Raw genomic sequence first — 57671 nt, 5'->3', positions numbered from 1 at the left:
CGCCCGGGGCCGCGCCGTCGTCGGATACGAGATCTGGGAGGACCTGGACTCGGCGCAGCAGCGGCTCAAGGAGGCCGGGTACGAGACGGAGCGGCGCAGCGACATCGGCCCGGGCACCTCCGACGTCCTCGTGCTGGAGGAGCCGGCCACCGGCACCCCGCTGCACCTCATGACCTCGCAGGACCCCAGCGGCGTCGAGGGCTACCCGCCGCTGCGGCCGACCAAGCTCGGCCACGTCGCCGCCTACACGTCCGCACTGAACCCGATGCAGGCCTTCTACCAGGACCTGCTGGGGTTCAAGTGGTCAGACACCGTCGGCGACTTCTTCGTGTTCCTGCGCTGCAACGCCGATCACCACGCGGCCAACTTCATGGCGAGCACGAAGTACCAGGGGATGCACCACATCGCCTACGAGATGCGCGACCCCAACCACCTCATCGCGATGCTCGACCACCTCGCCAAGAACGGCTACCGGCTGCACTGGGGTCCCGGGCGGCACGGGCCCGGGCACAACCTCTTCACCTACCACCGCGACCCGGACGGGCACGTCATCGAGCTGTTCACCCAGATCGACGTGGTGCACGACGAGGCGAAGGGCTACTGGGAGCCCCGCCCGTGGCACGAGGAGTACCCGATGTACCCGAAGACGTGGCAGGTCGACCTGGCGACGGTCAACCAGTGGGGACCGATCGACCCGCCGTCCCTCGACCACTAGGAGGCCGGCGATGCGGCTCGACGGGAAGCGCGTGCTGCTCACCGGCACGGCGGGCGGCTAAGGGGGAAGCGGCCCAGGCGCCGCGCACTCGGCCGCCAAGGGCGGCGTGATCGCGCTGACCCGCACGCTGGCCGCCGAGGGTGCCCCCCGACGGCATCCGGGCGAACGCCATCTCGCCGGGCTTCGTGAGGTCGCCCGCCACCGACAAGTACGTCGGCGACGAGCTGCGCGCCTTCCAGACGGGCATGCCGCCCTGGGCTGGGCGACGACATCGCGCACCTCGCCGTCTACCTCGCCTCGGACGAGTCGCTGTGGGTCACGGGGCAGAACTACTCGATCGACGGGGGAGTGACGGCCGGGTTCCGCTGACCGATCTCGGGAGCGAGACGGCAGCCGAACCCCGCGGCTGCGCCGCCTGGCGACCCCGGCGGCGCGTGAGGTCGTTGGGGCTCAGTAGTAGCACTCAAAAAGAGTTTGAGCTAGATTCTGGCGGTGCCGAACCCGGCGCTGGTCACGGCGGGGACGCCGAGACCCTTCCCGTCAGGAGCTTGAGTGCTTGTCGACGAGATCGTGATGTGCAGCGGAGCCGATGCCGGCGCACCGGAGGCGATGCACCGGCTGACGGTGGCGACGATCCCGGTGCGCTACTTCGCCGCCGCGCGCGCCGCGACCGGCCGCGACGAGGAGCCGGCCGAGATCGAGGAGGGCGCCTGCGTCGTGGAACGGAGGAACCAGAAATGACATTCGTCGTGACCGAGGACTGCATCCGGTGCAAGTTCACCGACTGCGTCGACGTCTGCCCCGTGCAGTGCTTCTACGAGGGCGAGAACATGCTCGTGATCCACCCGGGCGAGTGCATCGACTGCGGGATCTGCGAACCCACCTGCCCGGTCGACGCCATTCTGCCGGACAGCTACCCGGAGGCCCAGCAATGGCTCGAGCTGAACCGGAAGTACTCCTTGGAATGGCCGAACCTGCTGACCGCCAAGCCCGCCCCGGCCGACGCAGACGAGTTTCAGCGCGTCCCGGACAAGTACGAACTGCATTTCAGTCCCCGACCCGCCACGATCTGACAACCGGCACGAAAGGAAGTCGATGGAGACGAAGAAGGTCACGTGCAAGTCGTGCGACATCGAGTGCAGCGTACTCGCTGATGTCGAGGACAACCGGATCCTGCGGATTCGTCGCGACCCCGACCACATCATCACGCCGCATTCGCTGTGCAACAAGGGTGCCGCCTACCCGGACCAGCTCTACCACAAGGACCGAATCCTCTACCCGCTGAAGAGCGTCGGAAAGCGCGGCGAGGGCAAGTGGGCGCGCGTCTCGTGGGACGAGGCGATGGACGAGATCGCCGATCGCATGAAGGCGATCGTGAACGAGCACGGCCCCGAGGCGATCGCCGGCACCGCGGGCGCGATCGTGCCGTACGACCTGACCAGGCGCTTCCTGAACGTGCTCGGCTCGCCCAACTACGTCTCCGGCACGTACCTGTGCCTCGGCAACACGAGCTCGGTGAACCGGGTGACGATGGGCTGGCAGCCGTTCCCCGACTACTGGCACGGCCGGACCAAGGTCATCGTCATGTGGGGCCACGACCCGCAGCCGAACAAGTGGACCGCCGAGTACCTCTGGATGCGCAACGCGATCAAGGCCGGCGCGAAGCTGATCGTGGTCGACCCCCGCGTGAGCTTCAGCGCGAAGCGGGCGGACATGCACCTGCGGCTGCGGCCCGGTTCCGACCCTGCGCTGATGATGGGCTGGCTGCACGTCATCATCAACGAGGAGCTCTACGACAAGGACTTCGTCAGGGACTGGACCGTCGGCTTCGAACAGCTGAAGGAGCGCGTCCAGGAGTACACCCCTGAGCGGGTCGAGGAGATCACGTGGGTTCCGGCCGAGGAGATCCGCGCCTCCGCGCGCCTCTACGCGGAAGGTCCGTCGATCATCCCGTGGAACCCGGCCACCGATCAGATGAGCAACAGCACGCAGGTGCTGCGGGCGATGGGGATCGCCCGCGCGATCTGCGGGCATGTCGACGTGCCCGGCGGCGAGATGCTCATGGGCTACCACCCGAACGTCATCTGCGAGGACGAGTTCGCTCTCACGCACCTGCTGGGCAAGGAGCAGATGGACAAGCTCCTGCTCCTCGAATCCGCCAAGCTGCTGAGCTACGAGTTCTGGGACGAGTACAACGAGGCCCAGGAGCGCGTCTTCGGCCGCAAGTGGGCCTCGCAGATCCACAGTGGTGCCCTCGCCAACCCCGCCGCTGTCGTGAAGGCGATGAAGCACGGCACGCCCTATCCCGTCCGGGGCTTCCTCAACGTCGGGTCGGACCCGGTCACGAGCTTCACCGACGCGCGGAACATCCATGACGGGTTCATGAGCCTGGATCTGCTGGTCTCGGTCGACATCTTCATGGTCCCGACCGTGCAGATGTCCGATTTCATCCTTCCCGCAGCGACATGGGGCGAGAAGTACGACCTGCACAACCACTGGGACTGGCACACCTTCGTGATCGGCGGGGGCAAGGCCGTGGAGCCGCTCGGTGAAGCCCGCGACGAGTACGAGTTCTTCAAGGAACTGGGCCGTCGCATGGGACAGGAGGCGTACTGGCCGTGGGAGACGCATCGAGAGCTGTTCGAATGGCGGCTCGGTGGCATCGACTTCGACGAGTTCATGGCACAGCCGGGGGGCGGGATCGCGCACTTCGCCGAGCACCAGGTCATCGGCAGCAACCCGCAGTTCAAGAAGTACGAGAAGACCGGCTTCGCGACGCCGTCGGGCAAGGTCGAGCTGTACTCCGCGACGATGGAGAAGTACGGCTACGATCCGCTGCCCAGCCACGTCGAGCAGCCCGGAACGATCGTCAGCGATCCCGAGACGGCGAAGGACTATCCGCTGACGTTCTTCATCGGCGCGAAGAGCGACCCGTACTTTCAGCAGCAGGGGCGCAACATCGCTGCGCTGCGCAGGCTCGCCCCCGAGCCGTGGGTCGAGATGCACCCGGACACGGTCTACGACATGGGGCTCTCCGACGGCGACTTCGTCGCGGTCGAGACGCCGCACGGCAGGCTGACGGCGGTCGTCAAGGCCAGCGACGACGCCCACCCGAAGGTCGTGCGGGTGCCCTATCGCTGGTGGCTGCCCGAACAGGCGCCCTACGCCCCGAACTTCTCGGGCCTGTTCCAGGTCTCGGACAACAACCTGACCAGCGATGACCCGATGTATGCCGACCCGGAACAGGGCATCCCGTCGCTGCGCGGGCTGATGTGTCGGGTCGTGCCCGCGGAGCGGTCTGCGGAGTACGAGGCCTCGCTCGCCTCGCTCGGCGACAGCTGGGGCGGCTTCTCCGACACGTGGGGCGGCAACGCCCGCCGCGTCACCCGGTTCGCGGCGGGCTCGCAGGCGTGACGGCGTGAGCCTGCGGAGCTCCCCGGTGGGCCGGGGGCTCCGCAGGCACCGGCCCACCCGGAGAGGACGGAAGTGACCGACGACGCAGCGGCGGGGGTGCGCCCGGGGATTGCCGACCAGCCGGCGCACCTGGTGTCCGACGCGGACAAGGTGGGGCTGGTCCGGGCGGTGCGGGCCGACTTCGACACCCTGTTCACCGAGGACTACCGCCAGGACGGGCACCGGGGGATCGACGCCCTCTACAAGCGCGCGAAGACCACCCAGTGGGACGCCGACCTGGACATCGACTGGACGGTCGGCGACCAGATCGACCGGGCCCGCGACCCCCGCAACCCGATGAACGCCGTCTACCGCACCGAGGAGGGGGTGTTCGGGAAGCTCAGCGCGGCGCAGCGGGCCGAGATGGGACACGCGACCGCGGCGTGGACGACCAGCCAGTTCCTGCACGCCGAGCAGGGCGCGGTCGTGTGCGCCGCCAAGCTGGTCCAGGCGGCCCCGTGGATCGACGCCAAGTTCTACGCGGCCAGCCAGGTGATGGACGAGGCCCGGCACACCGAGGTGTACGCCCGCTACCTGCGGGAGAAGCTCGAGTGGCAGTTCCCGGTGAACGTCCACCTGCGCGGGCTCCTCGACGAGATCGTCGCGGACTCGCGGTGGGACTTCACCTACCTCGGCATGCAGGTGGTCATCGAGGGGCTGGCGCTCGCGGCGTTCGGGATCGAGTACCAGATGACGCCCGACCCGCTGCTGAAGCAGATCACCCGGTACGTCATGGCCGACGAGGCCCGCCACGTCGCCTTCGGCGTGCTCTCGCTCCGGGACGTCTACGCGGACCTGACCGCCGCGGAGCTGAAGGAACGGCAGGAGTTCTGCTTCGACGCGGCGTTGCGGATGCGCGACCGCTTCCTGGCACGGGAGGTGTGGGAGGTCCTCGGGCTCCCGGAGGCCGAGTGCACCGCGATCATGCTGCACGACCCGGTGCAGATCGAGTTCCGGCGCTCGCTCTTCGCGAAGATCGTGCCGAACCTCAAGAAGCTCGGCTTGCTCGACCACGGCGACGGGTGGCTGCGCCGCCGGTTCGGCGAGCTCGGAGTGCTGGTGTACGAGGACCTCGACGACACGAGCACCGACTATCACCGCATGGACCTCGACCACGCACCGTGGTCGGTCGTGCAGTTCCAGCACTACTGACCAGGAGGAGATCATGAGCCAGGCCGTGGCCGTCGACGAGGGCCTCTCCCTCGACGAGGCCGTCGCCCGCATCCGGCGTCGGCCCGTCGTCGGAGACGTCGAGCGCGTACCGGTGGGGGATGCGCTGCACCGGGTGCTCGCCGCGGACGTCGTCTCCCCCCTGCCGGTGCCGGCGCACGACAGCGCGGCGATGGACGGCTACGCGTTCCGCCATGCGGACCTGGCCGACGGCCGGGTGCTGCCGGTACGGGGTCGGGTCGCAGCGGGCCACCCGGACGTCGCCGAGCTGGACCCCGGCACGGCGGTGCGCATCTTCACCGGCGGGATGCTGCCTGCGGGCGCCGACACGGTCGCCATGCAGGAGCACTGCACGGTCACCGACCGGCTCGTGACGGTCCCGGCGGACCTCGTGCGGGGTGCCAACGTCCGCCGTGCGGGCAACGACGTCCGCCCGGGCACCACCGTGCTCGTCGAGGGCACCCGGATGCGACCGCAGGACGTCGGAATCGCGGCGGCCGTGGGTCGAGCCGAGCTGCTCGTGCGGCGACGGGTCCGGGTCGGCGTCGTCGCGACCGGCGACGAGCTGCGTGCCCCGGGCGAGCCGCTCCCGCCCGGGTGCATCCACGACTCCAACCGCCACACGATCGGTGCAGCCCTGCGGGCCCTCGGCGCCGTCGTCGTCGATGCCGGCGTGGTCGGCGACCGGCGCAGCGCCGTCCGGGACGCCTTGGTCGCGGTCGCGCGGAGCGCGGATCTGGTGGTCACCACCGGGGGCGTGTCGGCGGGCGACGAGGACCACGTGCGCGCGGCGCTGCAGGACGTGGGGACGCTGGACTTCTGGAAGCTGCCGCTCAAGCCGGGACGACCGGTCGCCGTCGGTGCGGTCGGGGGCGTGCCGGTCGTCGGGCTCCCCGGCAACCCGGTGTCGGCGATGGTCACGTTCTGGCTGGTCGCGCGGCCGTTCGTGCTGCACCTGATGGGAGCGGCGCCGACCGAGCCCACCCGTTTCGGGGTCGTCGCGGCGTTCACCCACCGGCACCGACGCGGCAGGCGGGAGCTGGTGCCCGCCAGGCTGCGCGCCGGGGCGTCCGGCGACCTGCTCGCCGAGCGGTTCCGGGCGGTCGACTCGGGGATGCTCAGCGCCTTGACCTGGTCGGACGGGTTCGTCGAGATCCCGGAGGACGCCGGGGACGTCAGCCCCGGCGACACGGTGTCCTACCTGCCCTACGACGGGCTCGGATGACCGACGACGCACCGCGGGCCACCGACCGGGACCGCACCGGCGAGACCACACGATTCAGCCGACCGATCCGAGGAGACCGACAAGTGGCGATCATCCAGTGCGACATCCGTCAGGGCCGCACCGACGAGCAGAAGGCCCGCCTGGCAGCGGGACTGACCGCGGCGGTCAGCGAGATCTCCGGCGAGCCGGTCGAGCAGATGTTCCTGGTCATCCGGGAGATGCCCGGCTTCAACTTCGTCGACGCGGGCGAGCACGTCGCCGACTACGTGCCCGGCCCCGACGGGCGGGATCTCGCGGGCGGGGAGCAGCTGCGCGCGCGGGGCATCTCCACCGACTGACACCGCCGACCGACACCGCCGACCGACATCACCGACGAGGCCGGCCGCCGGCGTCCCCGCCCCGGCCGTCACATCACAGGAGGAAATGCCATGCCGTTCATCCAGGTCGACATCACCGAGGGCCTGACGCCCGCCCAGCTCGCGGAGCTGCGGGAGCGCATCGTCGAGATCGTCCACCACTCGATCGGCTCGGCACGGGCGCACATCAACGTCGCGATTCACGAGTTGCCGGCCACCCGGATCGTCGAAGCGGGACGAACCGTGCCCGACCACGCGGTGGCCTCGGCGTAGCGCCACCGTTGGGCACGGATCTGGGGCTGCCGTCGACGCGGGCGACGGCAGCCGACTACACCCCGGACGAGGAGGTGCGCTGGTGTCCGGGGTGTGGTGACTACGCGATCCTGTCGACGATGCGCGAGCTGCTGCCGACGCTGGGGGTCCGGCGTGAGAGCACCGTGTTCGTGTCCGGCATCGGGTGTTCGAGCAGGTTCCCGTACTACGTCGACACCTACGGCCTGCACTCGATCCACGGGCGGGCGCCTGCGATCGCCACCGGGCTCGCCGTCAGCAGGCCGGACCTGTCGGTCTGGGTGGTCACCGGCGACGGCGACGGCCTCTCGATCGGCGGGAACCACCTGATCCACGCGTTGCGGCGCAACGTGGACCTCACGATCCTGCTGTTCGACAACGGCATCTACGGGTTGACGAAGGGTCAGTACTCGCCGACGTCGCCGACCGGGACGGTGACCCGTTCCTCGCCTGCGGGCTCGGTCGAACGCCCACTCAACCCGCTGACGCTCGCCCTCGGAGTGGGGGCGACGTTCGTCGCCTGCGCCGTCGACGTGGACCGGCCCGGGCTCTCGGCGGTCCTCGCCGCGGCCGCGGCACACCGGGGCGCCGCCCTCGTGCACATCCTGCAGGACTGCCCGGTGTTCCACGCCGGCGTGTTCGACGCGGTGCGCAGCAAGGCCACCCGCGAGGAGCACAGGGTGCCGCTCCGCGACGGGATGCCCATCAGGTTCGGGCCACGACGCCAGGACGGCCCGGGTTCCTGCGCCGTCGTCCGGCGGGCGCACGGGCTCGACGTCGTCCCGGCGTCGTCGGTCCCCGACGACGAGATCGTCGTCCACGACGCCACCGATCTCGACCTCGCGTTCGGCCTGGCCCGGATCGCAGAGCGACGACCGGGGACGGTCGTCACCGGGGTGTTGCGGGCGGTCGCCCTACCCACCTACGGCGACGGCGTCCGGGCGCAGGCGGCCGGTGCCGCCGCGGCGGGCGCAGGAGTTCTCCAGGAGCTGCTGCGTGGAACGGAGTCCTGGACATGCTGAGATCCACAGGGCCGCCAACTGCAAGGACTCGGATCGGACCTTACGATGGCCGGCATGCGCCACGATGACCTCGGCGACGTCTACTGCTCCGTCGCTCGCACCTGGTCAGTGATCGGCGAGCGGTGGACGATGCTGATCCTGCGGGAGTGCTTTCGTGGCGAGCGCCGCTACGAGCACTACCGGTCCAAGCTGGGGCTCGGCAGCAACGTCCTCAACGACCGGCTCCGCCTGCTGACCGAGGAGGGCATCCTCGACCGCGTCCCGTACCAGACGGCGCCGCTGCGTCACGAGTACCGCCTCACGAAGAAGGGCCAGGACCTCTACCCCATCCTCGTCAGCATCATGGCGTGGGGAGACACCTACAAGACCGACAAGCCGCCGGTCCAGCTGGTGCACCGCACCTGCGGGCACAAGGCCGAGCCGCGCCTCACGTGCGCACACTGCGCCGAGCCGATCCAGTGGCGGCAGATGACCGCCGAGCTCGAACCGGATGCCTGGTAGCCGCGACGTGCGTCGCGGGCCCGCCCGACCGATCCGATCAGCCCTGCCCGCCCGGGAGGGGGCTGAAGAACTTCTCGTGCTTGCCGTCCACGTCGCGGAAGTAGTCGGCATCCGGCAGCGACGGTTGCTTCTTCCCGATGAGTGGCCACTGCCTCGGCCACCGCCAGGAGCCGCCCATGAGGAGCGGCAGGTCGGCGCCCTGCTGGTCGAACGCCGCGGGCGTGTGGTGGAACGGTTCGCGCTAGGACGGGGCTGCGCCGTCTTCGTACGCTCCGCGGCAGCTCTGCCAGCGCGATCGGTCTGCGCGGCAACCTCGTTCAATGACCCGAGAGAGCCAGCTAGTTTTCTGGCGAGCCGTGTGCCTTCAACAGACCGGACTTCGCCGCAGCCAGTATCTCGGCCGAAAGGTCTGCATCGCCGACTGCCCGAGCAAGCAGTACTGCTCCGACCAGGGTGCTCAATGACGACGCAGCAGCTGACCGGTCGGAACTCTCGCCATCGGTCGTCAGCAGATCAATATACTGCCTGACAGTGTCCGCGTACGCGGCCCGCAATTCTGTCCCACCACGGCCGGCATCGGCGCCGAGAGTGACGAGAGCGCATCCTCCACCTGGATCGTCGCAGTGCCGCTCGCTGAGGTAGTCGTCGACGATACCCGCGAACGGATCCTCCGGATTCTTCGCAGCCGATCGCTGCATCTTTTCGTGACCGTCCGCGAGCGCAGCCACCGCCGATTCCACGATGAGCTCTTCACGTGAAGAAAAGTGCTTGTAGAATCCGCCGTGCGTCAGCCCCGCACGCTGCATCAGGCCTGCGACACTCGGGCGTGCAGTTCCTTCCTCTCGAATACTCCGCGAAGCGTGCCGGATTATTCGGGCGTGTGCGTTGGCCTTGTCTGCTCGCGAGTACCCCACCTTGTCGTTCCTCCTCGGAGTATCATTCCTGCGTGAGCTCCCCATCTACCAGTCGCAACAGCCGCAGATCGTTCGGGTCTCGAAGAGGCGCCGGCAACAACTCTGCAGGGAAGTCCTGATAGGTCACCGGGCGAAGAAATCGGTCGATGGCCGACAGGCCAACAGAGGTGAACCTGCTGTCTGTGGTGGCCGGGAACGGGCCTCCATGAGTAGTCGCATGCTCAACTTCCTGCGGCTGGCAAAAAGCATTGATCACGATCCTCCCCGTTCGTCGTTCGAGAATTGGGAGGAGTTTCTTCGCGAGGTCGAGGTCGGCGGGCTCGAGATGCATTGCCGCGGACAATTGGCCGCGAAGCGTTTCCGCGGCGGTCACGAGCTCAGTCGCATCCTCGGCATTGACCAACAGCGCACTCGGCCCGAACACCTCCTCTGCCAGGGGAGGGGCGCCGATGAACTCTGTGGCGCCAACCTCGAGGAGGGTAGGGTTGCCGTCGATCCTCTCCTCGGCCCCCGCCCCTCGGGCGATCACGACTGCGCCACTCTTCTGCAACCGCTCGAGCCCGGCCTTGTAGGCATCGGCGATTCCTGTACTCAGCAGGGTACTGGCTGGCGCCGCGCGAATCACGTCGACCATCGCCTGTCGCAGCTCGGCCATACCTTCGCCCCGCACGGCGATCAAGACAGCGGGTTTGAGGCAGGCCTGTCCCGCATTGAACAGCGTTCGCTCGATGAACCCGCGCCCGATGTCGCCACCTCGTGCCGCGAGAGCTGCGGGCAGCGCAAACGTCGGATTCACGCTCGTCATCTCGCAAAAAACGGGGATCGGCTCCTCCCGTCGCTGCGCGATTCGATAGAGCGCCATCCCGCCTCTCTCCGACCCCGTGAAGCACACGGATTTCACCAGAGGATGCCGCACCAATGACTCACCGATCTCGTTGCCGGCGCCGGTCAGCAGCGAGAATACTCCGTTCGGAAGTCCCTCGGCGGCCACCGCGTCGGTAATGACTTGAGCCTGCATCTCCGACGAGCCGAGATGCGCGTTGTGAGCCTTCACGATTACCGGGCACCCGCTCGCCAATGCAGATGCGGTGTCGCCACCGACAACCGAATAGGAAATAGGGAAGTTGCTCGCGCCGAAGACCACGACCGGGCCGACGGGCACTTTCATGAGCCGGTGATCCATGCGCGGAACCGGCTGCCGATCCGGCTGTGCCGAGTCGATGGTCAAGTTCAGGAACCGGCCGGCGCGAACAACAGCAGCGAACTTCCGGAGCACGACTGCGGCCCGGCCGGCCTGAACCTCAAGTTGCGCTGCGGCTATGCCCGTTTCACGGGATGTCCGGTCGGCGAGCTCGGGCGCGATCCCGCCGAGGTTGTCAGCAATTCGCTCGAGGAAGCGTGCTCGATCCTCGAGGCTCGTGCGACTGTAGGTGTCGAAGGCTTCATCGGCGAGACCTGCAGCCTTGTCCACTTCCTCCGGGCCGGCCAGGGCAAATGGAGGTTCGATTTCCATGGCGCGAGATGGATCTATGGCGCGCAGGTAACCATGCCCTGGATCGAGTCGCGTGCTACCAATGAAGAGTTCACCTGTGATCACGAGACGTCCATTGCATCAAGACCTGCAGCCTGCAATGTCTTGACAAGTTCGTCCGAGCTCAGGATCGAGTGTGCATAGGTAGGTCCATTGATCTCATTTGCCGCACGCCACGCTCCTGGCTTTATTGCCACCGTCGCATCGCTGACAAGCGTCACATGATACCCCAGTTCCATCGCGAAACGCGATGTGGATTCGACACAGGTGTTCGCAAGAAGTCCGACGGAGATCACATGGGTGATTCCATGCTGCTTGAGCAGAAACTCAAGATCAGTATTGGGGAAGCCGCTCTGCGCCCAATGCTCCTTCGCAACGATGTCGCCGGGGGATGGAACGAAGTCGGGATGCCAGTCGCCTCCCCATGTGTCGGCCGCAAAGAAGTGACTTCTGCTGTTATTCACCTGAGCCGGGCTCAGGAAACGCCACCCGTCGTAGTCACCTTCGCGCCACCGTCGGTGCGGCACCCAGACCACCCTGATTCCAGCTTCCCGCGCACCTCCAACAACCAGGCGCAGGTTCTCAATGAGATCAATCTCCTCGGCCGCCTCTTTCAGTAGCGGCCAGAGCTTCCCTCCTTCAGACAGGAAGTCGTTGTATGGGTCGATCAGGAGGATTGCCGTGTGCTCGGGGTCGTACGTGGTCATGCTTTCAACTCCATCGCGGTCGCCAGGCAATATTGTGGATGAGGAGAATCCTCCAGAAGTCCTGTGCGCACAAGTGTGATTGCGACTCAGCACGTCGACGAGTCAACCGAATGAATCAGGATGCATAGAGCCTTACCCATTGGAGCACGGGTCTGCGCATGGCGCCCTGCATGCGCACGGGCTCGGCAACCCTGAGTTCGAGGTGCCCGCCGCTCACTGTGGCAAGCCGTTGCAGGTCCGTTCCAACCCAGTGAGGAAAGAGGCTTGTCTCAACGTGGTGGGTAACGATATGGTTGCTGATGGAATATGTTCCCGCGTAGGCAATATACCCACGGGCCGCAACCTGCCCGTCTTCGGCAGATATGTCATCCCAACGCGTCGCGGAGCTCGTTCGGCCCCGCTGCATCAGCTGGGCTGCCATATGCCCGGTCGGGGAGTAGTAGATAAAGCCGAGCGCGTCTCGTCCAAGCGGAAAGTATGGGGCGCTACCGTCCGCGGCGTGCGCTGCATAAGACTTCAGCCGCCAGGTTCCCCAGAGGTCTTCAGGCCGGACAGTCGGCGACATGGTTTCCCGCTCTCTGGTCAGTCGCACCTGTGCGCACACAATCTGGAGTACGCTCATCATCCACAATCCAGCTGGCATCCGCAACCCACTGATCCGCGAGGGAGCGAACGCATTGACGTCGCCCCGCCCATCGCGGCCGGCGCCGTGAAGGTCCGCGAGGAGCAGGTGGCGATGATCCGATTGCTGCTCAGCTCCTGCCCGGTCCCTTCAGACTGATGTCAGATGTCAGGACGTGATGACAGGCATAGGATGCGACTCCGTCAACCCGGGCGGCGAACAGGAATCTCAAGAGTCTCCTGGTAGATGGCCTGAACGTGCTACGTGTGAGCTGCATCGACGCACGTCTGCCGTGGGGTATTGACCCCCGCTCGAGGGCTGCCGTACGGTGACGCCGTTCACAAGCTGATGTCAGATGTCAGCCTGCCACTCCAGGAGTCGTCAGCCCGTGACCACGACAATGGGCCGTTGCATCGCAGCACGGTCCTCCGCGCCCGCCGGCCGGCCGGCGGGTGTCCGGCAGCACCGCGCGCGGCCGCCCGCGCGGTGCCGATCCGGTCGGCGCGTCAATCTCCGGAGGGGGTGCCCGGTGACCGTGCAGGAACCGGATTACGTGTTCGAGCCGATCGGCGTGGGCCGCGGCTTCGAGAAGATCGTCGCGAGCCTGCGCGGCGCGATCGTGCGGGGCGACCTCCCGACCGGCCACCGGCTGCCGTCGGAGCCGGAGCTGGCCACCCAGCTCGGGGTCTCGCGGCCGATGCTGCGCGAGGCGCTGAAGGCACTGGAGGTCTCCGGCTACCTGGAGGTGCGTCGGGGTTACGGCGGGGGGCGGTTCGTCGCTGCGCCGGAGCCCGAGGAGTTCCACGCGATCACCACCGCGCCGCTGTCCACGCTGAACGTCGAGCCGCGCCACGTGATGGACGTCCGGCTGGCGATCGAGCCGTGGGCCGCGCGGCTCGCCGCGCAGGCCCGCGACGCGAACGATCTGGCCCGTGCGGTCCGCAAGCTCGGCCTGGCAGGCAACCGGCCGGCGCGCACGGTACAGGCGATCGTGGCGTTCCACCTCGCGCTGGTGGAGTCGTCGGCCAACCCGGTGTTCGTCGCGGTGTACCAGAGCCTGCGCGCGCCGATCGCGATGAGCCTGGGCGAGCGGGTCCGTGACGCCCGCTGGTGCGCCGACGTCAAGGAGCGCCTGACGCACGTCATGCGGCTGGTCGACGACGGGGAGCCCGACGCCGCCGAGCGCGCCGTGCGCCGCTACCTCGTCGACTACGAGGACGACCGCGAACGACCGGGGATCGCCCGATGAGCGCCCCTGACGGGACGATGTTCGCCCCGGCGGTCGAAGCGATGCCGCGCGAGCAGATGCGTGTGCTGCAGCTCGACCGCCTGCAGGCCCAACTCGCCTCCGTCGCGCAGCGTTCGCCGTTCTATGCGGAGCTGTGGAAGGCCGCCGGCTTCGACCCGCTCGCGGTGAGGTCGCTGGAGGACTTCGACGCCCCGTTCACGACGAAGGAGCTGCTGCGCGACAGCCAGCTCGCCGCTCCTCCGCTGGGTCGGCACGCCGCGGTCCCGATGGTCGACGTCGTGCGGATCCACGCCTCGAGCGGCACCACCGGCCAGCCCAGCTATGTCGGGATCACCCATGCGGACCGCGAGAGCTGGACCGAGGTGGTCGCGCGGGTCCTGTACTGCGAGGGGATGCGCCCCGACGACGTGGTCGTGCACGCGTTCGGGCTCGGGTTCTTCGTCGGCGGGCTGCCGCTGAAGGACGCCACCGAACGGATCGGGGCGACGTTCGTGCCGATCGGCACGGGCGCGAGCGACCGTGTGGTGCAGAGCATCCGAGACCTCGGTGCGACGGCGCTGATGTGCACTCCCTCGTATGCGACGTACCTGGCGGAGTACTGCCGGGACCGCCTCGGGATGGAGCCGGGCGAGCTGGGCCTGCGCAAGCTTCTCGTCGGGGCCGAGCCCGGCGGGTCGATACCGGCCGTACGCAAGCAGCTCGAGGCCGACTACGGCGCGACGGTGTCCGACGGCATGGGCAACGCGGACGTGTTCCCGATCTACCTCGCGAGCTGCCCCGAGCAGGACGGGCTGCACCTGTGCGGGCAGGACGAGCTGCTGGTCGAGCTCGTCGACCCGGCGACGGGGGAGCGGCTGGAGTGGCTCGACGGTGTCGAGGGCGAGCTGGTCGCGACGCACCTGCGTCGTGAGTGCGTGCCGCTCGTCCGCTTCCGGGTGCGTGACCGGGTCACGGTGACCATGAGCCCGTGCGCGTGCGGGCGGACGAGCCCGCGGCTGCACTGCGCGGGGCGAACCGACGACCTGCTGTTCGTCGCGGGCGTCAACGTGTGGCCGAGCGCGGTGCAGGACGTCGTCGCCGGCATCGCGCCGCGGACGACCGGGGCGCTGCAGATCCTGCTCGCCGACCAGGGTCCGGTGGTACGCCCGCCGCTGCACCTGCAGGTCGAGTACGGCCCGGACGAGGAGGACCTCGACGGGCTGCGTGGCGAGGTCGAGCGGGCGCTGCGCGACCAGCTCGTCGTTCCCGCCCGGGTCGACCTGGTGCCGCCGGGGGCCCTGCCGCGCTGGGAGATGAAGGCCAAGTTGATCAAGCGGAGATGGAGGGCGAGTGAGCATCGCAGCGAGCGCTAGCGAGCGAGGAGCGGAGCGAGCCCGGAATCGACCACTGAAGCGGAGATGGAGGGCGAGTGAGCATCGCAGCGAGCGTTAGCGAGCGAGGAGCGGAGCGAGCCCGGAATCGACCACTGAAGCGGAGATGGAGGGCGAGTGAGCATCGCAGCGAGCGCTAGCGAGCGAGGAGCGGAGCGAGCCCGGAATCGACCAATGCAGCAGCAGAGGAGGTGACGGCGCCGTGTTGAACATCGACATCGATACCGGCGGGACCATGACCGACGGTCTGGTCAGCGGGAGCGCGCCCAGGTTCGGATTCAATGCGGTGTTCTCGGTCAAGGTGGAGACCACCCCGCACGACGTGACGATCGCGTTCATGGAGGTGCTGGAGGCGGCCCGCAGGCGGGTCGGCGCGGCCACGCTGCGCGACCTCCTCGACGGCGTGGCGCTGATCCGCTGGTCCTCGACGATCACGTCGAACGTGCTGGCGCAGAAGACCGGCCCGAAGCTCGGCCTGATGGTGAGCGCCGGGCACGAGGACGACCTCTACACCACACCGCAGGACGCGGCGACGGTCGTCGGCTCTCTGGTCATGCGCGAGAACATCACCGGGATCAGCGCCGACGCCCCGGACGACGAGGTGCGCACGGCGGTCAAGGGCCTGTTCGACAAGGGCATCCGGCGGATCAACATCTCGCTCGAGGGCGCGTTCGAGGACAGCTCCCGCGAGCGCGCGATCGTCGCGATGATCGACGCGCAGTACCCCGACCACTTCCTCGGCTCCATCCCGGCGCTGCCGGCGAGCGAGATCCTGCTGCGCCCCGACGACGCCACCCGCACGTTCGTGTCGCTGATCAACGCCTACGTGCACCCGTCGCTGGCGACGACGCTGTACCGCGCGGAGGAGACGCTCAAGCAGGAGCACTCCTGGCGGGGCAACGTGCTGGTCGGCCACATCAACGGCGGTGTCGCGCGGATCGGCAAGACCACCGCGTTCGACACCATCGAGTCCGGGCCGCTGTTCGGCACGCACGCGAGTGCGCACGAGGCGGCGGTGCACGGGGACGCGAAGGTCCTCGCGATCGACGTCGGCGGCACCACCGCCAAGGCGTCCGCGGTGCAGGACGGCCGCGTCGTCGACCGCGAGGACGGGCACCTGTTCGGCATCCCCGTGCGGACGAACCTGCCGCTGCTGCGCTCGATCGCCCTCGGCGGCGGCTCGGTCGCGCGCGCCGTGGACGCGGCGGTGACGCTCGGCCCCGACTCGATGGGCGCCGCGCCCGGCCCCGCCTGCTACGGCCTCGGCGGGCGCAACGCCACCACGACCGACGCGCTCGTGCTGCTCGGCTACCTGTCGCCGACGGCCTTCCTCGACGGGCGGCGCACGCTCGACGTCGAGGCGGCGCGCGCCGCGGTGGTCCGCAACGTCGGTGATCCGCTGGGGCTCTCCGCGCAGGACGCCGCGCAGCGGATCGTCGACACGGCGTTCGACATGACGGCCGACCTGGCCCGCGAGACCGCGGCGGAGATGGGCTGGGACCCGGCCGACACCACGGTCTACGCGTTCGGCGGCAACGGCCCGCTGTTCGCGACCGGGGTCGCGGAGCGCATCGGGGCGCGGGCGGTGCGGCTGTTCGGGTTCGGCAACGTGCTGTCGGCCTACGGGTCGGCGATCTCCGACGTCGTGCACGTCTACGAGTCGGCGGTCCACTCGTCCGTGGCCGCACGTGCGGCGGCCGCCACGCTCGCCGACGAGGCGCGCCGGGACCTGCGCGGCGAGGGCTTCGACCCGGACGGGGCCGCCCTGGTCTGGGAGGTCCGCGGAGCCTCGGGCACCGCGGTGGACACCTCGGTGGAGGGGGCGCTGTCGTCGGTGGCGGACCCGGCGCTGGTGCGGCTCACGGCCCGGTTCGCCCTGCCCTCGCTCGACAGGGACGCCACCGCCGACACCGCCGACACCGCCGACACCGCCGACACCGCCGACACCGCAGGCGCAGCGGCGGGCGGCACGGGCGAGCGCGGCGGAATCCCGACCCACAACTGGGCTTCGGTCGCCGGCTCGGCCCTGACCGGCCCCGCCCTCGTCGACGGGGGCGCCTTCACCTGGCTGATCGGGCCGGGCTGGTCGCTGGACGTGGATGCGCACGGCGACGCCGTGGCGACGCGAGGAGGGAACTGATGGGCCAGAACACCACCGTCCACGTCGCCGAGTACCTGGACCTGGACGTCGATGCCGAGCGGTGGCGGTGCCACTCCTGCGGCCACGACGTCGGGCCGGCCCGGGACAACTACAAGAAGGGCCTGCTGATCCACGAGCGCGACCCGGGTGAGGTGCACCCGCCGCTGATCGAGGGCGAGTACACGTTCTCCCCGAACCCGCAGTGGATCCGCATCCTCGAGTTCTACTGCCCCGGCTGCGGGCGCCAGGTGGAGACCGAGTACCTGCCCCCGGGCCACCCGATCACCCACGACACCGAGATCGACCTCGACGGCCTCAAGCGCAAGCTCGCCGCCGGTGAGCTGCGCATCGACGAGCACGGCAAGCTCGCCGTGCAGAAGGTGGACGGTGCGGCGTGAAGGCGATCGACATCGACGTGGGCGGGACGTTCACCGACCTCGTCCTGACCTGGGACGACCGGCGGATCACCGCCAAGGCGCCGACCACGCCCTACGACCTATCGGTCGGGTTCCTCGACGTGCTCACCGACGGTGCCGAGCAGGTGGGCCTCGCGATCGACGAGCTGCTGCCCCGCGTGGAGATCGTCCGCTACTCGACGACGGTCGCGATGAACCGGCTCATCGAGCGCAAGGGCCCACGCCTGGGACTGATCACGACCGAGGGCCACGAGGACGCGGTCCTCATCGGTCGCGGCGCCCAGTGGACCGACGGCACCCGCATCTCGGAACGGCGCAACGTCGCGGTGCAGAACAAGCCGGCGCCGTTGGTCACCCGCGACATGATCGCCGGGGTCCGCGAGCGCGTCGACTCGTTCGGGGCCGTGCTGCGCCCGCTCGACGAGGACGACGTGCGCCGCAAGCTGCGCACGCTCGTCGACGGCGGTGCGCGTGCGATCGCGGTCTCGCTGCTGTGGAGCTTCGCCAACCCGGCCCACGAGCGGCGGATCCGCGAGATCATCCGCGAGGAGTACCGCAGCTACCACGTCGGCTACCTGCCGGTGGTGCTCTCCCACGAGGTCGTGGCCAAGGTCGGCGAGTACGAGCGGACGATGACCGCGATCCTCGACGCCTACCTCCAGTCGTCCATCAAGGCCGAGATGGAGACCACCTGGGACCAGCTGCGCGACCACGGCTACCGCGGCAGCTTCCTGCTCACCCACAACACCGGCGGCTCGGCCGAGATCTTCAAGACCACCGCGTCGCGCACCTACAACGGCGGCCCGATCTCGGGACTGATGGGCAGCTTCCACATCGGCAAGGCACTCGGGTACCGCAACGTCATCGCCTCCGACGTCGGCGGCACGAGCTTCGACCTGGGCATGGTCGTCGACGCGTCGGTGCGCTCCTACGAGTTCCGCCCGATCATCGACAAGTGGATGGTCGGCATCTCCATGCTGCAGTCCACCACCATGGGCGCCGGCGGCGGCTCCATCGCGTGGATCAACGAGCTGCTCGGCGGCAGGTTGGAGGTCGGGCCGCGCTCGGCGGGCTCCTACCCCGGACCGGCCTGCTACGACCTCGGCGGCACCGAGCCGACCGTCACCGACGCCGACGTCGTCCTCGGCTACATCGCACCCGACGGGTACTTCGACGGGCGGATGCCGCTCCACCGCGAGAAGGCCGTGGAGGCGATCGAGTCGAGGATCGCGAAGCCGCTCGGCCTGCCGGTGGACGAGGCCGCCGCGCTAATCCGCCGGATCGTCGAGCAGAACATGGCCTCGGCGATCAAGCGCGAGGTGCACCTGCGCGGCTACCACCCGGAGGACTTCGTCCTGTTCGCGTTCGGCGGTGGCGGCCCCACGCACGTCGCCGGGTACGGCGCGGACGTGCCGACGTCGGTGATCTTCCCCCAGGCGCCGGTGTTCTCCGCGCTCGGCAGCTCGGTCATGGACATCATGCACGTCTACGAGCGGTCCCGGCGGCTGCTGTTCCTCAACGGGATGACGCAGGCGTTCACCGACGACTACGAGGCCTACAACGCGCCGATCCGCGAGATGATCGCCCAGGCGGAGGCCGACCTGGTCTCGGAGGGCCTGAACCCCGCCCAGGCGCTGTTCTCCGTCGAGCTGGACATGCTCTACGGCGGGCAGGTGCAGGTGAAGCGGGTCGCCTCGCCGCTGCTGCAGATCAACTCCCCGGCGGAAGCGCAGGCGGTCTACGACGAGTTCGAGAGGGAGTACTCCGAGGCGTTCAGCCCGCACGTGGTGAACAAGCCCGGCGGCGCCTACATCGAGAACATCGTCGTCAAGGCGACGGTGCCGACCGAGAAGCTGGTGCTGCCCGAGCGCGAGATCGGTGGCACCGACCCAGGGGCGGCGCGGGTCTCCACCCGCGAGGCCTACTGGCCCGAGCACGGCAGGCGCAGCGAGACCCCGGTCTACACGTTCGACACGCTCGCCCCCGGCAACCGCGTCGACGGCCCCGCCCTGGTCGAGGCGCACTTCACGACCATCGTCGTGCCGCCCGGCAAGAGCCTGACCATCGACGAGCACGGCCTCGGCCTGCTGCAGAACAGGCCCGTCGCGACGGCACGCGCCGCCGCGGCGGTCCTGGAAGGAGCCCGGGCATGAGCTACCCGAGCCTGGCGGAGAAGCTCGCCGCACTGAAGGTCAGCGAGCCCACGCCGTACGAGCTGGAGTGCCTGGCGACGGTGGGCACCGGCGCCTACGAGATCGGGGTGCAGCGCACCGCGGACATCCTCGACGAGGGCTACGAGGTGTTCATGCGCTCGTCGCGCTCCCAGATGGGCGTCGCGGGCGACTCGATCGTCGCGATGTTCACCGCGCAGGGCGACCTGGTCAACGCGAGCGCCGGCACGTACCTGCACGCCGTGATCCCGCCGATCGTCATCAAGTACATCCTGGCGAACTTCCGGGAGAACCCGGGCATCGCCGACGGCGACATCTGGTACACCAACGACGCGCTCTACGGCGGGATCCACAACCCCGACCAGGTCGCGATCATGCCGGTGTTCTTCGACGGCGAGCTGGTGGCGTGGACGGCGGCGCTGTCGCACACCACCGAGACCGGCGCCTGCGAGCCCGGCGGCATGCCGGTCTCGGCGAAGTCCCGCTTCGACGAGGGCATGAACCTGCCCCCGATGAAGATCGGGCAGGACCACGTCCTGCGCCACGACGTGATCGAGATGTTCGCCGCGTTCGGGCTGCGCTCGGAGACGAGCGTGACCGTCGACCTGCGGGCCCGCTGCACCACGGCGGACCGGGTGCGGGTGCGCCTGCTGGAGATGTTCGCCCGCGAGGGCAAGGACTTCGTCACGGGCCTGTTCCGCCGGATGCTCGTCGAGGCCGAGCAGGGCGCCCGCACGCGGCTGGCCTCCTGGCCGGACGGGGTCTACCGGTGCGCCACGTTCTCCGACGCCGCCGGCAACGTCACGGGTCTGCTCCGCAACTGCTTCATGACCATGACCAAGCGCGACGACACGCTCCACATCGACTTCACGGGCACCAGCCCGGAGAACGGGTCGTCCTACAACGCGCACCCGCAGGCGGTCATCGGGCACCTGGCGAACTACATCTACGAGTACGTCTTCCACGACCTGCCGATCTCGTCGGCGACGTTCCAGCCGATCGACTTCACCTTCCCACCCGACTCGATGCTCTCGCCCGCGCCGAACGCGGCGACGAGCTGCTCGGTCATGGCCGCGACGGGCGCGATGAGCGCGATCGCGAACTGCGTCGGCCGGGCCCGCTTCGGCACCACGGAGTGGCGGCAGGTCACCGCGTCGCTCGGCAACGGCGGCAACGCCTCCGTGCTCGCCGGGGTCTCGCAGTGGGGAATGCCGTTCGCGGACATGCTCGCCTATACGATCAACACCGAGGGTCAGGGCGCGCGGGCGCACTCGGACGGCATCAACGCCTACGGCTTCCCGTGGTGCGCGTTCGGCCGGGCGCCGGACGTCGAGAGCATGGAGAACGAGCTGCCGATGCTCGTCCCGTTCTCCCAGCACTGGCCGGACTCGGGCGGTGCCGGCAAGCACCGCGGCGGCGTGGGCACCGCGCAGCTGTGGGTGACCCACCACGCGCCGTTCGTCTTCTTCATGTCGATCGCCGACAACTCGATCGTGCAGACGCCGCAGCCGCTGTTCGGCGGCTACACGATGTGCACCTGCCCGGGGCTGTCCATGGACGGCGTCGACATCCCCGAGTTGCTGCGCGCGGGCGACGAGGGCGCGCTGGATCTCGCGAGCCTGCTCGCCGGCAAGTACGGCGGCCGGATCGTCTCGGAGACCTACGCGCGCACCGCACGCCCTGTGATGGCCGACCAGGTGATCACGCTCGGGATCTCCACCGGCGGGGCGGGCTACGGCGACCCGATCGACCGCGATCCGGTGGCCGTCGAGAAGGACGTCGCGGACGGGCTGATCTCGGACTGGGCGGCCGCCCACGTGTACGCCGTGCGGTTCCACCCCCAGACCGGCCGGGTCGACCTGACGGCGACCGAAGCCCTGCGGTCGCAGGTGCGCGAGCAGCGCAAGGCCCGCGGGAAGGGGTGGGACGAGTTCCACGAGGAGTGGTCGCGGCGCAAGCCGCCCGAGGATGTCCTGCAGCTGTACGGCTCGTGGCCCGACGGCGCCGTCGTCACGCCGCTGATGCGGATGTGACCGGCGTGCTCCCGGCCCGGGCGCGAGCCCAGGCGATCGCCCAGCGGCGGGGCGGCCGGAACACGCTGGCCGTCCCGCTCGCGCTGCGGCTCGCCGCGAAGATCTCCGAACGTCCCTGGGAGGCGTTCCTCGCCGAGCCCACCCAGCTCGCGAACGGGCTCGGCGACCTGATCGACGCCGTCGGGCCCGACGGGGTGCCGGTCACGCTGCCGGGGGTCCAGGGCGTCGAGGGCCACCACGACGCCGCGCTGGAGGCCACGCGGCGGCTGCGGGTCACGCTCGGGGACTCGGCCGTGCTCGTGGCGGTGCTCGGCGGCGCGCCGGGGCTCGTCGACACCGCCCGCGCGTTCCTCGACGCCGGGGTGGACGGCGTCGTCCTCACCGCGGACGTCGACCCGGCACAGGCGCGCACCGTCGGCAACGTCGCGCGGTTCCACCGGGCGATGGCGCACGTGCTCGGCGCGAGCGTCTCCGGGCTGCCCGGGGTGGAGACGGTTCCGCTGGACGCGCCGGCCGCCAAGACGGGTCTCGTGCTCACCGACGGCGAGGTCCCCGACGGGACGCCCGTGCCCGTCGTGCAGGACTGGGTCGCCGCCGTCCGCGGCTGAGCGCGTCCAGACCCCGCGCCGGTCGCGCGATCCCCGCGTGACCGGCGCGACAGCGCGAGAGAGGGGAGCAGTACCCGTGCACTACACCGATGTGGCCATCCCGCTGGGCCACGCCTGGTCCTCGCCGTTCGCGAGGTGGCAGGGCTCGCTGGCCGAGGTCTCCAGCCTCGACCTCGCGGTCGCGGTCACCACGCGGGCGCTCGCGGACCGGGGTGTCGATCCGGGGCGGGTCGGCGGGCTCGTGCTGGGCTGGACCGTCCCGCAGCCCGAGATCTTCTACGGGGCGCCCACGCTCGCCGCCCGGCTCGGCGCGACCGGCGTGTCCGGGCCGATGGTGAGCCAGGCCTGCGCCACGAGCGTGGCCGCGCTGCACGCAGCGGCAGCTGCGGTCACCGCGGGCGGGGGCGTGCAGCTCGTCGTCGCCACGGACCGCACCTCGAACGGCCCCACGCTGTCCTGGCCCGCGCCGTCGCGGCCGGGCGGCGCCCCGCTCACCGAGCACTGGGTGCTGGACAACTTCGCCCGCGACCCCTGGGCGGCCACCTCGATGATCGAGGCAGGCGAGGCGGTCGCGGCCGAGATGGGCGTCACCCGCGACGAGATCGACGACCTCACCGCGCTGCGCTGGGAGCAGTACGCCGGCGCGGACGAGGTGCGCGGGAGGGTGCTCGTCCCGGTCGAGATCCCGGGCAGGCGCGGTGCGCTCGTCGTCGACGCCGACGAGGGGGTGCGGCCCAAGGAGCGCGAGGGGATCGGCAAGCTGCCGCCCGCGCATCCCGGCGGCGTGCACTCCTACGCCGCCCAGACCCATCCCGCGGACGGCTGCGCCGGCGCGGTCGTCACGACCGAGGCGCTGGCGCGGGAGCTCGCGGGCGGTGCCGGGATCGTACGGGTGCTCGCCAGCGGTGTCGCGCGCGTGGCGAAGGGCCGGATGCCCAAGGCGCCGGTGCCGGCCGCGTACGCGGCGCTGCGGGCGGCCGGGCGGGAGATCGCCGAGGTCCACGCGGTGACCACGCACAACCCGTTCGCCGTCAACGACCTGTGGTTCGCCGCCGGGACCGGGATCGCCGTCGAGGCGGTCAACCGCAGCGGGAGCAGCCTCGTCTTCGGCCACCCCCAGGGGCCGACGGGCCTGCGTTCGATCGCGGAGCTCGTCGAGACGCTGCGGCAGCGCGGTGGCGGGCTGGGCCTGTTCACCGGGTGCGCGGCGGGGGACACGGGCGCGGCGCTCGTCCTCGAGGTGGCGGACTGATCATGGACGTCGCCGCCACCTTCGCCCGGCCCAGGATCACGCACGAGACCCGCGCCGACGGCAGCGTCCTGCTGCGCTCGGTCGCCGACCTCGGCCCGCACGCCGAGCACCTCGCTCAGGAGCTGCGGCGGTGGGCCGTCGCCACACCGGACGCGGTGCTCGCCACCGCGCCCGGCCCGGACGGCAGGATCGCCCTCAGCTACGCGCAGGCCCGCCGGGGTGCCGATGCGATCGCCCAGGGGCTGCTGGACCGGGGCGCGCGCCCCGACCGGCCCGTCCTGCTGCTGTCGGGCAACTCGATCGAGCACCTGCTGGTCACGCTCGCCTGCTACACGGCGGGCGTTCCCGCAGTGCCGGCCAGCGTCGCCTACTCGCTGATGTCGAGCGACCACCGCCAGCTGCGAGCGATGGCCGAGCTCGTCGGTCCCGGGGTGGTGTTCGCGGACGACGCCGCTGCGTTCGGTGCGGCGCTCGACGCCGTCGCCGCGCCCGACCGGACGGTCCTCGTCGCGCGGGGCGCACGGCACGGCGCGGCCCGCCTCGGCGACCTCGCGGCCACGCAGCCCCGCCCGGACGTGGAGCGCGCCTTCGCCGCGATCACCCCCGACACCGTCGCCAAGGTCCTCTTCACCTCCGGGTCGACCGGCAGGCCCAAGGGCGTGCTCACCACGCATCGGATGCTCACCTGTAACCAGCAGATGATGCGCGAGGCGTGGCCGTTCCTCGCCCACGAACCGCCGGTGCTCGTGGACTGGCTGCCCTGGAGCCACACCTTCGGCGGCAGCCACAACCTCCACATGGTGCTCACCAACGGCGGCACGCTGCACATCGACGCCGGCCGCCCCACCCCGGAGCTGTTCGGACGCACGGTGGCCGCGCTGCGCGAGATCGCGCCGACGCTGTACGTCAACGTGCCGGCCGGCTACGCGATGCTGCTGCCGCGACTGGAGGCCGACGAGGCCCTCGCCCGGCACGTCCTCTCCCGGTTGCGGCTGCTGTTCTACGCTGCCGCGTCGCTGCCGCCTGCGCTGTGGGACCGGCTCGAGCGCCTGGTCGAGCGGTACGCCGATCACCCGGTGCCGCTGACCTCGTCCTGGGGCACCACGGAGACCGCGCCCGCGGCGACGTCGGCGCACTGGTCCGGCTCCCGGTGCGGCTGCATCGGGGTGCCGCTGGCGGGGGTGACCGTCAAGCTGGTGCCGGTCGGCGACAAGCGGGAGATCCGGCTGCTCGGGGACAACATCACCCCCGGCTACCTCAACCGGCCCGACGCCACCGCGGAGGCCTTCGACGAGGAGGGCTTCTACCGCACCGGCGACGCCGTCACGTTCGTCGATCCGGACGACCCCGACCAGGGGCTGATGTTCGACGGCCGGATCGCGGAGGACTTCAAGCTGAACACCGGTACCTGGGTCAGCGTCGCCACCGTCCGCACCGGGCTCGTCTCCTCGGCGCGGGTGCTCAGCGACGCCGTCCTCGCCGGGCACGACCGGGCGGAGGTCACGGCGCTCGCCTGGCTGAACCTGCCCGAGGCGCGCGCGGTGTGCCGTCTCGGTCCCGACGACGACGTTCCGCTCGACCACCCCGCGCTCCGGGAGCACCTCGCCGACACTCTCGCGCGGCTGGCGGCCGGCACGGGCTCGGCGGGGCGCGTCGCCCGGCTGCTCCTCTGCGCCGAGCCCCCGGACCTGGACGCCGGTGAGATCACCGACAAGGGCTACCTCAACCAGCGCGTCGTCCTCGACCGCCGGGCGGACCTCGTCGACCGGCTCTACGCCGAGCAGCCCGACGCGGCGGTCATCGCGCCTGCGCCGAGCCGCGCGGGGGCGACCCAGTAAGCGTGCGCTACGTGCCGGAGGCCTGCGGTCCTGGCGGCTCGGTGGAGGCCTCGGTGGGAGTCTCGGTGGGAGTCTCGGTGCGGGTGAGGAGTGCCTCGAGCTCGGCGATGCGCGCCGACAGGGCCGCGATCTCGGCGAGGATCTGGTCGCGGGCGTGGCCGACGTCGACCCGCCGGGCGGGCGCGATGGCTGCGAGCTGCTGAGCGGTCAGCGCGGCGGGGGCGCTACCGGGGTTGGCGACCCCGAGCGCGGTGAGGATCTGGTCGCGGGCGAACCCGACGTCGACCCGCAGGGCGAGGCGGGTGAGCAGCTGCCGGTCGGCATCGGTGAACATGTCGTCCTCCCGTAGTCGCGCCACCGTGCGGCGGAACTCGTTCATGTCGAAGTTGGGGTCGATCTTGCGGCCGGCGGGGGCCGCGATCTCCCGGTGCCCGAGCACCCGGTCCACACCGAGCCGGTAGTGCAACGTCAGCGCCGCGCACAGGCCGGCGTAGGCGTCCAGCTGCGCACGCGGCCAGGCCGCGGTGCCGGTGGCCTCGGCCTCGATCCCGATCGCGAAGCGGTTGCCCTGGTCGGGGTGGAAGGTGGCGCCGGTGTGGGAGCACAGGCCCGCCGCGATGACGTACACCCGCCCGCTGCGGCCGAGTCCCAGGTGCGACAGCGGCCCGGGCAGTCCGGGCCGCCCGTCGCGGATGACGCTCAGCGACGGGAACTCGCCGGTGGCGGGCCCCGCGGTGTGGTGGCAGACGACGGTCCGCACGCCCGACATCTGCCCGCGGCCGCGGCTCGCCCAGCCCGCCACCTCGGTGACCGGCAGCCCCGAGGAGCGGCACGCCTGCGCGAGGTCGGTCAGGAGCATGAGGATGTTCTCCGAGGAGCGGCCGGCTGACGGTTCGACAGTAGTTGCCGCCTCCGAGGGGCGGGACCCGGCAGCCGTCCCGGTTGCGGCGTAGTGTTCGGGCTTCGCGGGCCTCAGCTGGCCGGCTGCGACGCCCGGACCGGGCGGCGTGCAGGCCGGGAGCCACGCCCGCCACTCCCGCGGGAGACGTTGACGCGGACATGGAGTGGTGATGCCTGGTTGGCTGCAAGCGATCCTGATCGCCGTTGCCGTGGTGGTCGCGTCATGGCTGCTGCTGTTCCTGCTGGCCCGGCGACTGCCGGAGGGGCTGGCCAAGGATCTCGTCGGCTTCCTGCCGGACTGCGTGACCACCGCGCGGGTGCTCCGCAAGGATCCGCGCGTGCCGCGCCGCGCGAAGATCGCCGTCATCGTCGCGATGCTGTGGGTGCTGTCGCCGATCGACCTGATCCCCGAGTTCCTGCCGGTCATCGGCCCGTTGGACGACGTCATCGTGGTTGCGTTGCTGCTGCGGTACGCGGCCCGCACCGTTCCTCGGGAGGTCCTTCTCGATGCCTGGCCGGGCAGCCCTCACATGATCGAGCGACTGCTCGGTGCGGCACGCCCGGCAACGACGGACTGATCCCCGGCCGGTTCCCGTCGGATGTCGCGGGGGGATCGGTCGCCCGGTGCGGCGTCGGCCGGGAGCCGTCGCCGTCAGTCCGCTTCGACCGGGGCTTCCCCGAGCACGGTGAAGCTGACGACCCAGTAGGCGATGTACAGGGCCAGCAGCACGAACCCGTGCCAGCGGCGCAGGCGGCCGGTGGAGATGAAGTACGCGCCGACGGCGGTCATGACGATCAGCACCGGGAGATGCCAGGCCCACACTTCGTCGTCGACGGCGATGCTGCCGCCGGCGAGAAGGATGATGCCGAGCTTGGCGGTGACCCCGAAGACGACGCTGCCGATGACGTTGCCGGCCCCGATCTCCGGTGCGCCCCTGCGGGCGGGTTCGACGGTCAGGAGGAGGTCCTCGAGGGTCAGCACGAGGGTGGCGAACGTCGCGCCGAAGAGGGTGCCCCCGATCGCGTACTCGTCGAGGATGCCCTCGGTCCCGAAGCTCATGATCGCGGCACCGACGATGAGGCCGACGAGGGCGACCACGGCGAGCCCGACGCCGGCCCAGCCCGGGAGCGGCCGTGTCCTGTCGAACGGCACGGTCACCGTGAAGGGCGGCTTGTCGGTGGGCCGGTCGGCATCGGCGACGGCGTGCCCGCCACCGCCACCCACCTCGAGCCTCTCCAGGATCTCGGCGTTGCGGAACACCGGCGTGGCGCTGCGGAGCTCCCTGAAGGCGACGTAGCCGATGAACGCGACGAACAGGAGCACCAGGATCACGCCGTGCACGGCCGTGAGCGGTGCGAGCAGGATGAACGGGATCATCACCAGCGGCGAGACGGCGAAGAGCGCGATGTAGACACCCGGGATGTTCACTCTGGTCGGAGTGAGGATCGCGGCGAGCGCGAGCACGATCCCGGTCATCGATATCGCCGTGCCGAACACGGTGCCGAGGGCGACCTCGCCGAGGTCCTCGATGTTCAGCACGACCCCGAACGCGACGTCGTCGAACTCGATCCCGGTGAACACGATGGCCAGCAGGAGCACCGACACGCGCAGGCCGCTGGCCGACCCGACGAGGTAGACGAGCAGCTTCTCGGCGCTGTAGACCAGCAACGCCGCACCGGCCGCGAAGATCAGTATCGACGTCATGACGGCAGGTGCCTCTCGTCAGGGCCGGTGCGGCCGGGGGACGGGCAGCACGTCGACGGGGCGTGCCCGCTCGTTGGCCGCCCGCACCGCTTCGGTCACGATCTCGTGGTCGGGGGACAGGTGGCAGACCGGGTCGGTGCGGGCCGCGTCGCCGGTGAGCTGGAAGGCCTGGCAGCGGCACCCGCCGAAGTCCAGCTCGCGGCGGTCGCAGCTCCGGCAGGGATCCGGCATCCAGTCCGTTCCGCGGAACGCGGACATCACCGGGGACGCGGTCCAGATCTGCTCCAGCGGGGCCTCGCGCACGCTGGCCCGCGGGAACGGCAGGGACTGGGCGGCCGGGCAGGGCAGGACGTCGCCGTTCGGCGTCACGGTCAGCTGCCGGGACGCCCAGCCACCCATGCAGGGCTTCGGGTAGCGGCTGTAGTAGTCGGGGATGACGTAGATGACGTCCATGCGGTCCCGCAGCCGCTCGCGGGCGGCCCGCACGACGACCTCGGCCGCCCCCAGCTGGGCCCGGCTCGGCAGCAGCGCGTCGCGGTTGCGCCACGCCCAGCCGTAGTACTGGGTGTTGGCCAGCTCCACCCGGTCGGCACCCACCTCCTCGGCCAGCGCGAGCAGGTCGGCGACGCGGTCGATGTTCTGCCGGTGCAGCACGACGTTCACGGTGAGCGGCCAGCCCAGCTCCTTGACCACGCCCATGGCCTCGATCTTGCGCTGGAAGGACGGGATCCCGGCGATCCGGTCGGACATGACGGGCTCGTCGGCCTGGATGCTGACCTGCACGTGGTCCAGACCGGCGTCCCGCAGCCGCTCGGCCCTCGGCCGCGAGAGCCCGATGGCACTGGTCACGAGGTTGGTGTAGAGGCCAAGCTCGTCGGCGCCCGCCACGATCTCCACCAGGTCGCGCCGCAGCAGCGGTTCGCCCCCGGACAGGTGGCACTGCAGGACCCCCAGATCGCGGGCCTCGACCAGCACCCGCCGCCACTCGTCCGTGGTCAGCTCGTCGGAGTAGTCGGCCATGTTCAGCGGGTTCGAGCAGTACGCGCAGGCCAGCGGGCAACGGTAGGTGAGTTCGGCCAGCAGGCCGAAGGGACTGGTGATCTCACCTGCGTCAGCCATCGGTGAGCTCCACGCAGCGCCGGGCGGCGAGCCGGGTCAGGAACCGCCGCACCTCGTCGTCGGGGACGGCCTGGTACCGCGCGCCCAGCTCGGCCACGATCTCGGCGACCGTGCGCCGCCCGTCGCACAGCTCGAGGATGGCCGCGCCGCTGCCGTTCAACACCACGACCGTCTCCGGGTGCAGCAGGACGGGCCGCTGCCGGGTCTGGGAGAACGTCATCCGGACATGGCGCGCCAACCGGGGCCGTGCCAGATCGGATATCACCGAGCCGGACACCGCGGTGCCGGGTCGGATCCCGGTACCGGTCCGGGTTCTTCCGGTCGTGGTCGGGTCCATGGCGGTCACTGCGGGTAGGCCCGGTCGATGGCGTCCATCAGGCTCCACAGGACGTCGCACTTGAACGACAGCGCGTCGACGGCGCGCGCCTGGGACTCGGCGGACACGCAGTGCGCGGTGACAACCTCGAGGGCGTGCTCGCAGTCGCGGGGGGCCTGCTCGAGGCGGGCGCGGAAGTAGGCGAGACCCTCGGGGTCGATCCACGGGTACCACCGCTCGAACGCGGCCAGCCGCTGCGCCATCAGGTCGGGGGCGAACAGCTCGGTGAGCGACGAGGCCACCGCCTCCACCCATGGACGGGTCCGGGTGAAGGTCACGTAGGCGTCGACGGCGAAGCGCACCCCGGGCACCAGGTGGCGGTGGTCCTGCACCTCCTCGCGGGTCAGCCCGGCGGCCTCGCCGAGGCGCAGCCACGCCTCGATGCCGCCCTCGCCGGCCGCGGTGCCGTCGTGGTCGATGATCCGGCGGATCCAGCGGCGGCGGACCTCGACGTCGGGGCAGTGGGAGAGGATCGCCGCGTCCTTGCGAGGGATGTTCTCCTGGTAGTAGAAGCGGTTGGCCACCCATCCCCGGACCTGCCGGCGGCTCAGCTCGCCCGCGTTCATCCGGACGTGGAACGGGTGCTGGTCGTGGTAGCGCCGCGAGTGGGCACGCAGCGTCTCGACGAAGTCGTCGACGCCGGTGCGTGTGGTCGCGGTCGTCCCTGAAGCCGTCGTTGTCGCAGTAGTCGTTGTTGTCGTCGTCACGGCCCTACACCTGGACCTCGAGGCCGTCCATGGCCACCTCCATGCCGCTGTCCTCCACGATGCGCCGCTCGGGCGCGTCCTCCAGCAGGATCGGGTTGGTGTTGTTCATGTGCACGTAGATCGCCCGCCCGACGGCCATCGACCTGAGCAGCGCCAGGCTGCCGCCCGGGCCGTCGATGGGCAGGTGGCCCATCGCCCGGGACGTCTTGGCGGCCAGGCCGAGCCGAACCAACTCGTCGTCGCGCCAGCATGTCCCGTCGATCAGCAGGCAGGCGCAGCCCTCGATCTCGGCCCGCAGCGCCGGCGTCAGCGCCTGCACGCCCGGCAGGTACACGAGCGTCCCCCCGCTGCGCCCGTCGGTCAGCCGGTAGCCCACGACCCGGCCGTGTTCGATCCCGGCTCCGAACCGCGCCCGCTTGGTCGTGGGCACGTCGAACGCCCGGCAGGACAGCCCGTCGCCCAGGGCGAAGTCGGCGCCGGGTACCACCGGTCGCCATTCCACCGGGCAGTAACGCTCCAGCGTGCTGAGCAGGGCCGAACCGTCGGCCAGCGTCTTGTGCACCGCCGGCGTGGCGTACACCCGCAGGGCGTCGGCCTCCCGCAGGAGTAGCAGCCCCAGCGTGTGGTCCAGCTCGGAATCGGTGAGCAGCACCGCTTCCAGAGGTGTCGTCCGGTCGTCGTGCGGGTGCAGGCCCGGGAAGGCCTCGATCTGGGTGCGGACGTCCGGTGAGGCGTTGATCAGGAACCATCGGCGGCGGTCGGAGCTGACCGCCACCGACGACTGGGACCGTGCGGGGACGGCCCGGGCGCGGACGGCGGCGCACACCGGGCAGGCGCAGTTCCACTGGGGGGATCCGCCCCCCGCCGCCGATCCCAGCACCCGCAGCCACATCGTGGCTCGGCCCTCCGTCCCGGACGACACTCCGACGACTCGCCGACGACACGCCGACAACTCGGAGGGGCGCCGGAACCAGGTCCGATGCCCCTCCGGGTCCGCTAGTCGTCCAGCGTCGCCACGTACATGGTGATCTCAGGCGCGACCCCGATCTCCTCGAACTCCGGGGTCTCCCACACCTGGAGCTGAGCGGCGGACTCCATGGCTCTCACCTCCTTTCTGCCGTGCGGTCAGGACGATTCCGGCAGGGCGAAGACGATCAGTGCGCTGCCGTGGCCGGCGCCGAGCATGCCGGGGAGGAACCCCTCGATCCAGCCGCCCCACCCGACGGGCACGGCGACGTACTGCCTGCCGTCGACCATGTAGGTCGTCGGGCTGCTGTGGTGGCCGCTCCCGCACTGGAACTGCCACAGCAGCTCCCCGGTGCGGGCGTCGAGCGCGTTGAACTCACCGGAGGGCTCACCGGCGAACACCAGGTCGCCGCCCGTGGCCAGCACCGACGCGCACATCGGGATCTCGTTGCGCCAGCGCCACTTCTCCTCGCCCGAGGCGTCGAACGCGCTGACGGACCCGGCCATGTCGTCGGCGTCCACCTGAACGCCCGCGCCCCAGTAGGGAATGCTCTCCTTGAACTCCCGGCGCCGCCGTGTGGCCGTGGCACCGACGTCCTGCACCGGGACGTAGAAGAGCTCGGTCTTCGGGCTGTAGGCGGCGTGCGTCCATTCCTTGGCCCCGGCCGGTCCCGGCCAGAAGTGGACCGGGTCCCCTTCCTTGTCGGGGTACCGCCTGGGCGTCACCTTGCCGTCCCTCGTGATCGCCCCCCAGTCGATCCGGTCCACGAAGGGGGTGACCTGGACCAGCTCGCCGTTCGTGCGGTCCACCACGAAGAAGTAGCCGTTCTTGTCGAAGTGGCCGAGCAGCTTGCGCCCGCCCGAGTCGAACAGGATGCACTCCATGGTGCTGTCGTAGTCCCACAGGTCGTGCGGGGTGCACTGGTAGTGCCAGCGGATCTGGCCCGCGTCCACGTCGACGGCGACGATGCTGTCGGTGTAGAGGTTGTCGCCCTCGCGGACGCCCCCGTCGAAGTCGGGTGCCGGGTTGCCGGTGCCCACGTACAGCAGGTTGGTCTCGGGGTCGAACGTGCTGGTGATCCAGCAGTTCGCGCCACCGCGTGCCCAGGCCTCGCCGTCGGCGGGCCAGGTCTCCGAGCCGGGCTCGCCCGGCTTCGGCACCATGTAGCAGCGCCACTGGTGCTCGCCGCTGTCGACGTCGAAGGCGTCCAGGTGACCGCGGGTCCCGAACTCCCCGCCGGAGCTCCCGACGATGACCATGTTCTTCACGACCAGCGGAGCGACCGTGCCGCTCTCCCCGGCCCGCACGTCTCCGTAGGTCCGGTCCCAGACACGCTTGCCGTTCGTGGCGTCGAGCGCGATCACGTGGGCGTTCCCGGTGACCAGGAAGACCTTCCCCTTGGCCACGGCGACGCCGCGGTTCACGTTCCCGCAGCACAGCGACACGTCATAGGGGATCGCGTGCTTGTAGCGCCAGAACTCCTGACCGGTCTTCGCGTCGAGCGCCCAGAGCCAGCCGTCCCATCCGGAGACGAACATGACCCCGTCGACGACGATCGGCGCGGCCTCGAACGCGTAGGTCGACGCACCCGCGATCATGCCGCTCGTGCCTGCCTGGAACATCCAGGCGGGTCCGATGCGCTTGACGTTCTCGGTGTTGATCTGGTCCAGCGGGCTGTACCGCTGCCCGTCGTAGGCGCCGTAGTAGGTGAGCCAGTTCTGGGGCTCCGAGCGGGCATTGAGAATGCGCTCGTAGGTGAGGTCCGCGACCACCGGCGGCGCGCTCCCGAGCTTTCCGCTCAGTAGGCCCTGATCAATGGCCTCGCCCGCATCCACGTATTCGACGGTCATTTACCTGCTCCTCTCAGGTCAGGGCCGTGGCTGGTCGGGCCGGTCGAGCCGGGCCTCCGGCGGGACATCCCCCAGTACGACGATGGCCCCCGTCAGTCCGCGGCCCTCGTCGTTGCCCGTGGGCGAGCTGAACCAGTAGTAGCCCGGGCCGTCGAGGTTGAGAGTCGCCCTTCCGCGTGAGTGGTTCACCAACCAGATGAATTTCCGGTCGCCATTGCTCGGCAAGAGCGCGCAATGCGTGTTCAGGTCGTCATTGATGAGCTCGAGTTCGATATCACCCCCGTGGGGCATGACCAGGATCGAGGGATCCCAGCACAGCTCATCGGGCCGGATCCGGATCGTCGCCGCCATCGAACCATCGGCCCGCTCCGTGGCCTGTCCGATGCTTCCGGTCCCGAGCACCCGACCCAGCGCCGCCTTGTTCTGCCCGACCAGCCCGATCTTGTCCAGCAGGTCGGCTCGCTCCTGTGCGGTCGTCATCGGGCTTCACCTCCTCTTCCCGAATCCGTACAGCATTTCCCGCATCGGTCGCGATCACGGCGGCCCGGCGCGGCCGTTGCGAACTTCCGCGCGGCGCGCGAAACGCCGGTCGACATGAGCAATGCCACCGGTTTTCGATCTGCGGCTGCGCCCCTGGCGCGAGACAGCACCACATCGACCCGATTGCGACGGCCTCGCCTGATCGCAAATCGGTGATCATATGGGACGCTACGCCGGATGAATGACCCCGACAAGGGTGGGCGCCAATTCTGCCGGCTCCCGCCGTTCGTCCGCCACCAGCTACCGTTCGTACCCGGTAAGCCACCGGGCCCGGCAGGTGATCAGCGGACGTCGTACCGGTCGAGGTTCATGACCTTGTCCCACGCGGCGACGAAGTCGTTCACGAACTTCTCCCGCGCGTCGTCGCAGGCGTAGACCTCCGCGAGCGCCCGCAGCTCGGAGTTCGAGCCGAAGACGAGGTCGACGCGGCTGGCCGTCCACCTGAGCTGCCCGGTGGCGCGGTCGCGGCCTTCGAACGCCTCCCCGGCCGACCCGGGCGCGGGCCGCCACTGCGTGCCCATGTCGAGCAGGTTCACGAAGAAGTCGCTGGTCAGCGTGCCCGGCGTGCCCGTGAGGACGCCCAGCGGGGACCGCCCGGAGTTCGCACCCAGCACACGCAGGCCACCGACGAGGACGGTCATCTCCGGCGCGCTCAGGTTGAGCAGGTTCGCCCGGTCGACCAGCAGGTACTCCGACGGCAGCCGGTTGCCCTTCTGGTAGTGGTTGCGGAACCCGTCCGCGGTCGGCTCGAGCGGGACGAAGGACTCGACGTCGGTCTGCTCCTGCGTCGCGTCCGTGCGACCCGGCGTGAACGGCACCTCGACGTCGTGCCCTGCGTTCCTGGCGGCCTGCTCGACCGCGGCGCACCCGCCGAGCACGACGAGGTCGGCGAGCGACACCTGCACCCCGGTCCGGGAGGCGTTGAACGACCCCTGGATCCCCTCCAGGACGCCCAGCACCCGGGCCAGCTCGTCGGGGTCGTTGACCTCCCAGGAGCGCTGCGGCTCCAGCCGGATCCGCGCCCCGTTCGCCCCGCCGCGCTTGTCGCTGATCCGGAACGTCGAGGCGGACGCCCACGCGGTGGCGACGAGCTGGGGCACCGACAGCCCCGAGCCGAGGATCTCGCTCTTCAGCGCGGCGACGTCCTCGGCGTCGACCAGCTCGTGGTCGACCGGGGGTACCCGGTCCTGCCAGATCAGCTCCTCCTGCGGGACCAGCGGCCCGAGATAGCGTGGGATCGGGCCCATGTCGAGGTGGGTGAGCTTGAACCAGGCCCGGGCGAACGCATCCGCCAGCTGGTCGGGGTTCTCCAGGAACCGCCGCGCGATCGGCTCGTAGACCGGGTCGAACCGCAGCGCCAGGTCGGTCGTCAGGATGGTCGGCGCGTGGGTCCTCGACGGGTCGTGGGCGTCCGGCACCGTACCGGCCCCGCCACCGTCGGTCGGGATCCACTGCCACAGCCCGCCGGGGCTCAGCTCCAGGTCCCACTCGTAGCCGAACAGGGTCTCGAAGAAGCTGTTGTCCCATCGCGTCGGGGTCGGTGTCCACGTGCCCTCGAGCCCGCTGGAGATCGCGTCCGGCCCCGTTCCGGTGCCGTGGCTGCTCCGCCAGCCCAGGCCCTGCTCCTCGAGGGGCGCGCCCTCGGGTTCCGGGCCGAGGTGGCGGTCCGGGTCCGCCGCGCCGTGGGTCTTGCCGAACGTGTGCCCGCCCGCGATCAGCGCGACGGTCTCCTCGTCGCCGAACCCCATCCGCCGGAACGTCTCGCGGATGTCCCGGGCGGACGTGAGCGGGTCCGGGACGGTGTTCGGGCCCTCGGGGTTGACGTAGATGAGCCCCATCTGGTCGGCGGCCAGCGGGCGTTCGAGCTCCCGGACACCGCTGTGGCGCTCGTCGCCGAGCCAGGCGCGCTCGGGGCCCCAGTAGACGTCCTCGTCGGGCTCCCAGACGTCGGCCCGGCCGCCGGCGAAGCCGAACGTCGTGAAGCCCATGGACTCCAGGGCCCGGTTGCCCGCGAAGACCATCAGGTCGGCCCAGGAGATCTTCGTGCCGTACTTCTGCTTCACCGGCCACAGCAGGCGGCGCGCCCTGTCGAGGTTGCGGTTGTCGGGCCAGCTGTCCTGCGGGGCGAAGCGCTGCATGCCGGTGCCCGCGCCGCCGCGGCCGTCGTCGACGCGGTAGGTGCCGGCGCAGTGCCACACCATCCGGATCACGAGCGGCCCGTAGTGGCCGAAGTCCGCAGGCCACCAGTCCTGCGAGGTCGTCAGCACCTCGTCGACGTCCGCGGCCAGAGCGTCGAGATCGAGCGTCCGGAACTGCGCGGCATAGTCGAAGCCGTCGCCCGTCGGATCGGCCGCAGCGGCATGCATCCGGAGGATCTTCAGGTTGAGCTGGTTCGGCCACCAGTCGCGGTTGCTCGCGCCCCGCGGTGGGGGACGACGGTGCGCGGCCGGTCCGGGGAGGCCGAGGCCGCCCCCGCTCCGGTCGTCCCTGCCGGGGACGGCGACGTCACTGACGTCACTGCTGTCAGACACGGGGATCCCTCCGGCAACGGGGTTGTGCTGATGAACTCAGCGGAACTCAGCGGATCTCAGATGTCCAGTGCCCGGCGCACGGCCGGGGCGTTGCGTCGGGAGACCGGCACCATCGTGTCCGTCCGGTCGTCCATGACCAGGAACAGCTCGCCACCCCGCCCGCGCTCGATCTCCCGGATGCGGCTGAGGTTGACCACGTAGCGGCGGTGCACGCGCAGGAAGCCGGCATTCGCCAGCTCGTCGTCGAGCTTGTCCAGGCCCGGGGAGGCGGCTCGCAGCCGGCCCTGGTCGGTGGACAGCCAGACGTCGTTCCCGTCCGACTCCGCGAAGGAGACCTCCGGCAGCCGCAGCAGCACCATCCGGTTGTCGCGCGTCGCGACCAGCCGGCGCGGCTGCGGGTGTGCGGCCCGCTCCGGCTGGGGCGCCTGCGCGCCGTCGGAGGCGCCGAACGAGACCAGGTTCCCGATCAGGTGCCCGGACAGGAAGACGGGGCGGATGGTGATCGATGTCGGCTCGTCGGCGAGGTGGGTGAAGATCTGCGTGGAGCCGACCCAGTCGGGGTTGCGGGCTGCCTGCCTGCTGGCGTAGCGGGCCGCTCCGATCAGTTCCGGAAGCCCGGGGTTCCAGCGCACGGTCGGGTCGACCGCCGGCGTGGAGGCGGGGACGCCCATGAGCACGCTCGCCGTGTCGTCGGCGATCACCACCTTCCCGGCGGTGTCCACCGCGGCGAGCGCCGTACTGGAGCGTGCCCTGGCCTGCGCATACGCCGCGACGAGCTCGGCGCCGCTGTCCCGGGCGCGCCGCCTCAGCAGGCACTGGGTCTTGGTGACCGCGTTCGCCAGCCATGCGCCTGCCGACGCGGGAAGCTCGCTGCGCCAGCGGGAGATGTTCAGGACCGCGATCGGCTCCCTGGTCACCACGTCACGCACCGCGATGCCGGCGCAGACCCAGTTGTGGAACGCCTGGCACCAGTGCTCCGCACCCCTGATCATCACCGGCCCGTGCGCCTCGAGCGCCGTGCCCATGCCGTTCGTGCCGGCCGCGCACTCGGACCAGCAGAACCAGGGCGCGAGGTTCGCGTCGTTGGCCCGGGTGAGCGTGGCCTGGTCGCCCCACTCGGCGAGGATCCGCCCGGTGGCATCGGTGACGGTGACGACGCCGCCGACGGTGCCCACCTCGTGCGCCACGGATGCGGCACGAAAGCCCAGCTCGGCGAACACGACGTCGTGCTCGGGCGTGTGGTCGACCTCCGAGACGGCCACCGGGGCCTCGGCGAGGTGGGGGTCGACCCGGTACTGCTCCCGGCAGCGATGCCAGGAGATCGCCACCTCGGGGCGGACCCCGGGGACCTGGTCCTCGCCCTGCACGAACCGTTCCCACGCCGCGAACACGGCGCCCCCGCCCCGGTTGGCCCAGACGGGGTCGAGTCGACGTACGTCCTTCATGTGCGGAACCGCCCTTGGTCCATCGCTACGCCCGACGGCGTGCGCGCGGTCCGCGCCGGTCACCGCTCGTCGCGGCAGACCCCCCAGCGGACTGGGCAATGCGTCGCGCGACCTCTTGCCTCGTCACTCGTTCCAGGCCTGTCATCGACCGGTACACCCACCCTAGGTACCCGCGTCGGCCGCGTCACTACTCGCGAGCTGCCGGCCCTGCACAAGGGTGGGGGAGGCGGTCGCGTCCCCTCGTCACCGACGACCCTCGGACGCAGCGGGTTCGGCTTCGAGCAGCTCGCCCAGTACCTGGATCGCGCCGCCGATGCGCAGCAGGGTCTGCTGCAGGTCGGCGCGCTTGGCGTCCAGCTCGCCCAGCATCTCCTGCCCCGCCCGGTACTCGGCCTGCAGCTCGCTCATCCGGTGCTCCAGCCGCCCGCGAAGGGCGGTCTCGTCCACGTCCCGGCCGTCGTCGGTCATACGGTCGTCGGTCATCGAGCGGGTCCTTCCAGGGCGTGAAGCTGCGAGCCCAGGCGTTCGATGGTGGCCTGCTGCTCCTTGACCGCCTCGATCAGCAGCGCGACGAGGTGGGTGTAGCGGATGCGCTTGTAGCCGTCCGCATCCTCCTCCACGACCTCGGGCAGCACCGCCTCGACGTCCTGCGCGACCAGGCCGAGGTAGTCGCCGGACAGGCCGCTGACGGTCCGGCTGCGCTCGGCCGCCCACAGCCGCTCGTTCTGCTCCGCCGTCGCGTTCGGTCCGGCGGAGATGGTCTCCGGGATGTCGCGGGTGAAGTGGTCCAGACCGGCCGCGCCCCACCGGTAGCGCACCCCGGCCAACCGGGACACGGTCGCGACCGCGTCGCCGATGGGGCGCACCGCCTCCTTGAGCCGTCCGTCCGAGATCGCGCCCTCGTCGATCGAGGCGCAGAGCTGGTTCCAGGTGTTCTGGATGTTGCGCCAGCGTCCGTCCCAGCCGTAGCTGATCCCGCCCGCGGCCCAGAGCTTGCCGTCGAGGTGGGTGGAGCCGCCGTACACGCGCAGCCGGTGCCCGCCGGTGTCGCTGGTCCCGATGCCGACGTGACCGGCGCTGGTCACCGACAGCCGCCACCCGCTGTTCCAGAAGCCGATCATGTCGGTGGTGTGGCCGCCGACGAAGCGGTCCGTGGCGACCCAGAGGCCGCCGTCGTTGTTGTTCGAGCGGATCCGGCCGTTGACGAGCAGGTCGACGGTGGTGCCGCCGGAGCCGGCGATCGTCAGCTTCGCGTCGCGCCGGCTGGTACCGATGCCGACGTTGCCGGTGACGTCGAGCGTGGTGCCGACGGTGAGGCTGCCGCCGATCCCGACGGCGCCCGCGGCGTCGATCGTCAGCCGCGCCACCGCCCGCGTCACGAGGCCGAGCGCGTGGTGGGACGCGGTCCCGATGGTCATGCCGGCGGCCGCGCCCCACCCGGTGGCGTCGTGGGCGATGACGCGCCCGTCGACGGTGGCGGTGCGCACGGACAGCCGGGTGTGCCCGGTGCCGACGACGTCGACGACGCGGTCGGCGGTCGCGTCGGCGGTGAACCCGTCGGTGTTCGGCGTGGTGGTGCCGATCCCGACCTGTCCGGCGCCGGTGACGGTCAGGCGCCAGCCGCCGTTCCACAGGCCGAGCTGGTCGCGGCTGTGGCCGCCGACGAAACGGTTGTCGGAGACCCAGAGGCCGCCGTCGTCGCTGTCCGAGCGGATCCGGCCGTTGACCAGCAGGTCCACCGACGTGCCGCCGCCGCCCGCGACCTCCAGCCGGGCTGCCGGCCACGGGTTGCCGATCCCCACGTTGCCGTTCTCGTCGACCGACAGCCGGGCGTTGCCGCCGGTCATGAGGCTGAGCGGATGGCCCGAGCGGGTGCCCATCACGAGGCCGGTGCGCGCGCCCCACTGGTCGTAGTCCTGGGCGGTGAACTGGGCCAGGACGACCGGTGTCTGGAGGTAGACCTCCGCGCGGTCCGTGCCGCGGACCTCCATCCGCTTGCCGGCGCCGTCGCCGTCGAGCGGGCCGACGCGCAGGTCGCCCGCGAGCCCGACGGTGCCGATCTCGTCGATGGTCAGCCGGGTCCGGCCGTACGTCGCGAGCTGCAGCGGGTGCTCGGTGGCGGTGCCGACGACCATGCCGGCGCGGGCGCCCCAGACGCCATGATCGTGGGCGAGGACCCGGCCGTCGACGGTCGGCGTCCGCACCGACAGCTTCGTGGCCTCCGCCCCGAGCACGTCGACGACCCGGTCGAACCCGTCGGGCTCCGGGTCGGGGTTGCCGATCCCGACGTCGCCGGGCACGGACAGCCCCGCGGGCCGCACCGCCGCACGGTCGACCGTGATCTCCCCGGTCGCGCTCACCGAGAACGTGCCCAGCAGTACCGTCGGCCCGTCCGAGGTCGGCGGCGCGGTGTCCGGGGCGACGGCGACGGTGTCGTCCGGCGCCGTCGCGACGACCTTCGGCCGCTCGTGGAACCGGCGCGCGCTGCGGCCCCCGGTCACGGCCACGTCGGACTCCACCTCCTCGTAGACCAGGTGCAGCTCGACGCCCGCCGCGCCGCGGAAGTGCGCGGCCGGCAGCGCCAGGTCCAGGTCCGTCTCGACCAGCAGCTGGCGGCCACGGCCGTCGACCGCGAGACCGGCCCCCACGGTGAGCCGGTCGGTCCCCGTGTGCACCACGGCCAGGCCGTGCACGACGCCCTGCACGCCGACCAGCGTGGGTAGCCTGCGCTGCCGGTCGAGGTGGTAGCGCTGCTCGTCGACGAAGTCCTGGTCGGAGAGGAACTGCCCGTCGAAGAACCGGACGCGCTTGTTGACCACGTCGGGCTGCGTGTACTCAGCCATCACTGCTTCCTTGTCGCGGGGACGTCATCGGGAGCCCAGCCAGGTGTTGCGGCCGAGGATCAGCAGCTCGGGCGGCGGGTCCTCGGCGTCGCGCAGCTCGGTGGAGACCAGCCGCATCGTCGGGATCACGACCCGCAGCGCGTAGAAGGTGTGTGCGGGCTTCTCCTGGTCGATGATCGCCCGCGCGACCTCCTGGGTGGCCCGCAGGCGCGCGGGGTCCGCGTCGGCCAGGGTGAGCCGCACCTGGAAGTAGTGGGCCGGCTCGGCGAAGTCGTCGATGATCACCACGTCGTCGCGGGTGACGGTGTCGCCCAGGGGCCGCAGGTAGATCTCGAGCATCCGCTTGAGCCCGCCGAGCGTGCCGCGGCGGCGGTAGAGCGGCACGATCTCGGCGAGGAAGCCGCGGGTGGTGTCGGCGTCCCAGTCGGCCCGAAGGGTCAGGCCCACCCAGCCGGCCAGCCAGGGCAGGAACTCCGTCGGGGCGGTGGCCGGGTCGAGGTGGTCGGCGACGCGCAGCACCGACCGTGCCGACGAGCGCTCCGGCCCGATGATCTCCTGCAGGCCTGCGACGTCGTCGTGCCCGTGCAGGATCGCCTCGAACGCCAGCAGGAACTCGCCGACGAACGGGGTCTCCCGGAAGGCGGCGGGCAGGTGGTCGAGGTAGCTGCTGCTCACGACCGTGCCGTCCGGGTCGGTGGTGCCGTCCACGTCAGCGGGTGGGCGCGCCCCTGGCCGTCGTGCGCCACGAGCTCGACGCGGGCGAGCCGGACGAGCTCGTGCGCGTCCAGCGCGGCGCCGATCGGCTCCCCGCCGGGGCCGCGGACCGGCGGCGGCCCGGTGACCTCGACGCCGTCGACCCAGCGCACCGGTGCCACTCGCGCCAGCTCGGCGTAGACCTCCGAGGCATACACCGCGCGCCCGAAGGGCCAGCCGTCACGGTCCGGGCCGCCGCCGAGCGGGTCGAGGAACGCCGCGAGCCGCTCGCGCGCCGCGGCCAGCGCGGCCGGGGCGGGTGCGTCGTCGTGCAGGCCGAGGTGGGCGGCGATACCGACATCGGCGTAGACGGGCCCGACGACGTGGTGGCGGGTGGTCAGCAGCCGCCGCGGCTCGAGCAGGTCCCACAGCGTGCGCGCGAGCGAGCCGTCCAGCTCGGGATGGGGATCGCCGGTCGGCTCGGGTACGACGACGACGCTGACGTGCGCGGGCGCCGGGGCGGCCGGGTCCGCGCCGGCCAGGTTGCGCCCGGGCACGCACCGCACCCGGCGCACGCCCGCGACCTCGCCGACCAGGTGCTCGTAGTCCTCGGCGGTGACGGCGCGGTGGCGTCGGCCCAGCTCGCGCAGCGTCGCGGAGACCGCGGCGTCGAGGTCGCCGTCGGCGGGCGGTGACCAGGTGGGCCCGCCCAGCAGGCGCAGGAACGTCTCGGTGTGCGCAGGCGGGATCTGGTCGACGCTGAACAGGAGCATCTCGGTGAGCCAGGCCAGCAGCTCGACGAGGGTGATGCCGGGGTCGCCTGCGTTGTGGTCGGTCCACTCCGGGCAGAGCTCCGGGATCAGCGCCCGCGCCTGCTCGTTCAGGTCGGCGAACGTGTGGTCGTCGAGGCTCGGCAGCTGCGGCACGGCTCAACCCTCCCCGAGGGTCACGGTGATCTCGTGCCCGCCGGAGTAGACGAGCGCGCGGGCGAGCCAGTGGCGCAGGTCCGCCGGGGGCGGCTCGGCGGGACGTCCCGGGTCGGCGGGGACGAGCGGGCGGTCCAGCACGCTCTGCAGCCGCGCGCCGAGCCCGGGGGACTCGGGCAGCAGCGCGATCCGCAGCACCGGCACGTGGTCCACCCCCGGCACGGCCTCGACGACGGCGAAGACCTCCGAGCGGTGCGGGGTGGCGCCGAAGGCCCAGCCGGTGCCGGCCGGGCCGCCGGTGCCGTGGTGCAGGTAGCGGTCCAGCGCTGCGCGCACCCGCCCGGCCACCTCGTCGGCCTGTCCGGGCGTCGACGGTACGACCGTCGCGGCGACGCTCACCCGCACCCACTCCGGCCCCGCCACCCACGGCCGCACGCCGACCGGGCAGCGCCGTGCCAGGTACGCCTCCACGCGACGCAGCAGCGCCAGGCTCGGTGCCGGCCGTGGCGCGGCGTCGTGCGGGACGACGACGACTCCCACCCGGCCGGCATCGGCCTCGGTGTGCGCCGGTGTGGGCGGGGACGTGGCGTCGTCGAGCCAGAGATTGAGCGGGTCGAACCGGGCGGGCGGCACCGCCCGCGCACGCGCAACCTCGGGGGACGCGGCCGCAGCCAGGTCCTCCAGGTCCTGCGCGGTCACGGCGCGGTCGCCGTGGCGCAGCACCTGCGGGCCGCGGACGGCCGTCCGATCCATCGTCTCGGGGTCCGCCCCGCCGCGCGCGTCCTCGTGGTTGGTCACGGCGTCGATGTAGGGGACCGTCGAGGTCAGCGCGGTGACCGTGCCCGCGGGTCGGTTGCCGTCCGCGCCGCCCGCCCGGTCCGGTGTGCCGGAGTGCACGGCCCAGATCGTGTTGGGAAGGACACCGCACAGCCGCGGCACGACCGGGAACTGGCCGTCGTGCCAGCGCAGGCGCAGCCAGTGCCCGCGCCGGCCCAGGCACTCGCGCTCGACCAGGTCCGCCGGCCCGACGAACTCGACGACGCCGCTGCGGGTGAGGGTCTCGGTGCCGTCGTGGGCGTCGAGGCGGCGCCAACCGTCCGGGGCGCTGTACTCCCACGTCAGATGCGCGCGGACGTGGGGATCGAGCTCGGCGAGCCGGTCCGCCGCGACCTCCTCCGGTTCGGGGACCTGCACCTGCAGGTACAGCGCGACGGGCCGGCGTGCGAACGGGCGGTCGAACCCGAGGTACAGCGCCGGGTCGCCCTCGCGGCCCGGTGCGAAGGGGCTCGCGGGCATCGTCGCGTGCACCCGGTGGCCGCCGTGGTCGACGCTCACGACCGCCGTGGCCGCCGCCGAGCCGGACCCGTCGGCGGGGGTCCAGGTCAGCGACCGGACCATCGGCGGCGCGAGCGTCGCCTCCACCGGCACGTAGCCCGCCCCGGCCTTCGTGTACGAGGCGGGCTTCCCGTAGTCGCCGTCGACCAGCCGCACCCGCAGCCAGTACCCTCGCACGCCGTGCACGGTGCCCGGCGCGAAGCCGTCCGGCGCGACGATCCGCACCGTCGCATCCGCGGTGAACGCGAACGCCGGGTCGTCGACCTGCGCGGGCCGCCAGCCGGTGCCGTCCCAGCCTTCCCACGCGACGCGGGGGTTGCCCGCGGTGTGCACCCGCGGCACCGGACCGCCCTCGCGCGCGTTCGTCATCGCCACCGTGAGCTGCAGCGTCGCCCCTGGCCGGGCGAGCTGGTCCGGGCAGGCGAGCAGGAACGTCTCGCCGAACGCCGGGGTGGCGCCGAACGGGCGGAAGTCCGCGCTGAGGTCGACCGCGACGGGCCCGGCGAACGCCGCGGGCGGCGGTTGCGGCACCGGGGTGGTCGCCACGTCGATGGTCACCGACTCCAGGACCGGCATCTCGAAGGACTGCCCGACGCCGACGGCGCCGAGCCGGGGCGCGTCGGCATAGCGCCCGCCGGTCCGCTGCACCCGTATCCAGCGGCCCAGCCGCCCGCGGAACAGCTCCCGCGGCCACGTCTGCGGCGCCCGGAAGCGGACGGTGCCCGCGCCGGTCAGCGCGAGCGTCGGGTCGGCGAAGGGGGAGCCGGGGTCGTTGGAGAGCCCCCAGCCGGCCGAGTCCTCCCGGCCCAGCTCCCGCCACTCGCCGCCGACCTTCGCCGACCACACCAGCCGGACGGGGTCGGCCGGGTCGGCGGGCGCGCCGGGCTGCCGGAGGGCGACGTCCAGGGTCACCGTGCCGCCGCCGGCCGCCACCGCATCGTCGACCGACAGGTAGAACCAGGTGCTCTCGCCCGCCTCGCCGAACGGGTACACCCCCGCCACCTCGGCCTGCGGGGGGCGGCCGCCGACCACGACGGCGTCCGGGGCGAGCCCCGAGCGCCCTCGCGGCAGCGCCCGGTCCAGCCGGGCCCGCAGCCACCCCGCCGTGATCCCGGCGAGCGGGCGCGGCGGCAGCCGCGGCAGGTCCGCCAGCTCCGCGCGCCAGCCGCCGTCGTCCGTGCGGGCGGGTGCAGGCGACCACCCGGTGCCGTCCCAGTACGCCCAGGTCAGCGGCCACTCGCTGGTCGGCGGCCCGCCGGCGACCGGCGTGAGGGTGACGACGACGTCGCTGGTCTGCTGGCCGGCCGGCAACGGCTCGCAGGCGACGAGCAGGTCGTGCGGCGCCGGGCGGTCGCCGACGAAGGCGGGCCACGGCCCGGTCGCGGCGCTCCGGTCGCTCCAGGTGTCGTTCTCGGCGTCGCCGACGAGCACGTCGGTCAGCCGCGCCGCGGTGACGACCAGCGGCTCCTCGGTCTCGAAGGTGATCTCCCGGGTGTCTCCCGGCCGGGGTTGCCCCGCGACCCGCGTGCCCGCGGGGACCGGGGCCGCCGCCGGCCCGCCCTCGGCCAGGGTGAAGGTGAGCGGGACCCGGGCCGGGACGGCGGGCAGCGGCGCGGTGCCGATCAGGTCGAGGAACGCACGGTAGTTGCGGGCGGGCGCCCGGTTTATCCGGTCGACCACCAGCTCGGCGAACCGGGCCGCGATCTCGATCAGCGCCGAGCCCGGGTCCGGGACCGGTCCCGGGCGCCACGCGCTGTAGCGCTGCGCGAGCGCCGTCGTCTGCGCGAGCAGCGCGGCGCGGTCGCGGGGGTCGACGAGCGGTGGCTCAGCCCTGTCAGCCATGTCCGTCATGCCAGGTAGAAGGGGTAGACCAGGTTGAGCCGGCTGTTGGTGGCGCGCACCCGGTAGTCGATCTCGATGAGCAGCCGGGTCGGGTCGGCGTCGTCGGGGACGGCCCGCACGTCGACGACGTCGATGCGGGGTTCCCAGTCGGCCAGCGCCTCGGTCACCGCGGCAGCGACGGCGCTCGCGGTCCCCGCGTCGAGCACGTCGAACACCAGGTCGTGGATGCCGCAGCCGAAGTCGGGCCGCATGACGCGCTCGCCGGGCGCGGTGCCCAGGATCGTCCAGATGGATCGGCGGACGACCTCGTCGCCGCTCGCCGTCCGCACGCGGCCGTCGGCGTCCACGGCCACCGGGAACGCCCAGCCCCGGCCGGTGAGGTCCGTCATCCGACCAGCACCGTCCCGTCGGCGACGACCGTGCCCGCCAGCACGTCGACCGGGTCGTTGCAGGTCGTCGCGGGGTCGCCGGCGCGGGCCGCGGGCTTGCCGTTGATCCGCACGGTGGCGCTGCCCTGCTGGACGGTGGCGCGGTTGGCCGGAGGCCGCTGGAAGGCCGTCCCCGGCGCGGCCGGGACGTGCCCGGGAGTGTTGGTCGCCGTGCTGCCGACGGTGGCCGCCGGCCTGCCCATGATCAGCACGTCGGTGCTGCACCCGTCGGCGAGCACCCCGGCGAACGGGTGCGGCAGCGGTGTCGGCACCGGGTCCTTCGGCGGTGCCGGGACCAGGACGACGTGGACGTCGGTCCCGACGACCCGGTCGCCCTGCCGCGCAGCAGGCTGTCCCACGACGACCTCCGTTCAGTTGATCTGCACGAGCCGGCCCTTGACGGTGAGCACCGCGTCGGACTCCACCGCCAGCTCGCCGCCGCCGTGCACCGTCAGGTCCGCGTCCGAGGTGATCTCCACCGTCCGGCCGTGCAGCCGCAGGGTGCCTGCCGCGGTGATCTCGACGTCGGCCCCGGCCGTGATCGTCACCGTGTCGTCCTTCGTGCTGATCACGATGCTGTTGCGCCCGCTGCCGTCGACGATCTCGACCAGCTCGGCGTCCTTCGTGTCCACGAGCCGGATCACGTGCCCGCTGCGGGAGCGCAGCACCCGGACGTCGTTGCGCCCGTCGGAGTTCTCCGCGGGTGGCTTGTCCGTGCCGTTCCACAACCCGCCCAGCACGTACGGGAACTCGGGGTCGCCGTGCTCGAACGCCACCAGCACCTCGTCGTCGACCTCCGGCGGCAGGTAGCAGCCACGGCCCGCACCGGCCATCGGGGCCGCGACCCGCGCCCAGCCGCTCTCGATCCCCTCGCCCAGCCACGGCATCGTCACGCGGACCCGGCCGAGCCCGTCGGGGTCCTTGGTGTTGGTCACCAGCCCGATCGTCACGCCGTAGAACCGGTCGTCCGGCGCGCCCGCGGCGGCGAGCCGGCCGAGCACCTCGGTCATGTCGCGTTCCTCCGTACGTCGAGCCGGGTCCGGTATCCCTCGCCCGGGGTGAGTGAGTGGGTGACCGCGGTGAGGTAGTAGCGACCGCTGAAGGTCGTTCCGGCCCCGCGGATCTCGACGACGTCGCCGGCCCGCAGCTTCGGCAGCCCCGTGCACCACGCCTCGCCCCGGACGAAGCCGAGCGCCAGCTCCTCGAACCGCTTCGTCGCGATCCGGTCCGCGAGCGCCTTGCTGCGCACCGGCGTCGTGACGTCGGCGGCGGTGGCCGCGCCGAACGCGCCGGTGGCGCGGCCCGGCCCGGAGGTGCCGCCCATCGTCCGCAGCCCGTCCGCGGCGGCCCGGCCGACGACCGGCTCCTTCCGCGCGGTGTCCCAGCCGCGCACCGTGAGCTCACCGAGCTGGTCCATCGTGCTGAGCCGCGGGCCGAACTCGGCGATCTCGCGACCGATCTCCAGGACGGCCGCCGGCTCGCCACCGTGGCGGCGCGGGTGGAAGTGCAGCACGTCGTCGAGGACGAGCAGCTCGTAGCCGTTGCGCTCGGCGCGCCCGCGCAGGAACTCCAGGTCGGTCTGGTTGTGCTGCACGACGTGCTCGGAGGTGATGCCGGTGTCGGTCACGTCGGCCCGCAGCCGCGCGCCCGTGGCGACCTGCGTCACGATCGCCGAGTCCGTGAGCCCGGAGAAGGTGCGGGTACGGCGGCCGCGGGCCAGGCGGTGGCGGCGGTCGTAGCCGCGGACGGTGAGCATCGGCGGCCGGTCGCCGCCGAACGTCGGCTCCAGGCCGGTGATCTCCCCGGTCAGCACGCGGTGCAGGTCCCCGACCGCGCCGAGCGCGATCTCCACCTCGGCACCGAGAGCGAACAGCGGAGAGTCCGACCACGAGACCCGCAGCCGATCCTGGTCCCAGTTGTGCAGGACCAGGGTGAACATGCTCAACGCCTCGAGGTCCTCGGTGACCGTCACGGACTCCACGTCGGCCACCGCCGCCAGCGGCAGCGGTCGCCCGCTCAGCCGGATCGCCATGTCGGCGACCGTGATCCCGGGTGCGGACACGGCGTCACCGCACCAGCCGGGGGATGGTGAGCACCGTCCCCGGTTCCAGCCGGCGCGGGTCGACGATGGCGTTGGCGGTGGCGATGTGGCGCCACAGCGCGGGGTCGCGGTACTCCTTGCTGGCGATGGCCTGCAGCGTGTCGCCCGCGCGCACCAGCCAGGTCTTGACGACGTCGGCGGAGTGCCGCTCGCGGCGCCGCGCCTGGGCGCGCGTGCGGAACTCCAGGAACGTGCAGTGGACGGTGGCCCGCACCGGCGTGCCGTCGGCGAGGAAGAGCGTGAACCGCTGGTCGAGCTCGCGCAGGACACCGGTGAAGAACGCCCCGTGCGCCCCCCAGGACAGCCGGCAGATCGGTGGGTGGTGCAGGTCGGGATCGACCTCGGCGAGCCGGGCGACGCGGTCGGTGAACGCCGTGACGTCGCTCGGCCCGCCGCCGCGGGACGGGTCGGCCCACGGCGTCCCCCGCGGCTCGTAGGTGTCGAAGAACAGCTCGACCGTCAGCGTCTCGGGTTCGACGGCGAGGAACTGCTGCTCGGTGTCCGACCACGTCCAGCTGCCGCCCTGGCTCGCGCCGGCCCGCTGCCACCAGGACACCGACCGTGAGCGCTGGATCTCGGCCGGGTTGAACAGCGCCTCGATCGGGCCCGCGCTCGCGGCGTCGTGGCCCTCGAACGCGATCCGCAGCCTCTCCAACCCGCCGCCCGCCATCGCGACCCTCGTCCGGAGCGGCGCCATCAGCGCACCCCCCGGCGCTCGGCCTCGACCGCCAGCCGCCGCTCGAAGCGGCGGTGCACGGCATCGGCGATCCGGTCCACCGTCACCCGGTCCAGCTCGGGTGGCGCGACGGGGCGGCGGGGGATGCCGACCGCGGTCGGCGGCCTGGTGGACGGCGGGGTGGATGGCGGGGTGGTCGGCGCGGTCGGCGTGGTCGGCGCCTCAGGGGAGACGAGGCCCAGCGCCGAGCGGGTGCCGGCCGTGCGGGCGATCGCCGCGGCCGGGTCGACCAGCGGCAGCGGCCCGGTGGCGCCGGGGGCGTTCCGCGCGGCGGCCCCGGCCGGTCGGGCGGGGACGAGGGGCAGGGCGGTGGGCAGGGCGGGGTGGCCGGCGGCGGTCGGGACGGCAAGGGTGGCGCGGGCGGTGGCCGCGCCGATGGTCCGGGGGGTGGCGCGGGCGGTGGCGCCGTCGGTGGTGCGGGCGGTGCCGGTCGCGCCGGTGCTGTGGCCCGTGGTGTCGTCGGCGGTGGTGTGGCCGGTGGGCTGTCGGTCCGGGATGCGAGCCCGGACCAGCGGCGCCGCCCCGGCCGTCGGGCCGCCGACGCCTGCCGCGCCCGCGGCCCGCGGGGCGACGACCGCGCTCCCGGGCGCCGCGACGGCGGGAGAGGCACCGGCCGCCACGGTTCCCCCCGTGGCATCGGCCGTCGTCGCTGCCGGGGCGGGTCGAGTCGGGGGTCGGACCGGGACCGCGCCGGTCCGGCCGGATGCGGCTGTGCCGGAAGTGCCGGAAGTGCCGGAAGTGCCGGGGGTGCCGGGGAGCCCGGAGGTGACCGGGGGGCCGGCGGTGCTCGGGGGGCCGACCGGCCCCGTGTCGACCGGGCCGGCCCGCCGGGGCGCGACGGGCCCGGGCCGCCGGGTCGGGTCGGCGCCGTGCGGGCCCGTGCCGACCGGCCCGGGGGTCGCCCGCCACCGCAGCGGTGCGCCGGCCGATGCGGGCGGCCCGTCCGCGGGCCGCGCCACGGCCGGGTCGGGATCGCCCGCGACGGACCCGGCCGCCGCACCGGAGGATCCGCCTGCGCCTCCCGGGACAACCGGCGTCCCGACGGGCGGCCCGTCACCCGGGAGGCCGTCCGCGCCGCGGGCACCCGGCGGGCCGGCCGGACCGGGCACCGGGGCGGCGTAGACGATCGGGACCGCTGGTCCCGCCCCCGCGGCGATCCCGTCCACGTGCCGCAGGACGAGGTCCACGAGCGGCAGCGCGGCCGTCATCGCGTCCCGGCGGGCCGCGATCGCCTGCGCCGGCCCGGGCCCGATCACCCCAGGGCACACGGCGCGCCGCCACAGCCGGGCCACCAGCGCCGGGTCCAGGCCGTCCGGGAGCCGAGTCACCGGGCGCCCCCGCGTGCCGCGACGGCCGCGGCGCACCGGCCGCTCACCGGGCGACCATCCGGACGAGATCGTGGACGGCGCCGGCGGCCTGGCCGGGCAGCGGCCGGGTGAGGCCCTCGTGGACCAGCTCGATCGCCTCGACGCCGATCTCGTCGGACCGGGCGTCGAAGGTCGGGCCGACCCAGCGCACCGGCAGCGCGTTGCGGAAGTTCCACCACAGGACCGGGACCTGGCGGCGGTCCAGCAGCACGATGCTGCCGTTGCGCCGCCGCACCGTCCCGCGCACGGCGTCGTTGTGCCAGTCCCACAGCGTGGTGCTGGAGGTGACGCCGCGCCGCAGGGTGAGCGCACCCGGCTCGGCGACCGTCGGCAGTGCGTGGGTGAACCCGTTGACCCCGCCCTCGCGGTAGGGCGTGGTCTCGATCCGGCTCTCCAACCCGCTGACCTCGCTGAAGCCGCCCACCAGCAGCCCGTCGACCTCCACCGCGAAGTTGAACGTCGGCAGCGGCTCGGGCGGGCGCAGCCCGGGCACCCAGGCGCCCGCCGTGGCCGTTGCGGCGGAGGTGGCCCAGCTCAGGCCGAGCGGTACCCCTGTCGAGGTCATCCCGCCTCACCGCCTGCCGTCGTCGTTGAGTCGCTGGTTGATCCGGCCGATCTCGCTCACCCACCGCTGCCGTTCCCGGTGCTCCAGCCGCATGATCTGCTCGTATGGCCAGTGGAAGTGATAGGCCACGTACGCCACCTCCTCGTGCAGCTGGTCCGAGGGGTAGCGCGTCATCCCCCCAGGCCGGCGGTCTCCACCTCGAACGCGCCCGAGCAGTGCGGGCAGTCGACCTGCAGCCGGGAGCTGCCGGTGGCGTTGACGCGCTGGTACAGCTCCTGGAGGTAGGCGAGGTCGGCCGCGTAGAGGTGTTCCACGGCGTGGGTGCTGACGTGCTCCATGGTGCCGAGCCGGGTGATCACCCGGGCGAGCAGGATGATCACGAGGTAGCCGGGGTTGGCGCGCACCCGCGGGTCGCGCAGCGGCTCGATCTCGTCGAACGCGGTGGCCAGGCGCATGGTGCCGTCGCGGTGCACCGTGCCGTCCGGCGCGGTCAGCCCGCGGGGGAGGGTGAACGCGAACTCGGTCGGCGCCGCGGCCACCGATCCGTTCAGCTCCACTGGTCCACCTCGACGCGCTCGCAGGCCAGCGTCAGCTGCTCGATCGCGACCTCGTCCCCGGAGGCGTTGAGGCTCGGCCCGGTCCAGCCCTTGGGCCAGCAGTCGAACAGGTTCCAGATGATCTTCACGGCACCGGTGTCGTCCAGCAGCGAGATCGAGATGTCGTGCCGCTCGACGGTGCCCCGCGCCGCCTTCTGCCGCCACTCCCACAGCGTGCGGTCGCCGGTGATGCCGCGCGAGAGCGTGATGTCGGAGTGGGAGTTGAGCCCCGGGATCTTGCGCGGGGCGAGGTTGCGGTCGGTGCCCTCCCGGTACTCGACCGCGTTCTGGCTGTTCTCCAGGCCGGAGCACTCGCGGAACCCGGCGCGGGTGATGCCGTCGAGCTCGACCGCGAAGTTGTAGCCGCCGTACGGATCTACCCGTGCCGCCATCTGTGGACCCTTCTCGTGGACACGTCACATCGCATTGATCGCCACCCCGCCCGCCCCGTGCACGACGCGCACGACGACGTACTCGGCCGGCACGCTCGGGGCCAGCCCGACCTCGGTGACGACCAGCCCGGCGGCGACGGTGGCGGCCGGGTTCGTCTCGTGGTCGCACTTGACGTAGAACGCCTCGCCCGCGGTGCGCCCGCGCAGCGCACCCGCGGCGTAGAGCCCGTCGAGGTACGCGGTCAGCTCGCGCATCATCCGCACCCACAGTCGGACGTCGTTGGGTTCGTGCACCAGCCCGGCCATGAACCGCTCGATCCAGCGGTGGACGGTCCCGACCACCCGCCGGGCGCCGATGTCGCGCCGGCCCGCCGGGTCGCCGAGGGTGCGCGCGCCCCACACCCGGATTCCGCGTGCCGGGAACGCGCGCACGCAGTTCACGCCCGCCGCGTACAGGGCGCCGACCTGTGCGCCGGTCGGCGCGGCCACCAGGTCGAGCACGTCGGCCAGGGGCTCGTTGGCGGGGGCCTTGTGCACCCCGACCCGGCGGTCGCCGCGCGAGTACACGCCCGCGAGATGCCCACAGGGCGGGACGGACCCCGTGCGCGTGCGCAGCCACGGGTGGTAGAGCGCGCCGTACCCGCCGTACGGCCTGGACAGCACCGCGGCCTGCTCGGCGACGGCCGCCGGGGCGGTGGCCGGCACCGCGTCCAGGATCGCGAACCGGTCGCCGCGGTCGGCGCAGTGCGCGGTGAGGATCTCCTGCAGCTGGGTGACCTCGGCGTGCGGGCGGCTCGGCGTCCCGGCCCGCCACGGCGAGGCGACGGCGCGCAGCGCCGAGTCCGGCGCCCAGCCCGGCCCCGCCATGAGGTCCGGTGCGCAGACGAGGTCGATGTCGTCCTGGCCGTCGAGCGCGGCGAGACCGTCGACGATCCGCTGCCGGGGCGAGGCGCGTTCGTCGAGCGGGACGACGTGGCAGTACCCCCCGTCGTTGGCGAAGAAGCCGTGCACCGCGGCGGCCACGAACCCGGGCAGGTCCGTCCCGAACTCGGCGGTGAACTGCGGCCACAGCGCCACCCGCCGCGGCGGGCCCGGGTTCGCGACGACCGGCCCGAGGAACGCGGGCACCCCGGTGAGCAACGCGGGCTCGGGCGTCGGGAAGGCGTCCACCGGATGGACGCCGGGCGGACGGGCCACGGAGCGGGCGACCACTATGCCGGCCCCGACCACTGGCTGATCCGGAACACGACGAACTCGGCGGGCTTGACCAGCGCCACGCCGATCTCGGTGACCACCTGCCCCAGGTCGCGGACCGCGGCCGGGTTCGTGGTCTCGTCGCAGCGCACGTAGAACGCCTGCTCCGGGGTGTCGCCGAGCAGGGCTCCGGACGCCCAGACCGTGGTGAGGAACGCGCCGACGTTGCGGCGGATCTTCGACCAGAGCTGCTCGGCGTTGGGCTCGAACACCACCCATCGGGTGCCCTCGTCGATCGACTCGCGCAGGTAGTTGAACAGCCGCCGCGAGCTGATGTAGCGCCACTCGGAGTCCTTGCCCGCCATCGTCCGGGCACCCCAGACCGTGACGTTGCCGCCGAACTGCCGGATCACGTTGACGCAGTCCTGGTTGAGCCCGGCCTGGCCCTGCTTGCCGACCGCGGTCTCCACGCCCAGCGCGCCGCGGATCACCTCGTTCGCGGGCGCCTTGTGCACGCCCCGCTCGGTGTCGACCCGTGCGTAGACGCCAGCGACGTGCCCGCTCGGCGGTACGTGGACCGGGTTGTCCTCGGCGTCGCGCTCGCCGATGTCGAGCCACGGGTAGTAGACGGCGCCGTAGGCGGAGTCGCGGACGCGGCCCTGGATCGCCGCCTTGGTGAGGGTGGTCGTGCGTCGCCCGTCGAGGATCGCGAACCGGTCCTGCAGGTAGGGGCTCTCGCAGTGGTCGAGCACCGCGGTCTGCACGGCGTCGCTGGTCACGCCGGGGACCACGACGAGGGCGATCTCGTCGATCGTCGCGAATCCGGCCAGGGCGTCGACGTACTGCTTGTCGGTGCCGCCCGCGACCCGGGTGACCCAGCAGCGCCCGCCGCCGTTGTTGAAGAACCCGTAGACGGCGTGGGCGAGGATCCGGTTGCCGTCCTGCAGGTCGCCGAACGCGACCTTGAACGCTTCCCAGCTGTCGACGAGCACCGCCGTGCCGGCGTCCGCGACGCGATGGAAGTCGGTGGGCTCGTCGGAGCCGTCCTCCTTCTTCCCGGTCCGGCCCGGGATCAGCGGCATCGCGACGTCGTCGGCCACCGTCCCGATGAAGCCGGCGGTGCTCGTGCCCACCCCGGCGATCGGCTTGACCGCCGCGGGGACCTCCTCGACGTACACACCCGGTGCGAGGTACTGGGGCATCGCTTCAGCTCCTTCGTGCCGTGGCCGGCTCGGCCGGCGGGACGTCACCGATCCGGACGACGTGCTCGCGCACCTCCGGCCCGACCTCCACCGGGTCGTCGAGGTCGATGCTCAGGGTGAGGCCGTAGTGCAGCGTCGCCTTCGGCCTGCCGCCCATGGCCTGCCAGAACTCGCCGAGGCTCTGCAGCTGGTGCTCGGCGAGGATCCGCGCGGGGACCGGCGGCTCCTGCCCGGCCAACTCGCCGCGCAGGTAGCCCGCGGGGATGCTGCGGTGGCGCAGCAGCACCTTGAGCACCTCGCCGAGCAGCCGGTGCTCGTCCTCGGCGGGGTCGGGGGCGATGTCACTGGGCCATGCGGTGATCAGGTACGAGCAGTCGACCCTGGCGGGCGGGCGTCGACGGACCGTGAGGCGGTCCGCACGGACCTCGGTGTCCCACCCGGAGCTGCGCAGCTGCGTGTTCTCCCGGATGTCGTAGAGGAAGAAGGACACCGCAGGCAGTGCGACGCTCGACGGCGGGTACTGGTCGTCGGGCCCGGCGAAGCTGATCGCGACGCCGCTCAGCGCGAGCTCGCTCCCGAGCATCGCCGCGAGGGTGGCGTCCAGGTCCTGGAACATCCCCCTCCTCCCGTCGCGGTCGCAGGTGTCGCGGTCGCAGGTATAGCCGGGCTCGGATCGCCGGAGCGTCTGCCCGTGCGTCTCGCGGCGCCTACCGCCGGGTGAGCATGTCGACCGCCGGCGCCTGCTTGCGCCGCGTGTAGTGGCCGCGTTGCATGTCGCCCTTGCCGCCCGAGACGTCCTGCAGCCCGACCGTGCCGCCGGGCCGAGGTGTAGCGGGCCCGTGTCGCGACCGTGTCTGCCGGCCCGTCTCGGGTGCTTGCGCCGTGGCCCGGCGGCCGGGGAGGGTGGCGTCATGCCCGGTCGCCGACTCGTCGCGCCCGCCCCGACCGCCGCGCCCACCGCCCCGGCCGCCGCCGGGCGGTCGTACCGGCCCGCGTCGGTGGCCGAGGCGCAGCGCCGGTACGGCAACCGCCACGTGCAGCGGCTGTTGGCGGGCGGCGACCTGGACGCATCCACCCAGGGCCGGATCCATGCGGCCCGCGGGGGCGGGCAGGCACTGGACCGGTCGACGAGCACGCGTATGGGTGGCGCGCTGGGCGCGGACCTGACCGAGGTCCGGGTGCACGCCGACGCGCGGGCCGCCGAGCTGAGCCGCCGCCTGGGAGCGGCGGCGTTCACGGTCGGGCAGGACGTGTTCTTCGGCCAGGGCCGGTACCGCCCGGACACTCCGGGCGGGCGACGGCTGCTGGCGCACGAGCTGGCCCACACCGTGCAGCAGGGCCCGACGGTCTCCGGCGCGCGTCTGCGGGTGGGGCCGGCGCGAGACCGCCACGAGCGGGACGCGGACCGGGTCGCGGCCGAGGTCGTCCGGCGGGCCGACGGCACCGCCGCCGCGGCGGAGCCGGTCGCGCCCGTCGCCGGTGGGGCCGGTGGGGCCGGTGGGGCCGGTGGGGCCGGTGGGGCCGGTGGGATGGTGCAGCGCAAGATCGGGATCGAGATCGAGACGACGATCCCGATGCAGGAGCTGGGCCCGTCGGGCGACTACGTCGATCTCTCCTACAAGACCGAGACCTTCGTCGACCGGACCGGCGCCCCCGGCGGCGGCGCGGGGACCGACCAGTTCCACGTCGAGGCCGACACGTCGCAGACCGGCAGCATCGCCGAGTTCGTGACCGGTGCCCGTGACACCCGCGCCGAGTTCGTCGAGTCCGTGACGCGCCTGCACCTGTTCGTCTCGATCCTGCGCGGCATGCTGGAGCCCGGCAGGCGCACGATGCTGTCCGACGTCGCGGCGCGGTACCGCCGGGGCGTGACGCAGCGCGGCCGCGGCCGGGTGGACCTGTCGGACCGGGCGGCCATGGCGCAGCTGCGCGGCGGGGCGATGCCGGCCGACGCGGCCCGGCCGGTCCTGACCGCCCGTCCGGGGGTCGCGTTCGGCGGCACGCAGGCCCGTACCGAGCTCATCGTGCCCGGCAAGACGCAGGTGACGGCCGGTGTCCCGCTGGAGAACCTGGAGCGGGTCACCCGCGCACTGGTCGCCGGGCCGGACAGCAGCAAGCAGGACCTTGCGGAGGTCAGCGCCGCGTCGGCCGAGGCGCTGGCGTTGTGCACCGGCGACATCTGGTACGCCGACCTGACCGCGCCGGAAAAGGAGCGGGTGCGCGGGTTCGTCTTCTACGTGCTGCTGCTGATCAAGATGGGCGCCCGGGCGCACCGCCCGTACAGCTACGCCAAGGCGGCGTACTACCTCATGCCCCGGGTGCGGCTGAGCGCCCTCTACTCGACGCTGCACGACGACCCCGACTCGATGTACACGGAGAAGAACACCGTCGACGGCATCCTCGGGGAGCTGTCCGCGATGCCCGTCTACCGGATGCAGCAGCTGGTGGTCCCGGGCTTCACGCTGGAAGGTGCGACCGAGTTCGGCCCGAAGGTGGCCGACTGGCTGACGTCGATCCGGGACCCGGGGTCGGCACCACTGGACGCCTGGGACTACTTCGCCGCCTTCGAGAAGCTGGCGGTGGTCTGTACCCCGACGCAGCGCGCTACCGTGCTGACCTGCGTGGCGGACGGGTTCCTTCTGCTCGACGCGCGCTACCCGACGGGGACCGCCACCCTGAAGGACAGCGTGCGCGACACCGCCATCGCGCTGCTGCACGCCGTGCTCGCCGCCGTCGATGGGGGCCAGGGGGCCGACTTCGACACCCAGCTGACGATCTGGGCCCCCGCCGCGGCCGTCACCGCGTACCAGGCCGAGCTGGCCGCCCGCCAGCAGGTCGACCTGATGGCCCGCGGCACGATGACCGCCAACAGCGGGAGCCTGGGCGCGTGGGGCGAGGACAAGGCCAGCACCGAGGGGGCCGTGCTGGAGTTCCGCCGGATGCGGTTGCTGGCCGCGGAGGACCCGTGGCCCGCCCGGCTGCTGCGGATCTACGACACCGCCGCGGGCACCGTCGTCCCACCCGGCGCCGAGCCGGCCGGGGCGGCGGACGTCACCGCCGAGGTCGACCGGATCCTGGCCCAACTGCGGGGTGCACTGGCCGAGGGCGCGCAGGCCACGCCGCCGGCCCCGATGGCGACGCCCACCCGCAGGCGTACCGCGTCAGGTGGCGCGGTCAGCACCTGATCGGTGTACGCGCCGTCCCGGGAGCTCGTTGCGCCGGGAACCGCGGCCCGCCATCGTGGCGTGAGGTCCAGCGGCGGCACGGCAACTCGGCCGGGGCCGCTACCGCCCGGACACGCCGGACGGTCGGGCCCGGGAGGGATGGCCCGGATGTTCGACAGCGAGGCGACGGCCGAAGAGCTCGACACGATCCTGGCGCAGGTGAGCGTGCAGTCGGTCTTCTACCGCTCGCTGCTCGTCCTGCTCATCGACCGCGAGGCGCAGACCTACGACCTGGCCGGGGCGCGCACACGCGCGTTGGAGCTGGTGAAGGACACCTACTCGCAGATGCGCGCGCAGGCGACCGCGGCCGGGTTCAGTGAGCACTTCTCCATCACGCTCGCCGAGATGGCGATCCGGGCCAGCCTCAGCCGCGACGGCGGCCGGGACGACGTGTACCTCTACATGGTGAAGTCGGTGGCGAAGCGGGGGCTGCACAGCATCACCGACGCCGAGCTCGCCGCGACGAACGGTCACGACGTCACCGACGTGGTGCAGGGCCGCTA

56 protein-coding genes and 1 pseudogene (1 of these 57 only partly in view) are annotated in these 57671 nt (G+C 72.0%); 23 read left to right on the top strand and 34 right to left on the bottom strand.

What is annotated here, in order from left to right; translation table 11 throughout:
• The 11 genes and pseudogenes from AB7J25_RS07725 to AB7J25_RS07675 form a co-directional block, all read left to right on the top strand.
• Positions 1–715: the 3' portion of a VOC family protein gene (locus AB7J25_RS07725; protein WP_428506559.1), read on the top strand. The gene continues 188 nt to the left of window position 1, outside the view; only the last 715 of its 903 coding nucleotides appear in the window; the start codon falls outside the window, past its left edge; the stop codon is at positions 713–715.
• A gap of 240 nt (positions 716–955) precedes the next feature.
• Positions 956–1084 (top strand): annotated as a pseudogene (locus AB7J25_RS07720) (SDR family oxidoreductase); the annotation flags it as partial.
• Positions 1085–1267: 183 nt separating this feature from the next.
• Complete coding sequence (locus AB7J25_RS07715) at positions 1268–1456, top strand: hypothetical protein (protein ID WP_428506557.1); 189 nt, start codon at positions 1268–1270, stop codon at positions 1454–1456.
• A complete protein-coding gene (gene fdxA, locus AB7J25_RS07710) occupies positions 1453–1788 on the top strand; it encodes a ferredoxin FdxA (RefSeq protein WP_428506555.1) in 336 nt (111 codons plus the stop codon). Before AB7J25_RS07715 ends, fdxA begins: the two co-directional genes overlap by 4 nt.
• 22 nt (positions 1789–1810) lie before the next feature.
• The gene (locus tag AB7J25_RS07705) at positions 1811–4129 is read left to right on the top strand and encodes a molybdopterin-containing oxidoreductase family protein (protein ID WP_428506553.1); all 2319 of its coding nucleotides are present in this window, start codon (positions 1811–1813) and stop codon (positions 4127–4129) included.
• Positions 4130–4201: 72 nt separating this feature from the next.
• Positions 4202–5320, top strand: coding sequence for a diiron oxygenase (locus AB7J25_RS07700; protein ID WP_428506551.1), 1119 nt, complete (start codon positions 4202–4204; stop codon positions 5318–5320).
• Between the two features lie 13 nt (positions 5321–5333).
• Entirely contained in the window at positions 5334–6563 is a 1230-nt protein-coding gene (locus tag AB7J25_RS07695; RefSeq protein ID WP_428506549.1) for a molybdopterin molybdotransferase MoeA, read from the top strand.
• An 83-nt stretch (positions 6564–6646) separates the two neighbouring features.
• Complete coding sequence (locus AB7J25_RS07690; RefSeq protein WP_428506547.1) at positions 6647–6901, top strand: tautomerase family protein; 255 nt, start codon at positions 6647–6649, stop codon at positions 6899–6901.
• A gap of 90 nt (positions 6902–6991) precedes the next feature.
• Complete coding sequence (locus AB7J25_RS07685) at positions 6992–7192, top strand: tautomerase family protein (RefSeq protein ID WP_428506545.1); 201 nt, start codon at positions 6992–6994, stop codon at positions 7190–7192.
• A gap of 8 nt (positions 7193–7200) precedes the next feature.
• A complete protein-coding gene (locus AB7J25_RS07680) occupies positions 7201–8232 on the top strand; it encodes a 2-oxoacid:ferredoxin oxidoreductase subunit beta (protein WP_428506543.1) in 1032 nt (343 codons plus the stop codon).
• Positions 8233–8286: 54 nt separating this feature from the next.
• Positions 8287–8733 carry a winged helix-turn-helix transcriptional regulator gene (locus tag AB7J25_RS07675; RefSeq protein WP_428506541.1) on the top strand — a complete coding sequence of 149 codons (447 nt, stop codon included), beginning with the start codon at positions 8287–8289 and terminating at the stop codon, positions 8731–8733.
• Positions 8734–8770: 37 nt separating this feature from the next.
• Here AB7J25_RS07675 and AB7J25_RS07670 read toward each other — a convergent pair whose 3' ends face one another.
• The 5 genes from AB7J25_RS07670 to AB7J25_RS07650 form a co-directional block, all read right to left on the bottom strand.
• Entirely contained in the window at positions 8771–8911 is a 141-nt protein-coding gene (locus AB7J25_RS07670; protein ID WP_428506540.1) for a DUF3470 domain-containing protein, read from the bottom strand.
• A 160-nt stretch (positions 8912–9071) separates the two neighbouring features.
• The gene (locus AB7J25_RS07665; RefSeq protein WP_428506538.1) at positions 9072–9692 is read right to left on the bottom strand and encodes a TetR/AcrR family transcriptional regulator; all 621 of its coding nucleotides are present in this window, start codon (positions 9690–9692) and stop codon (positions 9072–9074) included.
• Positions 9670–11244 carry an aldehyde dehydrogenase (NADP(+)) gene (locus tag AB7J25_RS07660; RefSeq protein WP_428506536.1) on the bottom strand — a complete coding sequence of 525 codons (1575 nt, stop codon included), beginning with the start codon at positions 11242–11244 and terminating at the stop codon, positions 9670–9672. Before AB7J25_RS07660 ends, AB7J25_RS07665 begins: the two co-directional genes overlap by 23 nt.
• A complete protein-coding gene (locus AB7J25_RS07655) occupies positions 11241–11885 on the bottom strand; it encodes a cysteine hydrolase family protein (RefSeq protein ID WP_428506534.1) in 645 nt (214 codons plus the stop codon). Before AB7J25_RS07655 ends, AB7J25_RS07660 begins: the two co-directional genes overlap by 4 nt.
• Positions 11886–12000: 115 nt before the next feature.
• On the bottom strand, positions 12001–12450 hold the full coding sequence (locus AB7J25_RS07650; protein WP_428506592.1) for a lipocalin-like domain-containing protein: 450 nt from the start codon (positions 12448–12450) through the stop codon (positions 12001–12003).
• A 586-nt stretch (positions 12451–13036) separates the two neighbouring features.
• Here AB7J25_RS07650 and AB7J25_RS07645 point away from each other — a divergent pair.
• The 9 genes from AB7J25_RS07645 to AB7J25_RS07605 all read left to right on the top strand — a co-directional run bounded on the left by AB7J25_RS07645 (position 13037) and on the right by AB7J25_RS07605 (position 25584).
• Positions 13037–13756, top strand: coding sequence for a FadR/GntR family transcriptional regulator (locus AB7J25_RS07645; protein WP_428506533.1), 720 nt, complete (start codon positions 13037–13039; stop codon positions 13754–13756).
• On the top strand, positions 13753–15108 hold the full coding sequence (locus tag AB7J25_RS07640; protein WP_428506531.1) for a phenylacetate--CoA ligase family protein: 1356 nt from the start codon (positions 13753–13755) through the stop codon (positions 15106–15108). Before AB7J25_RS07645 ends, AB7J25_RS07640 begins: the two co-directional genes overlap by 4 nt.
• A gap of 220 nt (positions 15109–15328) precedes the next feature.
• Positions 15329–17266: a hydantoinase/oxoprolinase family protein gene (locus AB7J25_RS07635; protein WP_428506529.1), complete on the top strand. Its 1938-nt coding sequence runs from the start codon at positions 15329–15331 to the stop codon at positions 17264–17266.
• Complete coding sequence (locus AB7J25_RS07630) at positions 17266–17664, top strand: acetone carboxylase subunit gamma (RefSeq protein ID WP_428506527.1); 399 nt, start codon at positions 17266–17268, stop codon at positions 17662–17664. The genes AB7J25_RS07635 and AB7J25_RS07630 overlap by 1 nt, the downstream gene beginning before the upstream one ends.
• Positions 17661–19835, top strand: a complete 2175-nt coding sequence (locus tag AB7J25_RS07625; protein WP_428506525.1) for a hydantoinase/oxoprolinase family protein — start codon at positions 17661–17663, stop codon at positions 19833–19835. Before AB7J25_RS07630 ends, AB7J25_RS07625 begins: the two co-directional genes overlap by 4 nt.
• A complete protein-coding gene (locus tag AB7J25_RS07620) occupies positions 19832–21886 on the top strand; it encodes a hydantoinase B/oxoprolinase family protein (RefSeq protein ID WP_428506523.1) in 2055 nt (684 codons plus the stop codon). Before AB7J25_RS07625 ends, AB7J25_RS07620 begins: the two co-directional genes overlap by 4 nt.
• Positions 21883–22494, top strand: coding sequence for a hypothetical protein (locus AB7J25_RS07615; protein ID WP_428506521.1), 612 nt, complete (start codon positions 21883–21885; stop codon positions 22492–22494). Before AB7J25_RS07620 ends, AB7J25_RS07615 begins: the two co-directional genes overlap by 4 nt.
• Positions 22495–22570: 76 nt before the next feature.
• Positions 22571–23746: a thiolase family protein gene (locus AB7J25_RS07610; protein ID WP_428506519.1), complete on the top strand. Its 1176-nt coding sequence runs from the start codon at positions 22571–22573 to the stop codon at positions 23744–23746.
• 2 nt (positions 23747–23748) lie between these two features.
• The gene (locus AB7J25_RS07605) at positions 23749–25584 is read left to right on the top strand and encodes a feruloyl-CoA synthase (RefSeq protein ID WP_428506517.1); all 1836 of its coding nucleotides are present in this window, start codon (positions 23749–23751) and stop codon (positions 25582–25584) included.
• A gap of 7 nt (positions 25585–25591) precedes the next feature.
• Here the strand turns inward: AB7J25_RS07605 and AB7J25_RS07600 are convergent, their stop codons facing one another.
• Positions 25592–26443 (bottom strand): N-acetylmuramoyl-L-alanine amidase, encoded by an 852-nt coding sequence (locus AB7J25_RS07600; RefSeq protein WP_428506515.1) that lies wholly within the window; start codon positions 26441–26443, stop codon positions 25592–25594.
• A gap of 211 nt (positions 26444–26654) precedes the next feature.
• Between AB7J25_RS07600 and AB7J25_RS07595 the strand changes: the two genes are divergently transcribed.
• The gene (locus tag AB7J25_RS07595) at positions 26655–27062 is read left to right on the top strand and encodes a YkvA family protein (RefSeq protein ID WP_428506513.1); all 408 of its coding nucleotides are present in this window, start codon (positions 26655–26657) and stop codon (positions 27060–27062) included.
• Between the two features lie 74 nt (positions 27063–27136).
• On the opposite strand, the gene AB7J25_RS07590 is transcribed toward AB7J25_RS07595, so the two are convergent.
• The 28 genes from AB7J25_RS07590 to AB7J25_RS07455 all read right to left on the bottom strand — a co-directional run bounded on the left by AB7J25_RS07590 (position 27137) and on the right by AB7J25_RS07455 (position 54560).
• Positions 27137–28189 (bottom strand): sodium:calcium antiporter, encoded by a 1053-nt coding sequence (locus AB7J25_RS07590; RefSeq protein WP_428506511.1) that lies wholly within the window; start codon positions 28187–28189, stop codon positions 27137–27139.
• Between the two features lie 18 nt (positions 28190–28207).
• Positions 28208–29308, bottom strand: a complete 1101-nt coding sequence (pqqE, locus tag AB7J25_RS07585) for a pyrroloquinoline quinone biosynthesis protein PqqE (RefSeq protein ID WP_428506509.1) — start codon at positions 29306–29308, stop codon at positions 28208–28210.
• Positions 29301–29528: a pyrroloquinoline quinone biosynthesis peptide chaperone PqqD gene (pqqD, locus tag AB7J25_RS07580; protein ID WP_428506507.1), complete on the bottom strand. Its 228-nt coding sequence runs from the start codon at positions 29526–29528 to the stop codon at positions 29301–29303. The genes pqqE and pqqD overlap by 8 nt, the downstream gene beginning before the upstream one ends.
• A gap of 122 nt (positions 29529–29650) precedes the next feature.
• A complete protein-coding gene (pqqC, locus tag AB7J25_RS07575; RefSeq protein WP_428506505.1) occupies positions 29651–30391 on the bottom strand; it encodes a pyrroloquinoline-quinone synthase PqqC in 741 nt (246 codons plus the stop codon).
• Between the two features lie 4 nt (positions 30392–30395).
• Positions 30396–31313, bottom strand: coding sequence for a pyrroloquinoline quinone biosynthesis protein PqqB (gene pqqB / locus AB7J25_RS07570; RefSeq protein ID WP_428506503.1), 918 nt, complete (start codon positions 31311–31313; stop codon positions 30396–30398).
• A gap of 74 nt (positions 31314–31387) precedes the next feature.
• A complete protein-coding gene (pqqA, locus tag AB7J25_RS07565) occupies positions 31388–31489 on the bottom strand; it encodes a pyrroloquinoline quinone precursor peptide PqqA (protein WP_428506501.1) in 102 nt (33 codons plus the stop codon).
• A 27-nt stretch (positions 31490–31516) separates the two neighbouring features.
• Complete coding sequence (locus tag AB7J25_RS07560; RefSeq protein ID WP_428506499.1) at positions 31517–33208, bottom strand: PQQ-dependent dehydrogenase, methanol/ethanol family; 1692 nt, start codon at positions 33206–33208, stop codon at positions 31517–31519.
• A gap of 18 nt (positions 33209–33226) precedes the next feature.
• Positions 33227–33688: an MSMEG_3727 family PQQ-associated protein gene (locus AB7J25_RS07555; RefSeq protein ID WP_428506497.1), complete on the bottom strand. Its 462-nt coding sequence runs from the start codon at positions 33686–33688 to the stop codon at positions 33227–33229.
• 341 nt (positions 33689–34029) lie between these two features.
• Positions 34030–36279 (bottom strand): catalase/peroxidase HPI, encoded by a 2250-nt coding sequence (gene katG, locus AB7J25_RS07550; protein WP_428506495.1) that lies wholly within the window; start codon positions 36277–36279, stop codon positions 34030–34032.
• Between the two features lie 56 nt (positions 36280–36335).
• The gene (locus tag AB7J25_RS07545; RefSeq protein WP_428506493.1) at positions 36336–37724 is read right to left on the bottom strand and encodes a LytTR family transcriptional regulator DNA-binding domain-containing protein; all 1389 of its coding nucleotides are present in this window, start codon (positions 37722–37724) and stop codon (positions 36336–36338) included.
• 243 nt (positions 37725–37967) lie between these two features.
• Positions 37968–38207, bottom strand: coding sequence for a hypothetical protein (locus AB7J25_RS07540; RefSeq protein WP_428506491.1), 240 nt, complete (start codon positions 38205–38207; stop codon positions 37968–37970).
• Positions 38204–40567, bottom strand: a complete 2364-nt coding sequence (locus tag AB7J25_RS07535) for a tail fiber domain-containing protein (protein ID WP_428506489.1) — start codon at positions 40565–40567, stop codon at positions 38204–38206. The genes AB7J25_RS07540 and AB7J25_RS07535 overlap by 4 nt, the downstream gene beginning before the upstream one ends.
• A gap of 24 nt (positions 40568–40591) precedes the next feature.
• Entirely contained in the window at positions 40592–41275 is a 684-nt protein-coding gene (locus AB7J25_RS07530) for a phage tail protein (RefSeq protein ID WP_428506487.1), read from the bottom strand.
• A complete protein-coding gene (locus tag AB7J25_RS07525; RefSeq protein ID WP_428506485.1) occupies positions 41239–42186 on the bottom strand; it encodes a baseplate J/gp47 family protein in 948 nt (315 codons plus the stop codon). The genes AB7J25_RS07530 and AB7J25_RS07525 overlap by 37 nt, the downstream gene beginning before the upstream one ends.
• A 3-nt stretch (positions 42187–42189) precedes the next feature.
• Positions 42190–45363, bottom strand: coding sequence for a baseplate J/gp47 family protein (locus AB7J25_RS07520; RefSeq protein ID WP_428506483.1), 3174 nt, complete (start codon positions 45361–45363; stop codon positions 42190–42192).
• 5 nt (positions 45364–45368) lie between these two features.
• On the bottom strand, positions 45369–45752 hold the full coding sequence (locus AB7J25_RS07515; RefSeq protein WP_428506481.1) for a GPW/gp25 family protein: 384 nt from the start codon (positions 45750–45752) through the stop codon (positions 45369–45371).
• Positions 45749–46150, bottom strand: coding sequence for a PAAR domain-containing protein (locus AB7J25_RS07510; protein WP_428506479.1), 402 nt, complete (start codon positions 46148–46150; stop codon positions 45749–45751). The genes AB7J25_RS07515 and AB7J25_RS07510 overlap by 4 nt, the downstream gene beginning before the upstream one ends.
• Positions 46151–46162: 12 nt before the next feature.
• Positions 46163–46801: a phage baseplate assembly protein V gene (locus tag AB7J25_RS07505; protein WP_428506477.1), complete on the bottom strand. Its 639-nt coding sequence runs from the start codon at positions 46799–46801 to the stop codon at positions 46163–46165.
• Complete coding sequence (locus tag AB7J25_RS07500; RefSeq protein ID WP_428506475.1) at positions 46798–47853, bottom strand: phage late control D family protein; 1056 nt, start codon at positions 47851–47853, stop codon at positions 46798–46800. The genes AB7J25_RS07505 and AB7J25_RS07500 overlap by 4 nt, the downstream gene beginning before the upstream one ends.
• Positions 47854–47857: 4 nt before the next feature.
• Complete coding sequence (locus AB7J25_RS07495) at positions 47858–48589, bottom strand: LysM peptidoglycan-binding domain-containing protein (protein WP_428506473.1); 732 nt, start codon at positions 48587–48589, stop codon at positions 47858–47860.
• On the bottom strand, positions 48589–49956 hold the full coding sequence (locus AB7J25_RS07490; protein WP_428506471.1) for a hypothetical protein: 1368 nt from the start codon (positions 49954–49956) through the stop codon (positions 48589–48591). Before AB7J25_RS07490 ends, AB7J25_RS07495 begins: the two co-directional genes overlap by 1 nt.
• A gap of 43 nt (positions 49957–49999) precedes the next feature.
• Entirely contained in the window at positions 50000–50560 is a 561-nt protein-coding gene (locus AB7J25_RS07485) for a phage tail protein (RefSeq protein WP_428506469.1), read from the bottom strand.
• Positions 50561–50566: 6 nt separating this feature from the next.
• Positions 50567–50734, bottom strand: a complete 168-nt coding sequence (locus tag AB7J25_RS07480) for a DUF6760 family protein (protein ID WP_428506467.1) — start codon at positions 50732–50734, stop codon at positions 50567–50569.
• Complete coding sequence (locus tag AB7J25_RS07475; RefSeq protein ID WP_428506465.1) at positions 50731–51117, bottom strand: phage tail assembly protein; 387 nt, start codon at positions 51115–51117, stop codon at positions 50731–50733. The genes AB7J25_RS07480 and AB7J25_RS07475 overlap by 4 nt, the downstream gene beginning before the upstream one ends.
• On the bottom strand, positions 51108–51548 hold the full coding sequence (locus AB7J25_RS07470) for a phage tail protein (protein ID WP_428506463.1): 441 nt from the start codon (positions 51546–51548) through the stop codon (positions 51108–51110). Before AB7J25_RS07470 ends, AB7J25_RS07475 begins: the two co-directional genes overlap by 10 nt.
• A gap of 24 nt (positions 51549–51572) precedes the next feature.
• Positions 51573–52745, bottom strand: coding sequence for a phage tail sheath family protein (locus AB7J25_RS07465; protein ID WP_428506461.1), 1173 nt, complete (start codon positions 52743–52745; stop codon positions 51573–51575).
• A gap of 14 nt (positions 52746–52759) precedes the next feature.
• On the bottom strand, positions 52760–53944 hold the full coding sequence (locus AB7J25_RS07460) for a phage tail sheath family protein (protein WP_428506459.1): 1185 nt from the start codon (positions 53942–53944) through the stop codon (positions 52760–52762).
• Positions 53945–53948: 4 nt separating this feature from the next.
• Positions 53949–54560, bottom strand: coding sequence for a DUF4255 domain-containing protein (locus AB7J25_RS07455; protein WP_428506457.1), 612 nt, complete (start codon positions 54558–54560; stop codon positions 53949–53951).
• A 295-nt stretch (positions 54561–54855) separates the two neighbouring features.
• Here AB7J25_RS07455 and AB7J25_RS07450 point away from each other — a divergent pair, with 295 nt between their 5' ends.
• Positions 54856–57129 (top strand): eCIS core domain-containing protein, encoded by a 2274-nt coding sequence (locus AB7J25_RS07450; protein ID WP_428506455.1) that lies wholly within the window; start codon positions 54856–54858, stop codon positions 57127–57129.
• A 147-nt stretch (positions 57130–57276) separates the two neighbouring features.
• A partial coding sequence (locus tag AB7J25_RS07445) for a hypothetical protein (RefSeq protein WP_428506453.1) occupies positions 57277–57671 on the top strand: 395 nt, incomplete at its 3' end.

This window comes from Pseudonocardia sp., assembly GCF_050246655.1.
GTDB lineage: Bacteria > Actinomycetota > Actinomycetes > Mycobacteriales > Pseudonocardiaceae > Pseudonocardia.
Note: the sequence above shows the minus strand (reverse complement) of the source record. Positions and strands in the feature narration are given on the sequence as shown.

Coding starts and splice junctions, on each gene's coding strand:
- AB7J25_RS07675 (WP_428506541.1), top strand. CDS start 8,287: ATGCGCCACGATGACCTCGGCGACGTCTACTGCTCCGTCGCTCGCACC.
- AB7J25_RS07655 (WP_428506534.1), bottom strand. CDS start 11,885: ATGACCACGTACGACCCCGAGCACACGGCAATCCTCCTGATCGACCCA.
- AB7J25_RS07555 (WP_428506497.1), bottom strand. CDS start 33,688: ATGACGACCGCACAGGAGCGAGCCGACCTGCTGGACAAGATCGGGCTG.
- fdxA (WP_428506555.1), top strand. CDS start 1,453: ATGACATTCGTCGTGACCGAGGACTGCATCCGGTGCAAGTTCACCGAC.
- AB7J25_RS07590 (WP_428506511.1), bottom strand. CDS start 28,189: ATGACGTCGATACTGATCTTCGCGGCCGGTGCGGCGTTGCTGGTCTAC.
- pqqE (WP_428506509.1), bottom strand. CDS start 29,308: ATGGCTGACGCAGGTGAGATCACCAGTCCCTTCGGCCTGCTGGCCGAA.
- AB7J25_RS07630 (WP_428506527.1), top strand. CDS start 17,266: ATGGGCCAGAACACCACCGTCCACGTCGCCGAGTACCTGGACCTGGAC.
- AB7J25_RS07705 (WP_428506553.1), top strand. CDS start 1,811: ATGGAGACGAAGAAGGTCACGTGCAAGTCGTGCGACATCGAGTGCAGC.
- AB7J25_RS07665 (WP_428506538.1), bottom strand. CDS start 9,692: ATGGGGAGCTCACGCAGGAATGATACTCCGAGGAGGAACGACAAGGTG.
- AB7J25_RS07535 (WP_428506489.1), bottom strand. CDS start 40,567: ATGGCTGAGTACACGCAGCCCGACGTGGTCAACAAGCGCGTCCGGTTC.
- AB7J25_RS07560 (WP_428506499.1), bottom strand. CDS start 33,208: ATGACCGTCGAATACGTGGATGCGGGCGAGGCCATTGATCAGGGCCTA.
- AB7J25_RS07485 (WP_428506469.1), bottom strand. CDS start 50,560: ATGACCTCGACAGGGGTACCGCTCGGCCTGAGCTGGGCCACCTCCGCC.
- AB7J25_RS07695 (WP_428506549.1), top strand. CDS start 5,334: ATGAGCCAGGCCGTGGCCGTCGACGAGGGCCTCTCCCTCGACGAGGCC.
- AB7J25_RS07515 (WP_428506481.1), bottom strand. CDS start 45,752: ATGACGGACCTCACCGGCCGGGGCTGGGCGTTCCCGGTGGCCGTGGAC.
- AB7J25_RS07455 (WP_428506457.1), bottom strand. CDS start 54,560: ATGTTCCAGGACCTGGACGCCACCCTCGCGGCGATGCTCGGGAGCGAG.
- AB7J25_RS07545 (WP_428506493.1), bottom strand. CDS start 37,724: ATGAAGGACGTACGTCGACTCGACCCCGTCTGGGCCAACCGGGGCGGG.
- pqqA (WP_428506501.1), bottom strand. CDS start 31,489: ATGGAGTCCGCCGCTCAGCTCCAGGTGTGGGAGACCCCGGAGTTCGAG.
- AB7J25_RS07450 (WP_428506455.1), top strand. CDS start 54,856: ATGCCCGGTCGCCGACTCGTCGCGCCCGCCCCGACCGCCGCGCCCACC.
- AB7J25_RS07620 (WP_428506523.1), top strand. CDS start 19,832: ATGAGCTACCCGAGCCTGGCGGAGAAGCTCGCCGCACTGAAGGTCAGC.
- AB7J25_RS07670 (WP_428506540.1), bottom strand. CDS start 8,911: ATGGGCGGCTCCTGGCGGTGGCCGAGGCAGTGGCCACTCATCGGGAAG.
- AB7J25_RS07520 (WP_428506483.1), bottom strand. CDS start 45,363: ATGGCTGACAGGGCTGAGCCACCGCTCGTCGACCCCCGCGACCGCGCC.
- AB7J25_RS07505 (WP_428506477.1), bottom strand. CDS start 46,801: ATGACCGAGGTGCTCGGCCGGCTCGCCGCCGCGGGCGCGCCGGACGAC.
- AB7J25_RS07605 (WP_428506517.1), top strand. CDS start 23,749: ATGGACGTCGCCGCCACCTTCGCCCGGCCCAGGATCACGCACGAGACC.
- pqqD (WP_428506507.1), bottom strand. CDS start 29,528: ATGACGTTCTCCCAGACCCGGCAGCGGCCCGTCCTGCTGCACCCGGAG.
- AB7J25_RS07600 (WP_428506515.1), bottom strand. CDS start 26,443: ATGCTCCTGACCGACCTCGCGCAGGCGTGCCGCTCCTCGGGGCTGCCG.
- AB7J25_RS07460 (WP_428506459.1), bottom strand. CDS start 53,944: ATGCCCCAGTACCTCGCACCGGGTGTGTACGTCGAGGAGGTCCCCGCG.
- AB7J25_RS07480 (WP_428506467.1), bottom strand. CDS start 50,734: ATGACGCGCTACCCCTCGGACCAGCTGCACGAGGAGGTGGCGTACGTG.
- AB7J25_RS07470 (WP_428506463.1), bottom strand. CDS start 51,548: ATGGCGGCACGGGTAGATCCGTACGGCGGCTACAACTTCGCGGTCGAG.
- AB7J25_RS07540 (WP_428506491.1), bottom strand. CDS start 38,207: ATGACCGACGACCGTATGACCGACGACGGCCGGGACGTGGACGAGACC.
- AB7J25_RS07650 (WP_428506592.1), bottom strand. CDS start 12,450: ATGTCGCCGACTGTCCGGCCTGAAGACCTCTGGGGAACCTGGCGGCTG.
- AB7J25_RS07595 (WP_428506513.1), top strand. CDS start 26,655: ATGCCTGGTTGGCTGCAAGCGATCCTGATCGCCGTTGCCGTGGTGGTC.
- AB7J25_RS07640 (WP_428506531.1), top strand. CDS start 13,753: ATGAGCGCCCCTGACGGGACGATGTTCGCCCCGGCGGTCGAAGCGATG.
- AB7J25_RS07495 (WP_428506473.1), bottom strand. CDS start 48,589: ATGGCGCCGCTCCGGACGAGGGTCGCGATGGCGGGCGGCGGGTTGGAG.
- AB7J25_RS07685 (WP_428506545.1), top strand. CDS start 6,992: ATGCCGTTCATCCAGGTCGACATCACCGAGGGCCTGACGCCCGCCCAG.